This window comes from Bradyrhizobium sp. cir1 (assembly GCF_014198245.1).
In the GTDB taxonomy this organism is placed as follows: Bacteria; Pseudomonadota; Alphaproteobacteria; order Rhizobiales; family Xanthobacteraceae; genus Bradyrhizobium.
Window position 1 is genome coordinate 1 of record NZ_JACIHE010000002.1, and the last position, 54552, is coordinate 54552.

General features: G+C 62.7%; 58 protein-coding genes and 1 pseudogene (1 of these 59 only partly in view). 30 read left to right on the top strand and 29 right to left on the bottom strand.

Going from position 1 to position 54552, the window contains the following annotated elements; translation table 11 throughout:
* From GGD63_RS04505 to GGD63_RS04535, 7 genes and pseudogenes are all read right to left on the bottom strand, one after another.
* Window positions 1-339, bottom strand: a pseudogene (locus tag GGD63_RS04505) (IS110 family transposase); the annotation flags it as partial.
* A gap of 93 nt (window positions 340-432) precedes the next feature.
* Window positions 433-918: a nucleoside deaminase gene (locus GGD63_RS04510; protein ID WP_183239710.1), complete on the bottom strand. Its 486-nt coding sequence runs from the start codon at window positions 916-918 to the stop codon at window positions 433-435.
* 13 nt (window positions 919-931) lie between these two features.
* Window positions 932-2464 carry an ABC transporter ATP-binding protein gene (locus tag GGD63_RS04515; RefSeq protein WP_183239711.1) on the bottom strand — a complete coding sequence of 511 codons (1533 nt, stop codon included), beginning with the start codon at window positions 2462-2464 and terminating at the stop codon, window positions 932-934.
* Window positions 2461-3144 carry a cysteine hydrolase family protein gene (locus GGD63_RS04520; protein ID WP_183239712.1) on the bottom strand — a complete coding sequence of 228 codons (684 nt, stop codon included), beginning with the start codon at window positions 3142-3144 and terminating at the stop codon, window positions 2461-2463. Before GGD63_RS04520 ends, GGD63_RS04515 begins: the two co-directional genes overlap by 4 nt.
* Before the next feature lie 17 nt (window positions 3145-3161).
* Window positions 3162-4088, bottom strand: a complete 927-nt coding sequence (locus GGD63_RS04525) for an ABC transporter permease (RefSeq protein ID WP_183239713.1) — start codon at window positions 4086-4088, stop codon at window positions 3162-3164.
* A 1-nt stretch (window position 4089) separates the two neighbouring features.
* Entirely contained in the window at window positions 4090-5202 is a 1113-nt protein-coding gene (locus GGD63_RS04530; RefSeq protein WP_183239714.1) for an ABC transporter permease, read from the bottom strand.
* Entirely contained in the window at window positions 5199-6311 is a 1113-nt protein-coding gene (locus GGD63_RS04535) for a BMP family ABC transporter substrate-binding protein (protein ID WP_183239715.1), read from the bottom strand. The genes GGD63_RS04530 and GGD63_RS04535 overlap by 4 nt, the downstream gene beginning before the upstream one ends.
* 397 nt (window positions 6312-6708) lie before the next feature.
* On the opposite strand from GGD63_RS04535, the gene GGD63_RS04540 reads away from it, so the two are divergent.
* Complete coding sequence (locus tag GGD63_RS04540; protein ID WP_183240710.1) at window positions 6709-7968, top strand: allantoate amidohydrolase; 1260 nt, start codon at window positions 6709-6711, stop codon at window positions 7966-7968.
* A 104-nt stretch (window positions 7969-8072) separates the two neighbouring features.
* A complete protein-coding gene (locus GGD63_RS04545; RefSeq protein ID WP_183239716.1) occupies window positions 8073-9446 on the top strand; it encodes a hypothetical protein in 1374 nt (457 codons plus the stop codon).
* An 8-nt stretch (window positions 9447-9454) separates the two neighbouring features.
* Here GGD63_RS04545 and GGD63_RS04550 read toward each other — a convergent pair whose 3' ends face one another.
* From GGD63_RS04550 to GGD63_RS04560, 3 genes are all read right to left on the bottom strand, one after another.
* Window positions 9455-10774 carry a dicarboxylate/amino acid:cation symporter gene (locus GGD63_RS04550; protein WP_183239717.1) on the bottom strand — a complete coding sequence of 440 codons (1320 nt, stop codon included), beginning with the start codon at window positions 10772-10774 and terminating at the stop codon, window positions 9455-9457.
* Between the two features lie 85 nt (window positions 10775-10859).
* Window positions 10860-11873 (bottom strand): formamidase, encoded by a 1014-nt coding sequence (locus tag GGD63_RS04555; protein ID WP_183239718.1) that lies wholly within the window; start codon window positions 11871-11873, stop codon window positions 10860-10862.
* Between the two features lie 135 nt (window positions 11874-12008).
* On the bottom strand, window positions 12009-12230 hold the full coding sequence (locus tag GGD63_RS04560) for a hypothetical protein (protein WP_183239719.1): 222 nt from the start codon (window positions 12228-12230) through the stop codon (window positions 12009-12011).
* Between the two features lie 351 nt (window positions 12231-12581).
* Here GGD63_RS04560 and GGD63_RS04565 point away from each other — a divergent pair, with 351 nt between their 5' ends.
* Entirely contained in the window at window positions 12582-12764 is a 183-nt protein-coding gene (locus GGD63_RS04565; RefSeq protein WP_183239720.1) for a hypothetical protein, read from the top strand.
* 24 nt (window positions 12765-12788) lie between these two features.
* Here the strand turns inward: GGD63_RS04565 and GGD63_RS04570 are convergent, their stop codons facing one another.
* The 3 genes from GGD63_RS04570 to GGD63_RS04580 form a co-directional block, all read right to left on the bottom strand.
* A complete protein-coding gene (locus GGD63_RS04570; protein WP_183239721.1) occupies window positions 12789-14165 on the bottom strand; it encodes a VWA domain-containing protein in 1377 nt (458 codons plus the stop codon).
* 5 nt (window positions 14166-14170) lie between these two features.
* Entirely contained in the window at window positions 14171-15118 is a 948-nt protein-coding gene (locus GGD63_RS04575) for a MoxR family ATPase (RefSeq protein ID WP_183239722.1), read from the bottom strand.
* Between the two features lie 147 nt (window positions 15119-15265).
* The gene (locus tag GGD63_RS04580; RefSeq protein ID WP_018319162.1) at window positions 15266-15466 is read right to left on the bottom strand and encodes a hypothetical protein; all 201 of its coding nucleotides are present in this window, start codon (window positions 15464-15466) and stop codon (window positions 15266-15268) included.
* Between the two features lie 225 nt (window positions 15467-15691).
* Between GGD63_RS04580 and GGD63_RS04585 the strand changes: the two genes are divergently transcribed.
* On the top strand, window positions 15692-16666 hold the full coding sequence (locus GGD63_RS04585; RefSeq protein ID WP_183239723.1) for a quinone oxidoreductase: 975 nt from the start codon (window positions 15692-15694) through the stop codon (window positions 16664-16666).
* 39 nt (window positions 16667-16705) lie between these two features.
* On the opposite strand, the gene GGD63_RS04590 is transcribed toward GGD63_RS04585, so the two are convergent.
* The gene (locus GGD63_RS04590) at window positions 16706-16981 is read right to left on the bottom strand and encodes a hypothetical protein (RefSeq protein WP_183240712.1); all 276 of its coding nucleotides are present in this window, start codon (window positions 16979-16981) and stop codon (window positions 16706-16708) included.
* A gap of 95 nt (window positions 16982-17076) precedes the next feature.
* A complete protein-coding gene (locus tag GGD63_RS04595) occupies window positions 17077-17685 on the bottom strand; it encodes a S24 family peptidase (protein ID WP_018644790.1) in 609 nt (202 codons plus the stop codon).
* A gap of 166 nt (window positions 17686-17851) precedes the next feature.
* On the opposite strand from GGD63_RS04595, the gene GGD63_RS04600 reads away from it, so the two are divergent.
* Both GGD63_RS04600 and GGD63_RS04605 read left to right on the top strand, forming a co-directional pair.
* Window positions 17852-18385, top strand: a complete 534-nt coding sequence (locus GGD63_RS04600) for a GcrA family cell cycle regulator (protein ID WP_183239724.1) — start codon at window positions 17852-17854, stop codon at window positions 18383-18385.
* Window positions 18386-18431: 46 nt separating this feature from the next.
* On the top strand, window positions 18432-19007 hold the full coding sequence (locus tag GGD63_RS04605; protein ID WP_183239725.1) for a hypothetical protein: 576 nt from the start codon (window positions 18432-18434) through the stop codon (window positions 19005-19007).
* A 46-nt stretch (window positions 19008-19053) separates the two neighbouring features.
* On the opposite strand, the gene GGD63_RS04610 is transcribed toward GGD63_RS04605, so the two are convergent.
* Window positions 19054-19410: a hypothetical protein gene (locus GGD63_RS04610; RefSeq protein ID WP_183240713.1), complete on the bottom strand. Its 357-nt coding sequence runs from the start codon at window positions 19408-19410 to the stop codon at window positions 19054-19056.
* A gap of 194 nt (window positions 19411-19604) precedes the next feature.
* Here GGD63_RS04610 and GGD63_RS04615 point away from each other — a divergent pair, with 194 nt between their 5' ends.
* The 3 genes from GGD63_RS04615 to GGD63_RS04625 all read left to right on the top strand — a co-directional run bounded on the left by GGD63_RS04615 (window position 19605) and on the right by GGD63_RS04625 (window position 21115).
* Window positions 19605-20069, top strand: a complete 465-nt coding sequence (locus tag GGD63_RS04615; RefSeq protein ID WP_183239726.1) for a hypothetical protein — start codon at window positions 19605-19607, stop codon at window positions 20067-20069.
* A gap of 378 nt (window positions 20070-20447) precedes the next feature.
* Complete coding sequence (locus GGD63_RS04620) at window positions 20448-20633, top strand: hypothetical protein (protein WP_018644785.1); 186 nt, start codon at window positions 20448-20450, stop codon at window positions 20631-20633.
* A gap of 140 nt (window positions 20634-20773) precedes the next feature.
* Complete coding sequence (locus GGD63_RS04625; RefSeq protein WP_183239727.1) at window positions 20774-21115, top strand: phasin; 342 nt, start codon at window positions 20774-20776, stop codon at window positions 21113-21115.
* A 192-nt stretch (window positions 21116-21307) separates the two neighbouring features.
* Here GGD63_RS04625 and GGD63_RS04630 read toward each other — a convergent pair whose 3' ends face one another.
* The 4 genes from GGD63_RS04630 to GGD63_RS04645 all read right to left on the bottom strand — a co-directional run bounded on the left by GGD63_RS04630 (window position 21308) and on the right by GGD63_RS04645 (window position 24674).
* Window positions 21308-21628 carry a cytochrome c gene (locus GGD63_RS04630; RefSeq protein ID WP_183239728.1) on the bottom strand — a complete coding sequence of 107 codons (321 nt, stop codon included), beginning with the start codon at window positions 21626-21628 and terminating at the stop codon, window positions 21308-21310.
* A 34-nt stretch (window positions 21629-21662) separates the two neighbouring features.
* The gene (locus tag GGD63_RS04635; RefSeq protein WP_183239729.1) at window positions 21663-21818 is read right to left on the bottom strand and encodes a hypothetical protein; all 156 of its coding nucleotides are present in this window, start codon (window positions 21816-21818) and stop codon (window positions 21663-21665) included.
* A gap of 77 nt (window positions 21819-21895) precedes the next feature.
* Window positions 21896-22726 (bottom strand): alpha/beta fold hydrolase, encoded by an 831-nt coding sequence (locus tag GGD63_RS04640; RefSeq protein WP_183239730.1) that lies wholly within the window; start codon window positions 22724-22726, stop codon window positions 21896-21898.
* A 151-nt stretch (window positions 22727-22877) separates the two neighbouring features.
* Window positions 22878-24674 carry a ShlB/FhaC/HecB family hemolysin secretion/activation protein gene (locus GGD63_RS04645; RefSeq protein WP_183239731.1) on the bottom strand — a complete coding sequence of 599 codons (1797 nt, stop codon included), beginning with the start codon at window positions 24672-24674 and terminating at the stop codon, window positions 22878-22880.
* Between the two features lie 130 nt (window positions 24675-24804).
* On the opposite strand from GGD63_RS04645, the gene GGD63_RS04650 reads away from it, so the two are divergent.
* Both GGD63_RS04650 and GGD63_RS04655 read left to right on the top strand, forming a co-directional pair.
* Complete coding sequence (locus tag GGD63_RS04650; protein WP_183239732.1) at window positions 24805-26037, top strand: FecR family protein; 1233 nt, start codon at window positions 24805-24807, stop codon at window positions 26035-26037.
* A 63-nt stretch (window positions 26038-26100) separates the two neighbouring features.
* A complete protein-coding gene (locus tag GGD63_RS04655; protein ID WP_183239733.1) occupies window positions 26101-28842 on the top strand; it encodes an EAL domain-containing protein in 2742 nt (913 codons plus the stop codon).
* A 124-nt stretch (window positions 28843-28966) separates the two neighbouring features.
* On the opposite strand, the gene GGD63_RS04660 is transcribed toward GGD63_RS04655, so the two are convergent.
* Window positions 28967-29227 carry a hypothetical protein gene (locus GGD63_RS04660; RefSeq protein WP_183239734.1) on the bottom strand — a complete coding sequence of 87 codons (261 nt, stop codon included), beginning with the start codon at window positions 29225-29227 and terminating at the stop codon, window positions 28967-28969.
* Window positions 29228-29486: 259 nt separating this feature from the next.
* Between GGD63_RS04660 and rocF the strand changes: the two genes are divergently transcribed.
* The 4 genes from rocF (at window position 29487) to GGD63_RS04680 (ending at window position 32817) form a co-directional block, all read left to right on the top strand.
* Window positions 29487-30464, top strand: a complete 978-nt coding sequence (gene rocF / locus GGD63_RS04665; protein WP_183239735.1) for an arginase — start codon at window positions 29487-29489, stop codon at window positions 30462-30464.
* 164 nt (window positions 30465-30628) lie between these two features.
* Window positions 30629-31897: a sulfite dehydrogenase gene (gene soxC, locus GGD63_RS04670; RefSeq protein ID WP_183239736.1), complete on the top strand. Its 1269-nt coding sequence runs from the start codon at window positions 30629-30631 to the stop codon at window positions 31895-31897.
* Entirely contained in the window at window positions 31884-32426 is a 543-nt protein-coding gene (locus GGD63_RS04675) for a c-type cytochrome (protein ID WP_183239737.1), read from the top strand. The genes soxC and GGD63_RS04675 overlap by 14 nt, the downstream gene beginning before the upstream one ends.
* Before the next feature lie 106 nt (window positions 32427-32532).
* Entirely contained in the window at window positions 32533-32817 is a 285-nt protein-coding gene (locus tag GGD63_RS04680) for a hypothetical protein (RefSeq protein WP_183239738.1), read from the top strand.
* 6 nt (window positions 32818-32823) lie between these two features.
* On the opposite strand, the gene GGD63_RS04685 is transcribed toward GGD63_RS04680, so the two are convergent.
* Entirely contained in the window at window positions 32824-34038 is a 1215-nt protein-coding gene (locus GGD63_RS04685; protein ID WP_183239739.1) for a mandelate racemase/muconate lactonizing enzyme family protein, read from the bottom strand.
* A 175-nt stretch (window positions 34039-34213) separates the two neighbouring features.
* Window positions 34214-35500: an NRAMP family divalent metal transporter gene (locus GGD63_RS04690; protein WP_183239740.1), complete on the bottom strand. Its 1287-nt coding sequence runs from the start codon at window positions 35498-35500 to the stop codon at window positions 34214-34216.
* An 828-nt stretch (window positions 35501-36328) separates the two neighbouring features.
* Between GGD63_RS04690 and GGD63_RS04695 the strand changes: the two genes are divergently transcribed.
* Window positions 36329-36538, top strand: coding sequence for a DUF3606 domain-containing protein (locus GGD63_RS04695; protein WP_183239741.1), 210 nt, complete (start codon window positions 36329-36331; stop codon window positions 36536-36538).
* On the opposite strand, the gene GGD63_RS04700 is transcribed toward GGD63_RS04695, so the two are convergent.
* Entirely contained in the window at window positions 36531-36716 is a 186-nt protein-coding gene (locus GGD63_RS04700; RefSeq protein WP_183239742.1) for a hypothetical protein, read from the bottom strand. The genes GGD63_RS04695 and GGD63_RS04700 overlap by 8 nt on opposite strands.
* A 343-nt stretch (window positions 36717-37059) precedes the next feature.
* On the opposite strand from GGD63_RS04700, the gene GGD63_RS04705 reads away from it, so the two are divergent.
* Window positions 37060-37242: a hypothetical protein gene (locus GGD63_RS04705; RefSeq protein WP_183240798.1), complete on the top strand. Its 183-nt coding sequence runs from the start codon at window positions 37060-37062 to the stop codon at window positions 37240-37242.
* A gap of 311 nt (window positions 37243-37553) precedes the next feature.
* Window positions 37554-37802, top strand: a complete 249-nt coding sequence (locus tag GGD63_RS04710) for a hypothetical protein (RefSeq protein WP_183239743.1) — start codon at window positions 37554-37556, stop codon at window positions 37800-37802.
* Here the strand turns inward: GGD63_RS04710 and GGD63_RS04715 are convergent.
* The 3 genes from GGD63_RS04715 to GGD63_RS04725 form a co-directional block, all read right to left on the bottom strand.
* A complete protein-coding gene (locus GGD63_RS04715; protein ID WP_183240800.1) occupies window positions 37772-38020 on the bottom strand; it encodes a hypothetical protein in 249 nt (82 codons plus the stop codon). The two genes, GGD63_RS04710 and GGD63_RS04715, sit on opposite strands and share 31 nt — an antisense overlap.
* Window positions 38017-38217, bottom strand: a complete 201-nt coding sequence (locus GGD63_RS04720; protein ID WP_183239744.1) for a hypothetical protein — start codon at window positions 38215-38217, stop codon at window positions 38017-38019. The genes GGD63_RS04715 and GGD63_RS04720 overlap by 4 nt, the downstream gene beginning before the upstream one ends.
* Before the next feature lie 777 nt (window positions 38218-38994).
* Window positions 38995-40182 carry a glycosyltransferase family 87 protein gene (locus GGD63_RS04725; RefSeq protein WP_246785361.1) on the bottom strand — a complete coding sequence of 396 codons (1188 nt, stop codon included), beginning with the start codon at window positions 40180-40182 and terminating at the stop codon, window positions 38995-38997.
* A 1117-nt stretch (window positions 40183-41299) separates the two neighbouring features.
* Between GGD63_RS04725 and GGD63_RS04735 the strand changes: the two genes are divergently transcribed.
* Window positions 41300-41515, top strand: a complete 216-nt coding sequence (locus tag GGD63_RS04735) for a hypothetical protein (RefSeq protein WP_183239746.1) — start codon at window positions 41300-41302, stop codon at window positions 41513-41515.
* On the opposite strand, the gene GGD63_RS04740 is transcribed toward GGD63_RS04735, so the two are convergent.
* Window positions 41495-42361, bottom strand: coding sequence for an SDR family oxidoreductase (locus GGD63_RS04740; RefSeq protein ID WP_183239747.1), 867 nt, complete (start codon window positions 42359-42361; stop codon window positions 41495-41497). The genes GGD63_RS04735 and GGD63_RS04740 overlap by 21 nt on opposite strands.
* Window positions 42362-43458: 1097 nt before the next feature.
* Here GGD63_RS04740 and GGD63_RS04745 point away from each other — a divergent pair.
* From GGD63_RS04745 to GGD63_RS04765, 5 genes are all read left to right on the top strand, one after another.
* Window positions 43459-43758, top strand: coding sequence for a hypothetical protein (locus GGD63_RS04745; RefSeq protein ID WP_183239748.1), 300 nt, complete (start codon window positions 43459-43461; stop codon window positions 43756-43758).
* Window positions 43759-43803: 45 nt separating this feature from the next.
* Window positions 43804-44232, top strand: a complete 429-nt coding sequence (locus tag GGD63_RS04750; RefSeq protein ID WP_183239749.1) for a GNAT family N-acetyltransferase — start codon at window positions 43804-43806, stop codon at window positions 44230-44232.
* Between the two features lie 238 nt (window positions 44233-44470).
* A complete protein-coding gene (locus GGD63_RS04755) occupies window positions 44471-45733 on the top strand; it encodes a CaiB/BaiF CoA-transferase family protein (RefSeq protein WP_183239750.1) in 1263 nt (420 codons plus the stop codon).
* A gap of 167 nt (window positions 45734-45900) precedes the next feature.
* The gene (locus GGD63_RS04760; protein WP_183239751.1) at window positions 45901-47130 is read left to right on the top strand and encodes an acyl-CoA dehydrogenase family protein; all 1230 of its coding nucleotides are present in this window, start codon (window positions 45901-45903) and stop codon (window positions 47128-47130) included.
* Window positions 47131-47139: 9 nt separating this feature from the next.
* Entirely contained in the window at window positions 47140-47703 is a 564-nt protein-coding gene (locus GGD63_RS04765; RefSeq protein WP_183239752.1) for a flavin reductase family protein, read from the top strand.
* A 25-nt stretch (window positions 47704-47728) separates the two neighbouring features.
* Here the strand turns inward: GGD63_RS04765 and GGD63_RS04770 are convergent, their stop codons facing one another.
* Window positions 47729-48637: an NAD(P)-dependent oxidoreductase gene (locus GGD63_RS04770; RefSeq protein ID WP_183239753.1), complete on the bottom strand. Its 909-nt coding sequence runs from the start codon at window positions 48635-48637 to the stop codon at window positions 47729-47731.
* A gap of 179 nt (window positions 48638-48816) precedes the next feature.
* Between GGD63_RS04770 and GGD63_RS04775 the strand changes: the two genes are divergently transcribed.
* The 6 genes from GGD63_RS04775 to GGD63_RS04800 all read left to right on the top strand — a co-directional run.
* Window positions 48817-49800 (top strand): ABC transporter substrate-binding protein, encoded by a 984-nt coding sequence (locus tag GGD63_RS04775; RefSeq protein ID WP_183240716.1) that lies wholly within the window; start codon window positions 48817-48819, stop codon window positions 49798-49800.
* A gap of 78 nt (window positions 49801-49878) precedes the next feature.
* Window positions 49879-51573, top strand: a complete 1695-nt coding sequence (gene ilvD, locus GGD63_RS04780) for a dihydroxy-acid dehydratase (RefSeq protein WP_183239754.1) — start codon at window positions 49879-49881, stop codon at window positions 51571-51573.
* 124 nt (window positions 51574-51697) lie between these two features.
* Entirely contained in the window at window positions 51698-52543 is an 846-nt protein-coding gene (locus GGD63_RS04785; protein ID WP_183239755.1) for an ABC transporter ATP-binding protein, read from the top strand.
* Entirely contained in the window at window positions 52540-53325 is a 786-nt protein-coding gene (locus GGD63_RS04790) for an ABC transporter permease (protein ID WP_183239756.1), read from the top strand. Before GGD63_RS04785 ends, GGD63_RS04790 begins: the two co-directional genes overlap by 4 nt.
* Complete coding sequence (locus tag GGD63_RS04795) at window positions 53322-54089, top strand: ABC transporter permease (protein WP_183239757.1); 768 nt, start codon at window positions 53322-53324, stop codon at window positions 54087-54089. The genes GGD63_RS04790 and GGD63_RS04795 overlap by 4 nt, the downstream gene beginning before the upstream one ends.
* Before the next feature lie 38 nt (window positions 54090-54127).
* Window positions 54128-54552, top strand: partial view of a peptidase M29 gene (locus GGD63_RS04800; RefSeq protein WP_183239758.1) — the 5' portion only. It continues 622 nt past the right edge of the window; 425 of the gene's 1047 nt are visible here — the first part of the coding sequence; its start codon is at window positions 54128-54130; its stop codon lies off the right edge, out of view.

A 54552-nucleotide genomic window follows, 5' to 3' on the forward strand; every position in this document is an offset into this window, starting at 1 on the left:
CCGCGATCGCTGCTCCACCGCAATGCTCGCCGGGTCGAACACGAAGTTCATAATCCCGGCGGCCTCCAGCAGACGATGCAGCCAGAAGCCGTCGTAGCCGGCCTCGTAGCAGCTCACCACGCGCGGCACAGATCCGAGCTTATCCGCCGCCCGCCTGCGGACCTTCTCGATCAGCTCCAGCAGCCCGGCATGATCGCCGCCCTCCAGCTTGTGGCGAGACATCCGATCGCGATCCGGACTGTGCAGCGTCACCAGCCATGTCTTCTGGCTGAGTTCGACCGCAACGAAAATTGTGCCATTATGGCCGGCGGTGGGCGTGGCTGTCGTCGATGCTTGCATCTGACTCTCCGTGGGTTCGAGTGTGGAAACCCAAACCTATCGGAAAGGCCACGCTCACCGCCCATGGAATCTACGGTACTGTTTGCTGGGGACCTACTTCGTCCACACGCCGTCGTGCAGCGCTTCGGCTTCGTCTTCGAGCATCGGCCCGACGACCTCCGTCGGTCGCTGGCCGCTGGCGAAGACGTCACGGCAGGGCAGGTCCAGCGTGGGGTTCTCCGGATGGTTGCCGGTGATCCCGCGCAGACGCTCTTCACTGAGGCCATAGACGACGCGGCCGATGCCCGCCCAGTAGATCGCGCCGGCGCACATCGCGCAGGGCTCGGCTGACGAATAGAGCGTGGCCTTCGCGAGCACGTCGTGGCTCAGCGTCCGGCAGGCCTGCGTCGCCGCGAGGCGCTCGGCATGCGCGGTGCCGTCGTGATCGGGCATGTAGCCGTTCTCGCTCTCGATCAGCACCTGACCGTCCGCATCGACGACGATGCAGCCGAAGGGGTGGTTGCCATGGGTGAGCGAGCGCCGGGCGACCGCGAAGGACAAACGCAAGAAGTGTTCGTCGCGTTCGGTTGCCTCGCTCATCGCTCCTCCGCGATCAATGACCCGCCATGTGCCGGCCGACCACGGTAAGATCGGCTTCGCTGGTCCGTGCTTCATACACGAATTCGCCGTGGAACATCACCACCAGCCGGTCCGACAGTTCGAGCAGTTCGTCGAGGTCCTCGCTGACGAGCAGCACCGCCGCGCCGCGGTTGCGCGCGGCCATGATCTCGGCGTGGATCTGCGCCACCGCCGCGAAATCGAGGCCGAAGCAGGGATTGGCCGCGATCAGCACTTCGACGTCGCCGCCGAGTTCACGGGCGAGCACGGCGCGCTGCACGTTGCCGCCCGACAGCGCCGAGATCGGCGTATCCGGCGTGCGGGTCTTGATCTTGTACTGGCCGATCTTTTTCCTGGCGTCGTTGCGGAAGGCGCTGCGATTGAGCCACCAGCCGCCGCTGGCAAAGGGTGCGCGGTCGAATTCGCGGAAGGCGATGTTGTCGGCGACGCTCATGCCGCCGACGCAGGCGTTCTTCAGTGGCTCCTCGGGCAGCAGCGACATCCTATGCCGTCGCATCTCCTCGCGGCTGGCGTGATAGGGATCGCCGGCGACGCGGATCTCGCCGCTCTCGGCCTCGCGCTGGCCGGCCAGCACCTCGACGAGCTGGCGCTGGCCGTTGCCGGAGACGCCGGCGATGCCGACGATCTCGCCGGCACGGACCGTCAGGGAAACGTCGTGCACGGCAACGGCGCCGGCGTCGTCGAGCGCCCGAACCTTCTCAAGCTGCAGTCGCGCCTGACCGGCTTCGCCGGTGCGCGGCGGCTGCACCGTCAGCTCCTCGGCGCCGATCATGGTGCGCGCCATCGCATCCGGCGTCAGCTCGGAAACCTTGCCGGCTCCGGCGAGCTTGCCGCGGCGCAGGATTGTGACCTCGTCGGCGAAGGCCATGACCTCGCGGAACTTGTGCGTGATCATCAGGATGGTCAGCTCGCCCTTCACGACCATCTCGCGGAGCATGCCGAGCACCTCGTCGGCTTCCGCCGGCGTCAGCACCGAGGTCGGCTCATCCAGGATCAGGAAGCGCCGCTTCAGATAGAGCTGCTTGAGGATCTCGCATTTCTGCCGCTCGCCGGCGGAGATGTCGGAGACCTTTGCGCCGAGCGGCACCTTGAAAGGCATCCGAGCAAGGAACGCCTCTAGCTCGTTCATCTCCTTTGGCCAGTTCACCACGGCGGGCACGTCGTCGCGCGCCAGCACGAGATTTTCGGCAACCGTCATGGCCGGCACCAGCGTGAAATGCTGGTAGACCATGCCGAGGCCGAGCGCGTGCGCGTCCTTGGGATTGGCGATGGCCTGCTCGCGGCCGCCGACGATGATGTCGCCTTCGGTCGCGTGGTAGTAGCCCATGATGCATTTGACGAGGGTCGACTTGCCGGCGCCGTTCTCACCGAGCAGGGCGTGGAACGAGCCGGGCCGCACTTTCAGCTCGACATTGTCCAGCGCCAGGAAGTCGCCGAAGCGCATGGTCATGGCGATGGCATCGACGCCGAAGGCGCCCGACGGCGGTGGCGTTTCGCCGATGATCACGAAATCGCTCCGATGAAGGCATCGGAGGTCGATACTGCGCCGAACACGCCGCCCTGCATTTTGATCATCTTCAGCGCGTGGTCGTGGTTGCTCTTGTCGGTGGCGCCGCAGCAATCGTGCAGCAGCACGCATTCGAAGCCGCGGTCGTTGGCCTCGCGCATGGTGGTGTGGACGCAGACGTCGGTGGTGATGCCTGTGAGCACGATGTTCTCGATGCCGCGCACGCGCAGGATCAGCTCCAGATCAGTGGCGCAGAACGAGCCCTTGCCTGGCTTGTCGATGATTGGCTCGCCCGGCAGCGGGCTGAGCTCCTCGATGATGTCCCAGCCGGGCTCGCCGCGGACAAGGATGCGGCCGCACGGACCGGGATCGCCGATGCCGGCGCCGATCTGGCGCGAACGCCAGCGCTTGTTGGCAGGAAGGTCGGAGAGATCGGGGCGGTGGCCTTCGCGGGTATGGATGATGTGAAAGCTTTGCTTGCGCATCGCGGCGAGCAGTCTCTTGATCGGCTCGATCGGCGCCCGCGTCAGGGAGAGGTCATAGCCCATCTTGTCGACATAGCCGCCGACGCCACAGAAATCGGTCTGCATGTCGATGATGATCAGCGCCGTGTTCTCGGGGCGGAGATCACCGTTGTAGGGCCAGGCATAGGGCTCGGACTTGACGTAGCGCTCGGGCATGGACGACCTCGTGCGTGTTATCGTGTGATCGAGAGTTCGGCGGGCGCGCCGGTCAGCGTTCGCTTCGGCGAGCACGTGATGATCATGATTGCCAGCGTCAGGATGTAGGGCGCAGCGTTGAAGAGGTGGTAGCCGGAGGTGACGCCGACCGATTGCAGTGCCGGACCCAGCGCCGCCGCGCCGCCGAAGGCGAGCGAGGCCCATAGGCAAAGCAGGGGATCCCAGCGCGCGAAGATCACGAGCGCCACGGCGGTGATGCCCTGGCCCGAGGAGAGGCCCTCGTTCCAGCTGCCGGGATAGAACAGCGACAGAAACGAGCCGCCGATGCCGGCAAGGAAGCCGCCGACCATGGTGGCGCGCAGGCGGATCAAGAGCACGGAATGGCCCATTGCGCGCGCGGCGTCCGCGCTTTCGCCGGCGGTGCGGATGAGGAGGCCCCAGCGCGTGGTGCGGAAGGCCCAATAGAGGATCGGCGCGAGTGCCACGCCGATCAGGAACAGCACGTTGATGCGCAGCGCGGCGCGGACCTGCGGGATGTCGCTCCACCAGCCGAAGTCGATGGCGGGCAGCCGCGGTGCGGTGGGCTCGATCAAGGGCTTACCGAGATAGAAGGCAAGGCCGGTGCCGAACAGCATCAAGGCGATGCCGACAGCAACGTCGTTGACGCGCGGCAGCGAGCAGATGCCGGCATGCAGCGCACCCAGCAGCGCGCCGGTGATGCCGGCGGCGAGCACGCCCAGCCACGGTGATCCCGTGAGATAGGAGATGCCATAGGCGCTCATCGCGCCCATCACCAGCGTGCCCTCGAGGCCGAGATTGATGCGGCCCGAGCGCTCGGTGATGCATTCGCCCAGGCTCACGAACAGGAACGGGGTGGAGACGCGAATGGCGCCGCCGAGGACGGCCAGCGGGACGGTCCAGAGCCCGATCGATCCGTCTGCCATCTCAGGATTTTCCCTTCAGGAATCCGATGCGGCCGTAGAGCGCATCGCTGGCGAGCACGAAAACGAAGATGATGCCTTGCAGCACCAGCACGGACGCATCGGGTAGTCCCAGGCGGCGCTGCAGCAGGCCGCCGCTGGCGCTGATGCCGCCGAGCAGGATCGCGACGGGAATGATCGCGAGCGGATTTTGCCGTGCGAGGAAGGCAACGAGGATACCGGTGAAGCCGTAGCCCGCTGCGAGATTGGCGTTGGTGCGCCCCTGCACTGCGGCGACCTCGACCATGCCGGCAAGACCCGCGGCGCCGCCGGCGAGGAAGCAGACGGTCAGGATCAGCTTGCTGACGCCGAGGCCGACGATCTTCGCAGCACGGATGTTGCCGCCGGCCACGCGCGCGGCGAAGCCGAACACGGTGTGATAGATCAGAATGTAGGCCGCGATTGCGGCGATCAGGCCGAAGACGAGGCCCCAATGCACGTCGGTGCCGGGAATGGAGCCGATCATGTTGGCGGCGCCGATCTCGCGGGTCGACGGCTTGTTGAGGCTGGCGGGATCGCGCATCAGCCCCTCGACGAGATGGTTGAGGATCGCGAGGGCGATGTAGACCAGCAGCAGGCTCGAGATGGTCTCGTTGACGCCGCGATATTGCCGCAAGCCGCCTGACAGCATGATCCACAGCCCGCCGCCGATCACGCCGGCGCAGACCATGGCGACCTGGACGACGAACGGCGGCAGGCCCTGAAGCGCGAGTGCGGCGCTGGTGGCCGACAGCGCGCCAATCAGCAGTGCGCCTTCGCCGCCGATGATGACCATGCCGAGTTGCGCCGGCAATGCCGTGCAGAGTGCGGTGAGGATCAGGGGCGCTGCGCGCGTCAGCGTATTCTGCCAGGAGAACCAGGTTCCGAACGCGCCGTAATACATGTAGAAATAGAGATCGAGCGGGTTCTTGCCGAACATCGCGACGAAGATGCCGAACACCGCGAGCGCGCCGACGAGCGCCGCGCCCGGGATCAGGACATATTCGATCGTGCCGCCATGACGCTGGAGGAAGCCGGGATCGGCGGCCGGGGCGACTGTCCCGACCGCGTCCGTGGAATCCGCCGCTTCCGCTGTCACGAAGTGGCTCCGATCACGCCCTCGACGAGGTAGTCCATCTTTTCGAGTTCAGGATCCTTCTGGCCGCGGTCGGTGCCGGCCGGGATCACCGTCTTGCCCTTGTTGTCGAGCAGTCCGCCCTTGAAGATGGCGTAGCCTTCCGCCGACAGGAATTTTGCCTTGGCCTCGTCGGCCGCCTTGCGCGCTTCGGCCGAGACCGCTTCGCCATAGGGCGAGGTCTTGACGATCTCTTCCTTCAGGCCGCCGCGGTAGAAATTCGGGATGCCTTCGCCGGAGGCGATCATCTTGACGAACTTCGGATAGAGCGCTTCCCAGTTCCACTCGGCGCCGGTGAGATAGGCCTTGGGCGCCAGCGCCGACTGGTTGGTGTGATAGCCGCAGACGAAGGCGCCGCGCCGCGCTGCGTTCTCGACCATGGTCTTGGGGCCATCGACGTGACAAGTGAGCACGTCCACGCCCTGGTCGATCAGGCTGTTGGTGGCTTCGGCCTCCTTGACCGGCATCGACCAGTCGCCGGTGAAGATCACCTGCGTGGTGGCCTTTGGATTGACGGACTTGGCGCCAAGGGTGAAGGCGTTGATGTTGCGCAGCACTTGAGGGATCGGCTTGGCCGCGACAAAGCCGAGCTTGCTGCTCTTCGACGTCAGGCCGGCGACGATGCCCGAGATGTACTGGGCTTCGTCGATGTAGCCGAAATAGCTGCCGGCGTTCTTGGGGTCCTTGTCGCTCCAGAGGCCGCCGCAGTGCTCGAAGCGCAACTTCGGGTACTTATTGGCCATCTTGATCATGTGCGGATTGTAGTAGCCGAACGAGGTCGGGAAGAGCAGGGTGGCGCCATCGAGATTGATCATAGACTCGATCGTCTTCTCGACCGCATCGGTCTCCGGCACCTTCTCCTCCTCGACCACCTTGAGGCCGGGAATCTTCTTCAGTGCCGCGGCGCCCTGTGCATGCGCCTGGTTGTAGCCGTAGTCGTCGCGCGAGCCGACATAGATGAAGCCGATGGTGGTCTCGGCCGCGAAGGCCGGGCGAAGGCCCGCTGCCGCGCCGAGGGTGAGGGCCGCGCCGCCCTGCAACAAATGACGTCGTGAAATCCTGCCAAAATCCATTGCTCGCTCCCCTTGGCGGATGCCCCGCCTTGATCTCGCGGCTGCGCCGGCTTGGCGGAGCCAGGATCAGATGTCGCAAGCTTCGTGCCAGAGATTATGAAGTGTGCAATTCTATGTAAGCATTTGAAATATATAAAGCATATGCAGCAGTCGAAACTTGGTGAGGAAAGTGGCAGATTAATTTATGAGCAATATCTTATGATTGTATGCAGTGGAGTTAAGCAGTCTTAACCGACTTCCACATGTGCATGACCGGCGTCGGACGGTCGGCCGACAAGGCGCATTCATGCTAACCACGCGCTGACCGGGACGGTGCCGGCGGATTTTCGCTGGCACCGAACTTGTATCGATTGTCGTCAGGACCGCCGTGTCCTCAGAAGATGGAAAGCTCGCCGAGATGGGCGCTGGTATCACCGTTCACGATGCATCGCTCGGCAAGGAGATCGTTCGCCGTATCAACGAGCTCGGCGCGATCTCGGAAGAGCCCGACAAGCTCACCCGCATCTTCCTCAGCAAGGAGTTGCGCAAGGCCGCGGACCTCATCTTGAACTGGATGCGCGATGCCGGCATGAGCGCGCATCTCGACGCGATCGGCAATGTCTGCGGTCGGTATGAAGGCGAGCGGCCGGGGGCGCCCTGCCTGATGCTCGGCTCGCACTACGATACCGTGCGCGATGCCGGCAAATGGGATGGGCCGTTGGGCGTGATTACCGCGATCTCCTGCGTTGCCGATCTCAACCGCCGCGGCAAGCGCCTGCCCTTCGCGATCGAGGTCATCGGCTTCGCCGATGAGGAGGGGGTGCGGTTTGCCTCGACCCTGCTCGGCAGCCGCGCGGTGGCCGGCACGTTTGACGAGAGCGTCCTGAACACGCGCGACCGTGACGGCGTGTCGATGCGCGATGCGCTCGTTCAGTTTGGGCTTGATCCCGATCACATCGGCGCCGCCGCGCGGGCCCGGCGCGAGCTGCTCGCCTATCTCGAATTGCACATTGAGCAGGGACCGGTGCTGGAAGCGCAGGACCTGCCCGTGGGCGTCGTCACCGCGATCGCGGGCGCAACACGGCTTGCCGCGCGGCTGACCGGCATGGCCGGCCATGCCGGAACGGTGCCGATGGCGCTTCGGCGCGACGCACTCACTGGCGCGGCCGAATGCATCGCTGCAATCGAGCAGTTCTGCCGGACCGACGAAGGCGGCCTGGTCGGCACCGTCGGCTACATCCAGGCGAGGCCCGGCGCGACCAATGTCATTCCGGGCGAAGTGTCGTTCACCATCGATATGCGCGCGCCGACCGACATGCACCGCAAGCGCGCGGTTGCCGACGTCGTCCGCCAGATCGAGGCGATTGCAAAGCGGAGGCAATTGGCACTCCAGCTCGATGTCACCCATGAGAACCGCACCGCGCCCTGCGCATCCTGGCTGAAGGAGCAGATCGCGCAGGCGATCGCTGCGGAAGATCTCTCCGTGTTCGAGCTGCCGAGCGGAGCGGGTCATGACGGCATGGCCATGATCGACATCGCCGACGTCGGCATGATCTTCGTCCGCTGCCGCGGCGGCATCAGCCATCACCCGGACGAGCACGTCGAGCTTGCCGATGCCGACGCAGGCGCGCGGGTGCTGCTACGGGTGATCGAGAATTTCAGGCCGCGCGCGGCCTAGGTGAGCATCACGAACCCGCAAGTCACCGGGTAGAGATACGAATCAGTCATGCTTAAAATGGTGGCCGCCATCACCGGTCACGAGACATCAGCCGATTGAAGCATATGAACAGCGACATCTCCTTTCCGTCACATCGTGAGAACCGGTTTTACCAGGGGGTGGCCGCGACCTTCGTCGCCAACGCCCTCCAGGCGGTCAATTTTCTCGGCGATCGATTCCTGAGACAATCGCATCATTCGCTGTCGGCCATTGGGGACCTCTACCGGCACTCGATGGACAGCGCCTTTTCGGTGACCGAGGCCTTCCTCGTCACCGGCGCGCCGCACGCTTCCGCCTATTACCCGCGCGACTTTGCCTGGTTCTATCCCGACGTCCTTGATCCAGAGACCATCATGGATGCGCAGGACGCTGTGCGACGGGCCCGTCTGCTCGAAAAGAGCGTTCGCCTCCTGCTGGAGGCGGTTCGCGCCGACGTCGTCACGACGACCATCGTTCCGGCGGGACGCGGGCGGTATCTCGGCGTGAACTATTTCTCGCGTCCTTCCGATACGCTGCTGGGCATTCTCGCAGGTCTCCAGCAGATGCTCTCTGCCGAGGAGAGGGTGTCGTCCTATCTGGCGATGTCGCAATGCGCGCATGCCGGCCGTCTGCTGCTAGCCGAATATGGCGGGGACCTGAGGCGGGCGATCCTGAAGCTTGCAAGCGAGCTGGAGCCGTTCGACGCTGACGGCACCAGATATTTGCTGTGCGACGCCAGCGGCCCGCGCTCCGCGGCAACGGACACGCGGGCCGAGCGCCGGCGTTTTGTCACCAATGCCTGCGTCTACACGACGTTTGTGTGGGGCGTGCAGTTCGGGATCGTCAGCGAGAGCGAGTTGAAGCGGCTGCTCGGGCGCGACCTCGCGCAGTACAAGAAAGACCTGCTCCGCCTGTTCGGCAAGGACGGCTATATCAGGCATTCCCTGGATGGGCCGGCGGGCTCGCCGGCGTCCTCGGTCGCGCTGGATTTCGTCAGCGTGCATCGTGGCTTCTGGGATATGAGCGAGGCGAGCGAGCGCGCGCTGTTCGCGGCCACGACAGATCTGGTCATCGCCGAACCGCGCTTCCGCATCCCCAGCACGTTCCACTTCCTGGTGTCGGCGGATAATCCGCGCAACAAGATGATCCACAAGATCGCGGCGCCGGCCTACCAGGGGCGCTCGTCCTGGCCTACGTTCAACGTCGAGTTTGCGGATCGCATGCTGGACTTTGATGAGGCCTCAGGGAGCGATACCTACCGGGCTTGCGCGCAAGGGATATTGAAGGACATTCGCACCGCGACCGAGGTCCACGGCGGCTATCAGGAACTGATCTCGGAGCAGGGGCTGAAGTATCGCACCTGGGCCTACAAGGGCGCGGTGGCCCACTCCTGGTTTCCACGCTTCCTGTCGGTCTGGAGGAGGGCGTACGGGACGCCGCTCCTCCAGTGGAATGACTGATCCGCGGGCTACCCGGCAGTCACGTCGACTAACTCGCCGCCTTCGAGCACCTTGGCCGCCTTGGCCCGGTCGAGATCGCCTTCCCATGCCGCGACCACGACCGTGGCTACGCAGTTGCCGACGAGATTGCCGAGCGCACGGGCCATGCCGATGAACCAGTCGACCGACAGCACCAGCACGAGGCCGATTGCGGGGATGCTTGGCACCGCGTTCAAGGTCGCCGCCAGGATCACGATGGCCGAGCCCGGCACGCCGTGTGCGCCCTTCGACGTGATCAGGGAAACGCCGAGCACCAGCAGGAGATCGCCCAAGGATAGGGGAGTGTTGGTCGCCTGGGCGATGAAGACGACGGCGAGCGTCAGGTAGATGGAGAAGGCGTCGAGGTTGAAGGAATAGCCGGTCGGGATGACGAGCCCGACGACCGAATCCTTCACGCCCATACGCTCCAGCTTCTTCATGATCTGCGGCAGCACCGCGTCCGAGGATGCAGTCGCGAGCACGATGGTGAGCTCCTCGCGCAGGTAGGCGAGGAATTTGAGGATGTTGATGCCGGCGAGCGCCATCACGCCGCCGAGTACGCCCAGCACGAAGATGCCGACCGAGACGTAGAACAGCATCACCAGCGAGACGAGCTGCTTCAAGGAGCCCACGCCGTATTTGCCGACGGTGTAGGCGACCGCGCCGAGCACGCCAAGCGGCGCGACACGCACGATCAGTCCCATGACACGGAACAGCACGGTGGAGGCCGCATCGATGATGGAGGTGACGAGCGCGCCCTTCTCGCCGCCGACGAGCGCAAGGCCGATGCCGAACAGCACCGCGAAGAACAACACCTGGAGCACGTCGTTGCGCGACAGCGCATCGAAGGAGGTGGTCGGGATCACGTTCATAAGGAAGGCACCGATGCCGCCGCCGGACAGCTTGTGGGCGTTGTCGGCATAGGTGTTGAGCGCCTTGGCATCGAGCGTCGATGGATCGATGTTCATGCCGTGGCCGGGACCGAACAGGTAGGCGAGCAGCAGGCCGACGACGAGGGCCACCGTCGTCATGACCTCGAAATAGACCAGCGCCTTGACGCCAACACGGCCGACCTTCTTGAGGTCGCCAGCGCCGGCAATGCCATGCACGACGACGCAGAACACGATCGGTGCCACGATCATCGAGATCAGCTTCAGGAAGGCGTCGCTGAGAATCTTGAGGCTGATGGCGAAGTCCGGAACGGCTATCCCCAGGATGACGCCAAGCACCAGCGCAGCCAGGACCTGGACGAACAGCGAGGTGTAGAGCGGCTTCGGCTCGGCGACGGGTGCCGTGGCGATGGTCGACATAATGCACTCCCCTTTGACGCGTCTTGGACGTCACAAAGGAGCAACAACCGTGCCAGAATGTCGCGGTTACGCCCGAGAAACCGGGTTATTCCGCCGCCTTCGCCATCCTGCCGAACATCCGTGTCGGGGCCGGGAAGCCACACGAGGTGCCGTCGGTGACCTTCACCTGATCTTCCCATGGCAGGCGGAAAGTGCCGGCGACCATGTCCTGCATGAAGCTGTAGGGGCAGTCCATCGCGCCGCCCTTCACCGCGACATAGCCGCGGTGCCAGAGCTGGTAGATGTTGTTCTCGACGCCCCAATTGACGCGGGCCTCACGTACGAGGTCCGGCCGGACCTCGGCGGTGATGATCTCGTCGGCGCGGCCGGTGGTGCCGTGCGCGAGAACACTGCCGTCGAAATTGACGATCATGCCTTCGCCCATGGAATCGAACGAGCCGTCCGAGCCGCACATGCAGACATTCGCCGTAACCATCAGGTTCTGGAACGAATTGGCCTGGTTGGTGAAGCGCCAGGCTTCGCGGATCGGCGCGGTGTAGCCGGCGGTGCGGATCATGATCTCGGCGCCCTTGTAGGCGCATTCCCGCGCCATCTCCGGGAACATGCCGTCATGGCAGATGATCAGCGCGATCTTCGCGCCCTTCGGACCCTCGATCACGGGAATGCCGATATCGCCGGGCTCCCATGGCTCGACCGGAATCCAGGGATGAAGTTTTCGGTAGTAGAGCTTGATCTCGCCGTGGTCGTCGATGATCAGGCCGGAATTGTAGGGATTGCCGTGCGGGTTGAACTCCATGATGGAGAAGCAGCCCCAGATCTTGTTGTCGACACAGGCCTGCTTGAAGGCTGAGACCTCCGGTCCGTCGAGCCGGCACATGATCTCCGGATTGGTGTCCATCGAGAGGCCGTGCAGCGAGTATTCTGGGAAGATCACCAAATCCATGGTGGAGAGATTGCGGCGGGCCTTGCCGACCATCCAGACGATGCGCTCGGTCTGCCTGGCCAGATCGGCCGGGGTCACGACGTTGGGCAGTTGAAGCTGCACAAGTCCGACAACCACGCCGTTGGGAGATTTGTTCAGCCCGCCAAGCCCGTTCATGACCAGCTCCCTTGCCTGTCCGGCGCTGCGTCGTTGCGCGCCCGATCTTGTCGCAAGAAGCAAATCCGATTTCGGCGAGAAGCTAAAGATTATTTTTCAGGCGATGGCGCAGTTACGCGGCAGCAGGCGATCTCGTCACGCGACGAGATCCAGCAGCCGGCATGATCCGCGGACCAGCACCTTGCGTCCCGTGGGTGTCATGGCAGGCACGCCATCATTCATGACAACGAGGCCGAGCTTGATGAGGCTTTCCACGACATAGGCCTTCGCGAGGCGACCGTTCGATACCGGGTTGCGAAGCGCCTTCAGCGCTTCCCACTGGTCGGATGAAAGATCGAAGTCGAAATCGTTGCTCATATTGCCTCAGGCGATCGTCCGGTTCGCGTGCCCCTGTTAGCGGCGCTGCATGAAGACCGTGCGACGACAATGAGTCGGGAATTCGGTCAGCTGTTTAGAACCTCTCTTCACAAATTGCCGCACTTCGTTGCGTCACAAGAGTTAAGATCGTTTGCGCACGAATATGGTCCCGATCTCCGATCACTAATTGATGATCCGCACTTGATGTTGCGCTGCGAACTATCGCGGTGCACGGGAAGCATCGCTGTCCCATTCTGCGTCGCGATATGCACAGAAATCATGAGGCGAGGGGTTCAGGACTCTGTTACCTTGATTTCCGAGGAATGGCTTCACACGGCAGGAGTGGAGTGCATGAACAGGCTGGTGGAAATTCGCAGTCAGGAATCCCTGTGTCGCGAGCGCGCTGCGCTGGATTCAGAGCGTCGGATGTTCTGGCTTGCGCAGGCCCAGGAGTGGGAGCAGCGTGCGCTCGACGAAATTGCGTATCACTTTCGCGAGTGCAACCTCGTTCCGGCCGAGTTGACCGCCGCCTGACACCAGAGAGGGCGTCGTCGCCGCCTACTGATAAGTCGCCACGATATCGGACACCGCGCGCTCGAGCTGTTGTGCGGTGGCGCATTGGCGCACGACGCTGCAAAAGGTCGCGTAGCGCGGCATCTCGGAATCGCCAAAGCCCCAGGCGAGCCGCCCCTCGGGATTGAGCCAGACCAGCCGCTTCGAGCGCTCGGAGATGCGGCGCAGGATATCGGCGCGCGGGTCGAGATTGTTGCTGCGTGCGTCGCCCAGCACGATCACCGTGGTCTGTGGTGTCAGCGTGCTCATGAAGTCCTTCTCGAAATCGACCAGCGAAGAGCCGTAGTCGGACGAGCCGAAGCCGACCTTGGACATGATCTCGGCCATCGCTTCTTCCGGCGATTTCGTCTCCAGGATCTGGCTGACCTCGATCAGATGCGAGGAGAAGGCGAAGGAGCGGACGTCGTCAACGACTTCGTGCAGGGAGTGGATCAGCAGCAGGAAGAAATCGGACACTTGCGCGACCGAACCCGAGACGTCGCAGAGCGCCACGATCTTCGGCCGGTCGCGATGCTTGCGCTTCCAGGCCGTAAGGAAGGGGACGCCGCCCCAGGCGGCGTTGCGGCGGAGCGTGCGGCGGACGTCGAGATGGCCGCGGCGCTGGCGCTTGCGCGGCTTGGAATAGCGCTCGCGCAAGCGCCGCGCGATCTGGCGGATCAGGGCGCGCATCTCGGCGACCTGACGGCGCTCGATGCGTGCGAGCGGCGCGTTGCGCAGGATCTCGTTGCGGAGGTTTTCAGCTTCCTCGCGGGCATAGAGCGCAAGTCCCTGCGAGACGGTGTCGCGCACCGCTTCGCGCAGGGCATCGAGCGCGGCGCGCAGACGCTCGGCCAGTGCCGGGTTGCTTGCGGTCAGCCCGTCGAGCTCGTCGCGCAGGCGCTGGAGGCCCATGGCGTCGAGGATGCGGCTGGAGAAGATGCCGCGCTGGGTGGAGTAGCGGATGTCGGACAGGGACGCGGCGCCGGCGGCACTGGCTATCGCGGCCGCGATGGCATTGCGATCCTGCGACAGCAGCATCTGCGCGAGCGGGCCCAGTTCCTGTTGGGGTGAACCGCCGCCGGCATCGCCGGCCGCACCGGAAGAGGACGCTTGATCCGTATCCTGCGAGGCATCCTGGTCGACGCCCTCGGGCTGGTCCCGTCGCGGCTCGGGCTGGCTGAAGAACAGATCGAAGCAATCACCGAGCGCGAGCTTCTCGTCCTGTGATTTGGCGAGCGTCAGCAGCAGCGCGTCGCGCAGGATGGTCCGGTCGGAAAAGCCGACCTGCGACACCGCGCGCATCGCATCGATGCTCTCGGCGGGCGAGACATGAACGCCGACGCCGCGCGCCGCCCGAAAGAAACGATGGAGGTTCTCTCGCATCGGCGTCAACCGAAGACGTTGGACCGGGCCGCCTTGGCAATGAAGGTCGTCACCTGCGGCGCTGCGGCCTCGATGTCGGCTTCGTATTTCAGAAGCACGTTAAGGGTGTCCTTGACGGTATCGGTGTCGAGCTCTGTAGCCTGCAGCAGCACCAGGACGCGGGCCCAGTCGATGGTCTCGCTGACCGAGGGCAGCTTCTTCAGATCCAGCGAGCGGATTTCGTGGATGAAGCCGACCATCTGCCGGCGCAACGTCTGCGAGATGCCGGGCACGCGGCTTTCGACGATGCGCTCCTCCAGCCGCTGCTCGGGGAAGCCGATATGCAGATGCAGGCAGCGTCGCTTCAGGGCATCGCCCAGGTCGCGCTCGCTGTTGGAGGTGAGGATCACCGTCGGCGGCGTGATCGCCGAGACGGTGCCAAGCTCGGGGATCGTGACCTGGAAGTCGGACAGGATTTCCAGCAGCAGCGATTCGAATTCAGCGTCCGACTTGTCGATCTCGTCGATCAGCAGCACGCAGCCGCCCGGCTGCTCCAGCGCCTGGAGCAGTGGCCGCGGCTCGACGAACTCCTTGGAGAAGAACACGTCGCCGAAATCATGCAACTGGTCGAGCGCGGCGTGCAGCGTTTGCGCGCCGCCGAGCACTTCGCCGAGCTTGTCCTTGAGGATCTGGGTGTAGAGAAGCTGCTTGGCGTATTTCCATTCATAAAGCGCCTTGGCCTCGTCGAGACCCTCATAGCATTGCAGGCGGATCATCTTCATGCCGCGCCAGGCGGCGATTGCCTTGGCGAGCTCGGTCTTGCCGACGCCCGCCGGGCCCTCGACCAGGATCGGCTTTTCGATCTGTTGCGACAAATAGACGGCGGTCGCGATCTGCCGGCTCGCGATATAACCCTGCGCGGCGAGGCCGCTCTCCACTGCCTCGATCGAGGTCAAGGCCTTCTGTTCAGCCACGAAAGGGCGCTCCCAAAGATCCTGCTTTGAGGCTTGTTCTGCCTGCGTTCCCGGCAAAGAACAAGCCTCGTTTGGGAGACATCAGATCCGCGTGAGCGGCGTTTTTTCCGTTCAGCGCAAATAGTTGAGCGGTTCTTTAGGTCGCGTTCAGTGCCGCAACAGCTCCGGCTTGCGGATCGTCTGCCGGACCTCGGCGCCGCAATCGGCGCATTCATAGACGAAGTCGATCTTGGCAAGGCTCCAATGCGGCTCGACCTCGCGCACATACATTGGCAGGAACCCCATGCAGGTGGGGCAATTCACAGGCGCGATCTCGATATCCTGATGATGCTGTACATAAGCTGGCATCTCGGCTCTCCTTCGCAGGCGACCACCAATCCCCGCGCAAAAGCTACTGCCGGTTGCTCCAGAGCCGTCATCAACTCTTTCGAACAGAGGCGGAACGGCGGGCGTTTGTCGTTCGCTGTGACATTCTTGTTACGCCTCTGTACTGTAACGGGCGGACCAAATGCCTATTTCTCCGGCCGATCCGCATTTCTCGGACCGTCACTGCAACGATAAGGGAGCAACCCCATGACGCATGCCATTCGTTTTCACAAGACCGGCGGACCGGAAGTCCTGGTCTGGGAAGAGGTCAGTGTCGGCAAGGCCGGACCTGGCGAGGCGCGCATTCGCCACACGGCCGTCGGCCTCAACTTCGTCGACATCTACAACCGTTCAGGTCTTTATCCCGCGCAATTGCCGAGCGGGCTCGGCAGCGAGGCGGCCGGCGTCGTTGAGGAGGTCGGTTCAGGTGTCACCGATCTGAAGCCGGGCGATCGTGTCGCTTATGGCGCTTCGCCGCTTGGTGCCTATTCCGAGGCGCGGCTGATCCCCGCCGACCGTCTCTTGAAGCTGCCCGATGGCGTCGATGACAAGACCGCGGCGGCGATGATGCTGAAGGGACTGACGACGCAGTACCTGATCCGGCAGACCTACCGGGTAAAGGCCGGTGACACCATCCTGCTCCATGCCGCGGCCGGCGGCGTCGGCCTCATTCTCAGCCAGTGGGCCAAGCATCTCGGCGCGACCGTGATCGGCACGGTCAGCAACGACGAGAAGGCGAAGCTCGCCAAGGCGCATGGCTGCGACCATGTGATCATCTACACACGCGAGGATTTCGTGAAGCGGGTCGACGAGATCACCGGCGGCAAGAAGGTGCCGGTGGTATACGATTCCGTCGGCAAGGATACCTTCCTGAAATCGCTGGATTGCCTCGCGCCGCTCGGCGTTGCCGCGCTGTTCGGCCAGTCATCCGGGGCGGTCGAGCCACTCAATCTCGGCCTGCTCGCCCAGAAGGGCTCGCTCTACGTCACCCGGCCGACGCTGTTCACCTATGCTGCCAAGCGCGAGAACCTGGTGGCGATGGCGGGCGAGTTGTTCGACGTCGTCAAGTCCGGTGCGGTGAAGATCGAGGTTCACCAGACCTATCCGCTGAAGGACGCGGCCAAGGCGCATGCCGATCTTGCCGCGCGCAAGACGACGGGATCGACCGTCCTCCTGGTGTAATATTCGTCCGGACGCTGATGCAGGCCGCCGCGGCCTGCGTCACGTCCGTTCGTGCTTGCGCAGGTCGCGGACGTGATCGAGGCGCATCGCCTGGAGATCGACGTCCTCGGGCTCGATCTGTGGGAGGGCTGCCTCGGCCAGGATGGCTTCGGTGACATCCTCGACCGAGTTCTCCACGATCTCGTGGATGAACGAGACGTTCCGATACTCACCCGAGGCGAGGCGGGAGATGACCTCGCGTCTGGTGATTTCAGGATCGACGACCGCCTCGCGGCCGCGTCGCCCGTAGTCAATCATCACGACGAAATACTGCATGAAATGACCCTGCCGCCCCCATAGTCGGGTGCGGCAGAGTTTTCCGAAAAACAGAATCAAGTCAAGGTCGATTTCCAAAAATCGGCCTCGGGCGCCTACTTGCCCTTCTTGCGGGGACGAGCCGACTTGGCGCGCAGCCGTTCGAGCTGCCCCTTGGGCATGGAGAGACAGATTTCCCCGACCCAGTCGAGCTTGACGCCGACAATCGGCTTGGCGTTGAAGCTGGTGAGATTGACGACGGAGGGGGATTTGCCCCGCTCGATGGTCTTCAAATAGCGTTCGCCGGTCTTGAGCCGGACCACCGCCTCTTCGCCGTAGAAGCTGGACAGCGGGTGGCGCTGGTCCTTGTAGACCACGATCACGTCGCCGCTCTCGTACTTGGGCAGCATCGAATCGCCGACGATCTCGAAGGCGACGGTCTCTTCCATGATGGGAAAGGGCAGCGCGATGTCGCCGAGACCTTCCGGGGGAACCTGCTCATAGTCCGGCTCGATCACGGCGCCGGCGCCGACGCGGCCCATGATCGGCGCGAGATTGAGCTCGAGATATTCCATGATCGGAATGATTTCCGACGCCTTCACCAGGCGCTCGCCGCCGAGGATCTCCGACACCGCGCCGGGCCGCACGCCCATGGCAGCTGCCAGGCCGCCCTTGCTCTTGCCCGTCTTCTCCAGGCCCCGCTCGATCATAGCAACGTCCAACATGGTGATTCCCTCGATTGCCCATCGTGTCGCCTCTTGTAATCCGAAATTCGGAATTGATGCAATTATGAATATCAGAATTCCTGCTTGACACTTGCTTCGGAATACCGGAATGTGTGTCCCGCCTCCGGATCGTGCGGTCGGAGGAGGCGCATCACAGGACAGCATCATGGAACCGGGCCTTTGGCCGTCGGAACACTCCGACGTGCTTCGCGACTATTTTCTCAAGGGAATGTCTTATGCTGAGATCGGAAGGCAGATTAACGCAAGGTTTGGAACGGCTTACACGCGCAACGCGGTGGTCGGTCGCGCCAAGCGGCTCGGGCTTGTCGTACCGGAATGGATGACGAGCCCGTCGATCGCGCCGGCTTTGCCGGGCGAGGCCGGTCTGCTTTCGCCGCGCCGATCGGCATTGCCGAACCTGAATCTGCCGCCGAAGTCCGCAATGAAGCCAGCTGCGCGGGTCAAGCTGCGTTGCGTCGGCGTCCAGCCGCGCCTGATCGGGCTGGTCGAACTCGAGGCGGCCGACTGCCGCTATCCCTACGGCGGCGACAGGGACGGGGAGGAAATCACTTTCTGCGGCCATCCGCGCCAGGCGGGTTCCAGCTATTGCGCACCGCATGCGCGCCTGACGCGCCGTTGCGGAGCTGCGTCCGCCCGCATCGCAGCTGCTGTCGTGCTGAGGCTGGTCTCCCCCGCCTGAAGCCGCGCCGTCCGTTCAATCATCAGTCTTGCAAGGAGCATCCCGAGTGGCACGTGCCCGACGTAACAAATCCTACAAATTGGCGCAGATCTACGACCGGCGGTCGCGGGAGGTGCCGTTCAATGCCGAGGTGGCGGAGGTGGAAGTCGACAATCCGCTCGCGCTCGATTCCGGCGAGAAGATCCTGGCCATGCGGTCGGTCCGCAGCGATCCGCTCGGCCGGCTGTACGCGCACCACCAGATCGACGAAGCGCAATATCGCGGTGGGCGCGCCTTCCAGAACGATTGGGAGCGGGCGGAGCGAGGCCCTCAGGCGGTAGATACGACCCGCGAATATGTCGATGGGACAGGCACGCGCGAGCCTGTCACCGAGAGCCAGCGACAGGCGGTGCTGCGGCTGAACCGGGTCGAGCGCGAACTCGGCACCGACGGCGCGGCACTGGTGCACGACGTGCTGGTGCTGGGTCTGACCATGGATCAGATCGGGCAGCGTCGTGCCGTCCGTACGCAGCGCTGGAACGATTATTTTGCGCGGCGGTTTCGCGAATGCCTGGATCGGCTGGCGCTGGTCTACGGCTTTGCGACGGAGACGGGGACACGGCGTGCGGACCGGTCCAGATGATTGCGGCACGCCGGCGGTCTCGGCCGCCGGCGTGCCGGCCTGCTGCTTACGGATGAGGTACAATCGGGTAGGGCGTGGTGTAGGGTTCGACGCGGAGCGAGGCGTTGGCCAGAAGTCCGATCCTGGCGGTCGGCGCCTGCTGCAATTCACCGTTCGGGCCGCGATGCACGTTGTATTGCCAGACGGTGAGGTCGCCCTTCTGTGCCAGCGCATGTGCAACGGCGCTCGCATCGTTGCCGCCGAGCGCCTGCAGCTCCTCCGCCGACAATCCGACGACGATTTCGTCCTTGATGGTAACGATCTTGAACAGGTTCATCCTGGTCTCCTGCGCCCATGCGCCTTGTATCGAGAAGGTGAGAAGCGCGACCGCGGCGCCCTTGATGAGATCGCAGCGAGAAAGCATGCCGTCGTCCTTGTGCTGAGGCGCGCCCGAATCGATCAGTTCATCAGCCATGGCGCCCGTGATCGCGTGGCCGTTTCGCAAACGCTTGGTCGTTCGATCTTGAACAACGGTTCACGGGCAGAGATATCGCCGGGAGCGATGAACCTTGATGCGAAGAGGCGAGTCCAAGCCGAAGGCTCAAGGGGATATGTTGGATGAAATTCGCCGGAACTGTTTACCTTCTCGTCTGTGTCGGCGCCGCGGGCACTGCTGCGGCCGCAGATCCCTTCTACATCGGCACCTGGACATTCACGGCCGCCGTGGTCGCGCCGTGGGCCGATTCGCAGCGCAAGCCTGACGGCACCGAGCGGGAGCGGCTGATGGGCAAGGCAGTCGTCCTGAAGGCGAAAGAGATATCGGGGCCGCGCCCCTTTGCCTGTGCCAAGCCGCAGTACAAGGTGGCCGATTATGGCCCCGACATGATCTTCCAGGGCGCAATCGACGAGATGCAGCGTGTCGACAAGAAGGCCGATCCGAAGGCGCTTGCCGCCTCGCTCGGCTTTGCCGGCACGTCAATCAAGACCTTGGAAACAGGCTGTGAGATCGACGTTCATTTCGTCGACGATACAACCGCCGAGGTGGGACTCAACAATTACGTGTATACGCTGAAGAAGCGCTAGGCGCCTCCGCCAACGCCCATTCACATCTGAAACAAGGCGAAATGCAGTGCGGATTGACAGCAATCGGTGTTGCGTGCGTGATTTAATGCAGCTTCTTGACGCAGGTGGGTGACGACGGCTCATATTCCTGTTATCCGGAATTGCGGTGGAGCGATGCAGGCGAAGCATCGCCAATCCGGTGGTTGGGCTTGCCGGACGGGTTGTTCCTTGGCATAATTGCAACCTCCTCGGTTGAGCCCGGATGTGTCGTCGAGCGTGCTAACCTGCCGGGGTCTCCGGCCGAGAGTTGTGCTCGCCATGGCGTCCGGTTGTGGTGTTCGGTTCTCGCGTGGACCCAGATGTCAGTTCAGGAAGGCCGATGCTTGTCATAGGTGCGAGATGAAAAACCTCAACTTCGCGGCTGAACTGCACCTCAAGCTCGGCGCGCCTGCGACCGGCACCGTGGAAAGCCTGCGCCTGCTCCGCGCTTTTCTGAAGCTCGCGCCTCGACAGCGTTTCGAGGTGATCAAACTCGTTGAAGACCTCGCGACCGAAGAAGCCCTTCCCGAACACCCCCTGTCCTGAGCCGGACCGCGCGTCTCACGCCTTGTTCCCTCCCTTTCCTGCCCAAGCCAGCCTCCCCGGGGGTGTTTACCCCGGCGTTCGCTGCTGGAAGGCGGTCCGGCAAGTGTGGTAACAGTCAGGAAAAAGGGAGGAGTGCGACCATGATCGAACCGAAGCTCGAAGTTCCGGCCGAACTGCGCGACCTGGCCGAGAAGACAATTGACCAGGCGGAAAAAGCATTCGGAATGTTTTTCGAAGCCGCCACGAAATCGATGACGACCGTTCCGGGAGCCGGGACGGAGGTGTCTAAGCAGGCGCTCGCTTTCACCGAGCAGAACATGAAGTCGGCATTCGAGCATGCACGCAAGCTCGTGCATGCCACCGACCTTCAGGAAGCGATGCGGATCCAGTCCGATTTCCTGCGCAGCCAGTTCACCAGCGCGGGAGATCACATGCGCCAGATGACCGGCAGTCTCATGCAGTCGGGCAAGGGCAAATCCTGATTCCTGATCTGTGTACCAGCTGCCTACAAATTGATCTTGCGCGGCACGAAGATCCGCATTTCGATACTGGCGCAGGTCCATGATGGCCCACCGAATGATGTCTCATTCGCCGTCCATCATCCTTTCTGCTGATCCCTGTCGGTTCTCCGGCAGGGATTTGCATTTGTGGCAGATGTCGCGATCGGTCAGCCTCTAGGGACGCAGTGATCCGATGTATGCCGCGATGTCGCCAGCCTCGCTCCGGCTCAAGGGAAAGTTCGGCATCTTCGGATGCGGGTCGAGCAGGAAGAAGGCGAGCTTCTCCGAACTGAACTCCGGCCGTCGCGCAACGGATGCAAAAGAAGGGACGTCGGCGCTGGCTGTCGCCTGGCCATTGGCCACGACGTGGCAGCTTGCGCACCAGCGCTTGGCGAGGTCGGCACCGTGACCGGCATCGGCGGCCAGAGCAGAGGACGAGCCCAAGCTCGAGGTCACGACGAGCAGCAGGCAAATTCGTCTCAAATGCTGGTGCATAGGGCAACCTTCGTGCGTTCGCCCGGGGCCGTGCTCATCCACAGCACGATCCCGGAAATTGCGAGAGATCGATGCGGGCGATGATCGATCGCAGCAGCCTGCGGGTCGCACGATAGAGATGCCGCGCGAATAACGGCGTTCTCGTCGCGGGCAGGCCGAGGCCTTCAAGACTTTCGGTATAGTGCGACACGTGTCTCTCCGACGCTACATAGCCTTTCTAGCCTGCCGGCCCGGATCTGCCTTGATCTGCCGCAAAGGCTCTTCCGGCTAATAGTCGCCGGGGTTCATGATCATCGGGCTTTTCGTGTCGGCCGGGGCGAGTGCGCTGCTGGCGCTGTCGCGCAGGAAGCGGTCGAGCGTCGCCTGGATCTTCTCCTTGATCGCGTCGGGGCCGCGGTCGCTCATCTCGGTGTGCTGTGCGCCGGTGTGGACGATGTCGATGCCGCGCGCCTTGGCCTCCTCCGGCGTGGGCAGCACACCCGGGTCGGTCAGGAAATGCGGATCCTTCGAGCGGAACGACAGGATCTTCATGTTGTCGCTAAGGACGAAAGGCACCCTCAGATTATCGAGCGTGATCACTTTCGACACCAGCTCCGGGTGCTGGCGGGCGACATACATCGAGACGTCGCCGCCGTTGGAATGGCCGACGAGGGTGATGTGGTCGTAGTCGACGTTCTCCTGCTGTCGCTTCAGTTCGCCCAGGGCGAAGAGGATATTCGCCTCGCAGCGGATATAGACTTCACGCCGGCCGACATATTGCTGACCGACATGGGTCATCAGCGGCGGGTCGCTCGGCAGGTCCTGCTGGATGCTGGCAACGAGATAGCCGCGCGCTGCAAGCACGTTGGCGAGGAAGGAATACTCGGTGGCCTTGACGGTATTGCCGTTGCTGATGATGGCAAGCGGCAGCTTCCAGAGACCGAGATTGGCCTTGGTCTCGTAATCGCGTCGCACCGCGATCTCGACCGAGATCGGCCGCTGGCGCGAGGCGTCGAACAGGGTCAAAGTCTCATGGCGGATCGCGAACTGGCTGACGACGAAATATTCGCTGACCCCGAGGAGGCAAAAAAACGCCAGGACTGCAAACACCCTCTTCATGATTCCGTCCCAATCACTTTCGACTGAAAATGGTCATTGGCAGCCCCCCGATCGAGCGATCGTGAGCAGGTTAAGGGATTAAATTTAGGCAAGTCTGTGCGCAAGACCGCAAAACGGCCGCATGCCGGGTCCGCTACGCGAAGGAAACGAGCTACAGGCAGCCGCCCCGGCCGCGCTCGGGGGAGAGCCGAAACGCGCTCGACAGTGTGAACAGGAAGCGCGGGCTGCGGCGTTCATTGTCCGGCGCCCGGTAGCTCAACGGGACCGCCACGCCGAGATCAGCCTGCAGGTCATCCCACAGGAAGACGCGCACACCAGCTCCGGCTGACGTCAGCGACAGGCCATCGCTCAGCCGGTAACCGTCGTTCCAGACTGCGCCGGCGTCGCCGAAGGCGTAGAGCTGATAGCCGCTCCAGTAGCGGAAATTGAGCTTCTGGTCGAAGCGCAGCTCGAGCGAGCCGGCAAGACCGTTGTCGCCGCTGATCTCGGCCGCGCCATAGCCCCGGCCGAAAGCCGCGCCGCCGAGGTAGAATTGCTGCGAGGTGAACAGCGGCCGCGATGCCGTCTGGCTCGCCGCGGACAGCTTCAGCGACCAGGCGTCGTTGAGCGTCTGGTAGCGCGTGAACCAGAGGTTCAGCACCGAGAAGTTCGACGAGGCGCCGTCGCGCGACAACAGATCGTCGTCGAAATGTGAAGCGCCGAAGACGTCGAGACCCTGGCGGTAGGTCAGCGCCGTGAAGTTGGTGCCGCCGAAGCGATCCTGGAGCCGGTAGTCGGCGGTCAGGCTCGCGGTCCTGATGTGGTCGTTGTACCAGGGGCCGTACAGGTCATGCTCCGACACGTTGCTGAAGGTCCCGGCCAGGGTGAGCGTCAGCGCCGACGATTGCGACATGAAGGGCACGGCGCTTGCCCGCACCTCGAAAGCTTCGGTCGTGGTGATGTCGCTGTCGAGGCGGCGGGCGTCGCCCGGCCGGACCGCGCTGTACAGGACGGACGTGCCGAGCCGCACGCCGTCGACGCCGACGGGCGCGTCATAGGACAGCCGGGCAAAGCCGAGCTCGCGCGGGTCGTTGGCGATGGTCGACAGGTTGACCGCCAGCGCATCGCCGGGTGTGAGGTAGGAGTTGAATGCGCCCGTCGCGTAGGTCTGCCACGGGCCGACGGAGGACGAGCCGAGATTGTCCAGGCCGAACGACGTGAAAACGTGCCAGGTCTTCAAATAGACAACGAGGCGGAAGCGGCCGGTCGCGCCACCGATCTCCTCCAGCGCTGTATCGGTGATCCGAACGCCCGGTCTGCCGTTGACGAGGAAAAGCTGGCGTTCGAGCGTTGCCAGCCGCGACGGTTGCTCGGCCAGAACCGGTTCGAGCATCGGCCTCACGCCAAACTGCTCGGCGCCGTCGCCCTTCAGCTCGGCCTGCACGATGGCGCCCTCGATCACCTGAATCCGGACGCGCCCATCGGCAATGTCTTGCGGCGGCACGATGGCCCGGCTCAGATGGAAACCATCGGCGCGGTAGAGGTCGCTGATCGCACCGGCGATCGCGGCGAGATCCGCCTGTGAGACCTTCTTGCCGAGATAGGGTTGATAGACTGCGGCGATACGATCGCGAGGGATGGCATGAGCACTGGTGACGCTGATGTCGCGCAGGACGAATTGGGGCCTGGTATCGCCGCCGGTGTTGGTTTGGTCGACGGTCGGTAGCTTGACCGGGGGACGGTTCAGAGTTTCCCGCTCGGTTTGGTTTTCAAAGTATTTCTCGGGCTGGCGAGGATCAAAACCCGGCTGGTTCGCCTGTTGTGCGAAGCCCTGCGGAACTCCCGCAAAAATTGGTACCAGCAGCGCCAATGCGGTAACGAGATGCCGCTTCTCAACGCGCGCAACAAACCTGTCTCCGTAGTTTAACGGAGCGATTGCCACGGGGCGGTAAGGGAGCGTTAGCCGCATGATTTTTCTTAGGTTTTTATGGTCAATGATTGGTTAATACGGCAGTTCCACTGACCTCTTCCTGCTAATCCTCTCTTGAGTGATTTCGGATACGCCTCAGGTCCGGCTGTAACGGGGACTGAGGATCGTCATGCTCGGCGGAATTGGAATGCGGTGCGCCGTCATGGCGGCGCTGACCCTGGGAACGGCTTCCGGCGCGTTCGCCGCGGACGATGGCGTCTGGTCGGTCAGCAAGGCCACCGGTGAGGTCTGGGTCGCGACCGATGGCGCGCAACAGGTCTCGCTGAACCAGGAGGAGACCCTCAAGCCCGGCAATACCATTCGCACCGGACGCAATGGCCGGGTGCTGCTCGTCCGCGGTGAGGAGACGATCCTGATCTCGCCCAATTCCGTTGTCGGCTTGCCGGCGGAGAAGAAGGACGGGCTTTCAACCACCATCATCCAGCAGGCGGGTTCGATCCTGCTCGAAGTCGAGAAGCGCAACGTCAAGCATTTCGAGGTCGAGACGCCGTATCTCGCCGCCGTGGTCAAGGGAACGCAGTTCAGCGTCACGGTCGGTGCGGGCAGCACCAAGGTCGGCGTGATCCGCGGCCAGGTCGAGGTCTCCGACTTCAAGACCGGACAAATCGCCCAGGTCATGCCGGGACAATCGGCCACCGCCTTCGAGCACGGCAAGCCCGGCCTCAGCCTGACCGGCACCGGCACCTTCAATCCGATCGAGAATGGCAAGCCACGCGCCTCGACGATCGAGCGCGTTCCCGTCCCGAAATCGGGACTGTCCGCACCGCGCAATGCTGCGAATGGCCACGCCATCCATGCGCTTGGTCCGATCGACAAGGGCAACAAGGTGGCCGGATCGTCGAAGCAAGCCCAGCAGGCGGGCGGAGCTCATGCGCCCAAGGCCGGCGTCGTGCGCATCTCGAGCTCGCTCGGCGAGGTCAAGCTGAATGTCCATAAAGTGACGAATGGTCTTGCCCACGGAGCCGTTGCAACGGGGCGCGTGCGCAACGCGAACGCCAGCACCGGTATCAGCACAGCTACGGTGTGGAGCCAAAGCTCGACGAACACCACCACCACAGCCTCCAACAGCTCAAGCGTGACAGCGGTCACCGCGAGCAGCAGCGCATCAACGGCCAGCGCCGCATCGACGTCGTCGAGCGTGACGACGGCTGTTGCGACCACCGCCGGGTCGAGCAGCAATGTGTCCACCGGAACTTCCGGGACCGGAAGCAGTGGGACGGGGGCGACCGGCAACGGAAGCGGCGGTACCGGCAACAATGCTAACAGCGGTAACAGCGGCAACAACGGAAATGGCCACAACGGCCACCATTACGGTTGGTACCGGGGCAGAGGCCATTATTAGGACCGTGCCGTCGGCATAGGGGGGAGCACTCGGCGGCAAGCACCGCCGGTGCAGGGGAGCAAAGTGAAACGTTATCGGCCGCATATCCTTGTCGTGATCGCGCTGGCGGTCGTGCTGTCCACGGGGTGGCATGGTGCGCTTCGCAATGCGCTCACCGATGTACGGTTCGCCTGGCAATCGCGTGCGGCCAGCGGCAATGTCGTCGTGGTCGCAATCGACGCGCCCTCGATCGACCAAATCGGGGTGTGGCCCTGGCCGCGCCGGCTCCACGCCGAACTGTTGCACAGGCTCGAGGCGGCCGGTGCGCAGGACGTCGCCTTCGACGTCGATTTCAGCACGCCGTCGGATCCGGTCTCCGACGAGGCCTTCGTCAAGGCGCTTCGGGACGTCGGCGGCTCGACGATCCTGCCGTCCTTCAGGCAATCGACGGCAAATGGTGGGGCGGTTCACCTCAATCGCCCCTTAAAGCCGTTCGGCAACCAGTCGTGGCCGGCCCTCGTCAATGTTACGGTCGAATCCGACGGGCTGGTCCGTCGTTATCCGTTCGGTGAGAAATTCGGCGATGCCTTGATGCCGTCCATGGCCGTCGTGTTGGCCGGGCAGGACGCCAGCCGGCGGCCACCTTTCCTGATCGACTTCAGTATTCAGGCGGCCTCCATTCCGCGCGTCTCCTATGTCGACGTGATCCGCGGCGATACTGCAACTCTCGACAAGCTGAGAGACAAGAAGATCATCGTCGGCGCCACGGCGCTCGAGCTCGGCGACCGGTTCAGCGTACCAAATGGCGGCATCGTCTCAGGGCCGGTCCTCCAGGCGCTGGCGACGGAATCGATCCTCCAGAACCGGATGCTGCGCTGGACGTCCGACGTCGGCATGATCCTGGGTCTGGGTGGGATCGGCCTGCTGATGATGTATTCGTGGCGCCGCTTGGCGCCGGGATTGCGCGTCACAATCCTCATCGCAGCCGGGGCGGCTGTCGAACTGATCGCGGCCTTCGTGCAGGCAAGATGGCCCCTCGTCATCGACACATCGCTGTTCCACATCGCGATCATCGCTTACCTGACTGCGATTGCGCTCGACGAGATCGATTTCCGCAGCCTGTTGGGGCGCATCGCGGAAAGCCGCTTTCATCGTATCGCGATGTCGCTCGGCGATGGTCTCGTCTGCACTGATGCCGACCACCGGATCACGGTCTGGAATCCCGGCGCGAGCGCGATCTTCGGCTACATGCCGGCCGAAATCATCGGCCGCCCGTTCGAAACGCTTTGTGCTGTCGCGGCGGACGGCGGCGCGAGGCCGTCCATGAGCGATGCCGCTCGCCAGGCGCTGCTGGTCCCCGGCGGGGCGGTTGTCGTCGAGTTCGAAGGTCGACGCAAGAATGGTGAGACCTTCCCGGTCGAGGCGAGCTTCTCCGGCTGGCAGGGAACAGACGGTTTCCAATACGGCGCGATCCTGCGCGACATCTCGGTGCGCAAGCGCGAGGCCGAACGCGTCAGGTATCTGGCCGAACATGATGCGCTGACGGGTCTTGCCAATCGCAACATGCTGCACGCAGGCCTCACCGGTCTGATCACCGCGGCGGAGCGGCGGTCTTCCGACGTCGCGCTGCTCGTGCTCGGGCTCGACGGCTTCCAGCAGATCAACGACATGCTCGGACATTCGGCCGGCGACCTCGTGCTGCGGGCCGTTGCCGAGCGACTTCGTACCAAAGTCAATGGCAAAGCGATCATTGCCCGGCTCAGCGGTGACGAATTCGCCATCGCGCTCGACGGTGCGGAAGCCGGCGAGCCGATTGCGGAATTCGCCGGTCGGATCGCACGCGCGTTCGAAGCGCCGCTTGCAACGGGCACACGACAGCATCGCGTTCGGATCAGCATCGGCGTTGCTATCTATCCCGACGGTGGACACACCGCGGACGACCTCCTGGGCAACGGCCACCTGGCGCTGAGCCGTGCGAAGGCGACGCGGCGCGGCAGCCATGTGATCTTCGAGAGCGCAATCAGGCAGGAGCTGGAGAACCGGCTGACGCTGGAGAGCGAATTGGCGCTTGCCACGGATCGCGGCGAGTTCGAACTGTTCTACCAGCCCCAGGTCCGCCTGGTCGACGGCAGCCTGGTCGGGGCCGAAGCGCTCATCCGTTGGCGCCATCCCGTGCGCGGCTACGTCTCGCCCGGCGAGTTTATGCCGGTGGTCAATACCTCGGCCCTGTCCGATCGGATCGCGAACTGGGTGATGGAAACCGCCTGTCGGCAGGCGCGTGCGTGGGAACTGTCCGGCAACAGCGTACGTGTTGCGATCAATCTCTCGCCCTCTCAGCTCGACTCCGGCGATCTCGCACATTCGGTTGCGGCATTGCTCGAGGCGACGGGATTGACACCCTCGCTGCTCGAGCTCGAGGTCACCGAAGATATCCTGCTGCATGACGAAGGCCGCGTGCTCGACATGTTCAAGCGGATCCAGAAGCTCGGTGTCCGCGTGCTGTTCGACGATTTCGGCACCGGTTACGCGAGCCTGAGCTACCTGAAGAAGTTTCCGCTCGACGGGCTCAAGATCGACCGCTCGTTCGTGCTCGATCTGCTGACCGATTCCGACGACGCCGCGATCGTCGGCTCGACCATCGGCCTCAGCAAGCAGCTCGGGCTCACGGTCGTGGCCGAAGGCATCGAGAACCGCGCCACGGCCGATTTCCTCGTCAACATGGGGTGCGAGGAAGGACAGGGGTATTTCTTCGGCCGCCCGATGCCGGCGGAAGCATTTGATCGGCAGTTCCTGGCGACCGAGCAGGTTGCGATCAGCGCCGCCTAAAGCGCGATGAGATTTGGATGAAGCGTCATCGCGCTTTAGGTTGTTGTTTACGCATGATCTTTCCGGAAAACCGCTTCGCACTTTTCCGGATCATGCTCTAGTCGGCGCATATCCGGTAAGCTCGCTAACGCCGGCGCGCCACCGCCACGCCGAACAGGAAGGCCACAAAGAGGCTGGCCAAAGGCGCTTCACGCGTGATGGCGGCGACGGTCGCGAGCGGCCGGCCGGGCCTACGTGCCTCCTCGATCGCCAGGGTGAGGCGGTCGACGGCTGCGTGCAGGCCGCCCGCGACCTCGCCGATCGTACGGGATACGTCGGTCGCGGCATCGATGGCGCGCTCGGCCACGCCGGGCTGGGGATTGGGCTGCGGTATCTCCGTGCTCAAGATTGCGGCCTCCAAACCGGACGAAGCTGCGGAGGCCGGCACCTTTGGCTATCCGCGCGAGCGCTCGTTTGAACAGCGGGTCTGACGACCTTTGGCTATCCGCGACAGGCGCCGTAATTGACGGCGGGTACCGGCCTTGAATGGGCAATTCGGCGCGCGGGATTTTGTTCCGGCCGGGAGGCCGGGGCGATCCCCGTGAAACGACGGATGCGAATCTCTGTTAGGCTGACGGCAGCCTCGCTGATCACAGGAGACCGCCGTGACCGATCGGACCATGACGGATCGAGCCCGGCGCATCGCCTTGCTAGGTGCTCCCATTGACATGGGAGCTTCGCAGCGTGGCACCCTGATGGGCCCCGCTGCGCTGCGCACCGCGGGCCTTGCGACACTGCTCGAGAGCCTGGATCTTGAAGTCGTCGATTACGGCGATCTCTCCGTGGCCGAGGTCGGGGATCTCACCGACAGACCGCCTGAAAAAGCCAACCACTACCGCGAAATCCAGCGCTGGACGCGCGTACTGAGCCGCAGAGGCTATGACATCGCGAAAACCGGTGCGCTGCCGATCTTCCTCGGCGGCGATCACACGCTGTCGATGGGCTCGGTCAATGCGATGGCGCGCCACTGGCAGGAGCGCGAACGTGAGCTGTTCGTGCTCTGGCTGGACGCGCATGCCGACTACAATACGCCGGAGACGACGATCACCGCGAACATGCACGGCATGTCGGCGGCGTTTCTGTGTGGCGAGCCAGGCCTCGACGGCCTGCTCGGCGATGACCCACGCGCGTCGATCGAGCCTGACAGACTCGACCTGTTCGGCGCGCGTTCGATCGACAAGCTCGAAAAGGAACTAATGCGTTCGCGCCGGATCAGGGTTGTCGACATGCGCCAGATCGATGAATTCGGTGTCGCCGTGCTGACCCGGCGCGTCATCGAGCGCGTCAAGGCATGCAACGGCGTGCTGCATGTCAGTTTCGATGTCGACTTCCTCGACCCCTGCGTAGCGCCGGGCGTCGGGACCACGGTGCCGGGCGGGGCGACCTATCGTGAGGCACATCTGATCATGGAGCTGTTGCACGATTCCGGCGTGGTGGGATCGGTCGACATCGTCGAGCTCAATCCTTTCCTCGACGAACGTGGCCGGACCGCGCGCACTGCGGTCGAGCTGATCGGCAGCCTGTTCGGGCAGCAGATCACCGATCGGCCTACGCCGAGCAACGCGATCGCTCCGGGCGAGTGAATCGGGCGGGCAGTGTTTGTGCGCTGCGAGGAAAGGAACTGCTCCCGCAGGCATCCGATTTAGATCAGCCCTGATCGAAATCGCCTGCTTTTGAAACGGCTGCGAATTGCAAATGCAGCCGTCGGACTGTTTGATGCGGGCTCAGCGCCAGCCGAGGGGCCGCAATGAGCCGCACGACAGATCCCGACAATGATTCCGTGACAACACGCCGTCGATTCCTGACCGCCGGCACCGCAGTAGCGGGAGGCGCGGTTCTCGGCGCGGGCGCTTCCGTTGCCGCGGAGGCGGACAACCTTCCACCCAACGTTCCTGAATGGATGAAGGTGCCGGGCGAGCCGACCGGAGGCCAGCCCTATGGCACGCCGTCGCCGTTCGAGAAGGGCGTCGTCAGGAACATCTCGAAGTCCCTCAAGCAGTACATCTCCGCGTCGAGCCGGACGCCCTTGCAGGAGCTCGACGGCATCATCACGCCGAACGGGGTGTTCTACGAGCGACATCATGGCGGTGTTCCGACCATCGATCCCGCGCAGCACCGGCTGATGCTGCATGGGCTGGTCGAACGTCCCTTGATCTTCACGATGGAAGATCTACGGCGCTTCCCGTCGGAGTCGCGCATTCACTTTCTCGAATGCTCCGGCAATCCCGGTTACACCAAGCCCTATGGCAAGACGGCATCCGACCTCGTTGGTCTTGTGAGTTGTGCCGAATGGACCGGCGTGAGCCTGAAGCTGGTGCTTCAGGAGGCCGGGCTGAAGCCCGAAGCCAAATGGGTGGTCGCGGAAGGAGCCGACGCGGCTGCGCTGACGCGAAGCATTCCGATCGAGAAATGCCTCGAGGATGCGATGCTGGTCTACAGCCAGAACGGTGAGCGGCTGCGTCCGCAACAAGGCTATCCACTGCGGCTTCTCCTGCCGGGATTCGAAGGCAACATGAGCGTGAAATGGCTGCGTCGCCTGCATGTGACCGCGGAGCCGGTTTATTCACGCGAGGAAACGTCGAAATACACCGACCTCCTGCCCGACGGCACGGCGCGAGAATTCTCCTTCTACATGGAGGCGAAGTCGATCATCACGCGCCCCTCCGGCGGTCAGCGCCTGAGCGCACCGGGCTTTCATGAGATCACGGGCATCGCCTGGAGCGGGCATGGGAGGATCGCGCGCGTCGAAGTGTCCGTTGACGATGGAAAAAGCTGGCAGGAGGCTCGGTTGCAGGAGCCGGTGCTGACGCGTGCCCTGACGCGCTTCCGCCTGCCGTGGCGATGGGACGGCAAGCCCGCCGTGATCCAGAGCCGAGCCATCGACGAGACAGGTTATGTGCAGCCAACGCTGGCCGAGTTGCTCGCGGTTCGCGGAGAAAACTATTTCTACCACAACAACGCGATCTGGCCCTGGCGCGTCGCGGCTGACGGCGAGGTGACCAATGCGCTTGCGTGAGACTTGCGGGGTCGGCTTCGCCATCGTGCTGTGTGCCTTTTCGAGCGGAGTGCAGGCGCAGAGCCTGTACGGCATCGGGCGACCGGCGACAGCCACCGAGATTGCGGGCTGGAATATCGATATCGGACGCGACGGCAGCAATCTTCCTGAGGGAAGCGGTTCGGTCAGCCACGGACGGAAGGTGTTCGCCCAGCTATGTGCCTCGTGCCACGGCGAGAAGGGCGAGGGTGGTTTGGGCGACCGGCTCGCCGGCGGACAAGGCACGATCGGAACGCCCAAACCGATCCGTACCGTCGGCAGTTATTGGCCCTATGCGCCGACATTGTTCGACTACATCCGTCGCGCCATGCCGCAGAACGCGCCGCAATCGCTAAGCGATGAGGACGTCTATGCGGTGTCGGCTTTCATCCTGAACCTGAACGGGCTGGTGGGAGAAAATGCGACGCTCGACGCGAAATCCCTGGCCGCCGTGAAGATGCCGAATCGCGACAGCTTCGTCGGCGATGCTCGTCCAGATGTGAAACGATGAACGGAGTAAGTTCCGAAGGTTTGGCGCGGAACTTGCTTAAGTCAAGCGGGGAACTCCGAGGGGCGCAATTGAATTAACCTGCGATAGGAAAATAGCGGATCCCTCGATGACGACTGATCGTTTCGCGAACTCCATCTCCACGGCGCTCCGTCATCCCGGCGTAATCGCGCTGATCGTGGCTGGTTTGACGATTGCAGCCATGCTGATCGTCGACCACGGACCGTGGAGCCGCGCCAAGACCCAGCCGGCCCATGTCGCGATGTATGCGACGACGGGGGAAGCTGCACGCGCCGCGGGCGCTGCAGTGCTTCCGACCGAACCAAAGTCGCCGATCGAGCCGGCGCGGCCGGGGCCGAAGACGTCCCCGACCATCAATCCCGTGACGCCGTAATCCGCGTCAGCTCTTGCGACCGTAGTTGAGGAGCCCGCCGCTCGTTCTCGGCGGGTGCGCGCGCAATGCTTCCTCATTCGGCTCGGTGCCCCAGCCGGGCCGGTCCGGGACGACGAGATGGCCGTTCTGGATCTCTGGCTCGTGCGTGAACAACTCGCGGTCCCACGACAGGCGATCGATGTCGATCTCCATGATGCGCAGGTTCGGAACGGCGGCGCAGAAATGCGCGTTCATCATCGAGCAGAGATGGCCGTAGAAATTGTGCGGGGCGACATTGACTTCGAACGCTTCGGCCGCCGCAGCGATCTTCATCGATTGCCAGACGCCGTTCCAGGGCGTGTCGATGATCGCGACATCCATCGCCTGCTCGTGGAAATAGGGCAGGAATTCATGCAAGCCCAGCAGCGTCTCGCAGGACGAGATCGGATGCGGGCTTTGCCTGCGGATATAGCCGAGCGCTTCCGGATTGAAACTGTCGATCTCGATCCAGAACATGTCGAGGTCCGCGATGGCGCGCAGGATCTTCAGGTAGCCCTCGGTCTTGGCGTTGAAGTTGCAGTCGAGCAGGATGTCGACGTCAGGCCCCGCGCCGTCGCGGATCGCCTCGATATGCATGCGCAGGTCTCGTAGAATTTTCCTGTCGACGTTGATTTCCGGCGCAAAGGGTGAGCCGAAGCCGGGACGCCAGCCGGTCGGCTTGCCGTCGTCGTAGGAGAAGATGTTGGTCTTGAGCGCGGTGAACTTCTTCTCGCGCACCTCGCGGCCCATCGCCTTGACGCCATCGAGGCTTTCGATCGGCGGCTTGTACCAGGAGGGATGATTGATCCGCCACGTGGCGCAATGCGACCAGTAGACTCGAACGCGATCTCGGATCCTGCCGCCGAGCAGCTCGTAGCAGGGCACGCCGAGACACTTCGCCTTGGCGTCGAGCAGCGCGTTCTCGATCGCTCCGAGAGCCTGCGCCACCACGCCGCCTGCAGCGGGGCGGGTCGCGGCGAACAGCTCGGCATAGATGCGCTCGTGCTGGAAGACATTCTGCCCGATGACGCGGGCGGAAAGCCGATGGATCGCGGCGCCGACGCCGGGAGAGCCAAAGCCCTCGTCGAACTCGCTCCAGCCGACGATGCCGTCTTCAGTCGTCAGCTTGACGAAGTGGTAGTTTCTCCAGCCGGCATCGCAGGCGAGGATTTCGAGGCTTGTTGCTTTTGACGATTTGGTCATGTCGCTCCCTGTTGCCCGGTCGGGCTTTATTCTTATTGTGGCGAGGTCGAAAGAGCCGCACCCTGGTTGCAACTGTTAGGCCAACAACGGGCCGGCGTGAAGCCCGCTGCAGCGCGCCGGGGGCGCCTTACCTCGGCCGGGAAGCCTGTAGACGGTGGCACTTCCGGAAGGCTGGTCAGCCGATCGCTGACGAGGCGAGCAGCGCGAGGACGGCCAGCGCCATCACCGCGGTGCCGAGCCAGCCAAGCGCGATCAGCCACGACCGGGCCCTGAAACGGCCCATGATCGTGCGGTTCGAGACGATGAGCATCATCATCGCCATGATCGGCACGGCGACGATGCCGTTGAGCACGGCGCTCCAGACCAGCATGTGCATGGAATCGATGCCGGTGAATCCTAGCCCGAAGCCTATCGCGGTTGCGGTCGCGATGATGGTGTAGAAGCCGATCGCCTCGTCGGGCTTCGCCTCGAGCGTGGCGTGCCAGCGGAAAATCTCCGCAACGCCGTAAGCAGCCGAGCCCGCCAGCACCGGGATCGCGAGCAGGCCCGTGCCGATGATGCCGAGCGCGAACAGGGCAAAGGTGAAATCGCCGGCGAGCGGCCGCAGCGCCTCGGCGGCGTCGGTCGCGGAATTGACGTTGGTGACGCCGTTGGCGTGCAGCACCGACGCGGTGGTGAGGATGATGAAGAAGGCGATGCCGTTGGAGAGCAGCATCCCGGCGATAGTATCGGCCCTGATGCGCGCGAGCTCCGGACTGCCGCCGTGCTTCAGTTCGCGAAGCGGCTTGTCGCGCTTGCCCTGGTTCATCTCCTCGACCTCCTGCGAGGCCTGCCAGAAGAACAGATAGGGGCTGATGGTGGTGCCGAGCACGGCCACCACCATCATGAAATAACCGGCACTGACATTCGGCTCCGGCCACACCGCGGCGAGCAGCGCCGTGCTCCACGGGATATTCACGGTGAAGGCGGTCGCGACATAGGCGAACAACGCCAAGGTGAGAAACTTCAGCACGGGTGAATAGCGGCGATAGGGCACGAACACCTGAAGCAGGGTCGAGCCGGCCGCGAAGATCAGGGCGTGCTCGTGGTTGAGGCCGCCGATGACGAGGGAGAGCGCCTCGGCCATCGCGGCGATGTCGGCGGCGATGTTGAAGGTGTTTGCGGCGACGAGCATGAAAACGAGCGCCAGCACCGCCCAGCGCGGCGCGACCCGCATCACGTTGGCGGCCAGCCCCTTTCCGGTCACCCGGCCGATCTGCGCGCTGACGAGCTGAATGGCGATCATGAGCGGCGTAGTCAGAAACACCGTCCACAACAGCCCGTAGCCGAATTGCGCGCCGGCTTGCGAATAGGTGGCGATGCCGGAAGGATCGTCGTCGGCCGCCCCGGTGATGAGACCCGGCCCCAGTCTTTTCAGCAGCGTCGACATGGATTTCGTCGGGGCGAGGGCGCTGTCGCTCATGAAGAGTCTCGGTCTTTCCGGGCAATGCCGATTGCGAACGGGAAAGTCCGGAAGAAATGCCGCGACGGAACAATGGTTCCAGGACCAGGGAGAAGCGGAGGTCGACGGGGCGATTCCGATTTAGCGAAATCTGATTTGACCCGTCGGGCAAAACACCTGTATAGGTGCATCATCGCAAGAGCAGTCGGGCGGCGCCGGCCGCCGCTCTTTGCCAAGCTCTCCCCTTGGAAGTTCGCGCCCTACGCGATCGCTCGCGCCCGCTCAGGACGATGGCAACAGATGCAGATAGCGCTCGTCGAACTGCGCCAGCTCCTGGAGCTTGCTGCTGACAAGAAAGGTTTGAATTGAACCGCCGCGCGCTTCGCAACATTGGTGGACGACGCGTTTCCAAGTTCAGGGAACCCAACAAATGTTAAGTTGGCCGGCGCGGAGCCGGCGCATTGCGCTGTTAACCTACCCGGGTTGCATTCCGAAATAGGAACCAAACCACGACTCCCCCGTTGCGCTGCCACTTCGCGGCCCGTTCCCTACGCGGCGCTGCGAGATGTCATGCCTCAGTCCGGCTTTCCGGGAGCCAAGACGGGGATCTCGACCGTACGCCGTGCGGGCGTGGACGTCGGACGTGAAAGGGGACGCACTTGGCAGCCGACCTGATTTTTAGAGTCGCCATCATCTCGCTGTTTCTGTTCTCTGCAGTGCTCGCCTCCATGCTCTGGCTGAGTGTGTGAGGCGCGGCCTGCTGCGGGGGCGACGGCTTAGCGGACCAGCCCCCCTCAGGAACGGCAGCTCCGTTGCCGCGTTTTCCCAGCGGCGAGGAGGATCAGCCGCATGGACAACCTGACGAAGCGCGCGCAGCCGGACCGCAGCAAGATCAACATGCACGAGGCCTTCGAGGTCAAGTACTGGACCCACGCGCTGGGCGTATCGAAGGAGGAGCTGCAAAGAGCCGTCGACAAGGTCGGCAATTCCGCCGCCGCCGTCCGCAAGGAGCTGGCGGTGACCAACGGGCGCGAGCCCGAGACGCGGTCCTCTACTTGACGCTGACGAACATGCCCCAGGCGGCAGCCAGCGCCGCGCCGGTGAAGACGACCACCGGGTTGTCGCAGAACGGGCCGCCATAACGGCACACGTCGGCGCCGAACTGGCCGAGCTCGTGATGGCCCGCGGAGTAGAACAGTCCCGACAGCCCCAGCAATGCAGCGGCGACGTAATACATCGACGGTCTCTCCGAAGCGTTTCGATCCTCGCCGACCGGGCGACGTGTCTCAGCTTGACGCGAACAGATTTCAGTCAGCCGAATCCGAATTGCTGGATTTGATTAAAGTCTGCACCGTCGGGCAAAATAGGAGCAGCATGGCAGAATCGGTCGAATGCCCCTCGTAATGTCGCCCTTTGCGGCCCCGAAAGGCGCTGCCAGCTTTTCGCAGTGTCCGACAGTCCAACGATTTGGTCGGCCGTATTCCTATGGGCGCCGGTTACTGATTTGTCTTGAAGTCGTTGATCTATCGCAATGATCCCTTTCGCGCCGGGATCGACGGTCGGGGCCCAAGGAGCTTGCGATGAACACGGATTACATGGCGGAAGCCGCGCGGCATCGGCACGTAGCCGAAGAGTACCGAACGATGGCGTCATGTACACCGGATGAGGAGCTGCGCGGGGTCTATCTTAGGCTCGCAGACGATTACGATCTGCTCGCCGCAAACGAAGACAGGGTCGCCGACAATCGCAAGCTCGCAAACTAAATTAGAGGCCGCGTAGTTGGCGACCTTCAATCGTGCTGATTTCGGCTCGTGATTTAAGGCCGACCGCAGCACACTCTACCATGTCCGCGAGAGCCCGTGAGCGGACGACGAAACAGTCCTGAAACAATCCTGAAACCCGATTGTCCTGAACGCCTTGCTCGCTGGCCTCGACCAACGAGGCGAAAAGGAGATCATCATGATCCAGGTCGGTTCGAAGGAAGAAGTCGCGTTTCTGCTGATGCTGTTCGGCACCCACACCCAGCCGGTCAAGCGGCCGAAGCCGAAGTCGCGGCAAGGCTGAGGGCGAACCCATGCCGGGCTTGGCCGAATGCCAGAGCCTCTTGCGTCTTCTGATCGCAAGGGGCGATCCGAAGGCGATCCCGCAAGCCAAGGGCGCCATCGACCAATATCTGAATACGGCGCCGGTCAGCGCCCGCGGGCGCGGCCTGCGCGTGCTGCAGCGCGATGCGCTCGACCTGCATATTGCTGCGGTCGGCGTGCAGCGCTCCTTTGCCGAAACGGTGGATGCCTACATCGAGCGGAAGCTTGCGGATGAGTGAGGTGGCCGGTTGCCCGGGCCCGCGTCTTCGGGCGAGACTGCGGGGGACCTTTTCAGCAGGCCGACCCTGCGGCCGAGTTGCCAGACGTCGACGTCGCCGCGGCGCGTGAAACGCTGCGCGAACTTAAGCGCGGACGCATCGGACTGCGCCTCGAAAGCCTCGGCGGACTGAAACACCCCGTTCTCCCCGACGAGATAGGCGCGGTACTGCTGCATCATATCGGCGCCTTCAGGCCGGGCGAACGAAGCCAGGCATCGATCTGCATCGCCGTCTCGTCCTGCCGCGCCCTGCGCAGCAGCATCTCGCGCTGGCGTCCGGGCGGCAGCACGCGCGCCTCGTCGCGCAGGCGTATCGCCTCCTCGGCAAGCCGCTGATCGAGAGTCTTGGTCTGCTTGTAACGCCGCCGCGTCAGCATGGCGCTGCTCCCTTGCTGGAGTGGGCGGGAGCGCAATTGGCGTTCTCATCACCGATCGTTGCCACGGGCCTTGCGATGATAAATTAACGCTACGCCGATATTGGCGTGGGCGTCACAACATTTGATATGCACATGGGCGTTTATTTTCGCGCATATCTTCTGCCTTTTGAGCGACTTACCCATTTGGCGCCAAGGACGCTTCTAAAGTTCACTTTTGAACTAAATCAATCTCAGGTAGTTTGCAAGAAGGCTTTCGTCCGTGGGCGCCGGTGGCTGAGAGACCAAGTGTGCTCCCGCCTGACATGCATGGGAGCCTGATTTTGAAAGTCTATCGGCCGTTACCAGCGGATCATGAGCCGCTCGAACACATGCGCCAGCTTGCGCGTGAATGGCTTGGCCTTTTAGCCATCTCTCTTTTGCAGGATAGAGACGCAATCAAGTCCGTCCTCACCCCACCCCTCGGCGCAGCCCTGGATCTTCTGAAGCACCACAGATGTCAGTCTGCCTTAGTAGCTATCCCGGAAGTCAGCGACCTTAAGTCGTAGTAAGAAAAATCTACAATAAATTCGATATGCTGGCAGCATCCGAGGACAGCGCCCCCCGTCACATCGATAGGTCGGTGGGCATTCTATGAGTAGCGGGGTGCCCATCGGAGTGAAGGGCGGTGGCGAGCGGACGAGACCAGATTGTGGTGCTGTTCCATTGTGCCGCTGCGAGGATTCGCATAACCGCGGCCTGACGCTGTCATTACAACGCGCAAAGAGCACAACAGCGAAATCATTCCGCGGCCTGCGCCGCCTGCGACAGAGCGGATGCAGGCTGTGTTGCGCGCCATAGCAGCCTCAGGAGCAAGGCCAGCAACGCCATCATCGCCACGCCTCCAACGGCCGGGGCAAACTTGTCGTTCATGTCGGACAAATCGGATCCGGAGCCGAACTGGGCCGCAAGACGCGCCGACTGGAGCATGCCGTAGGCGCCGGCAAGCAGGATCAACCCATAGACGGCGCTGCGCTCGCGCGAACTCGCCACCTGCGCAAGATCGGGCAACAGTAGAGCGAGACCGATCCCGACCATCGGCAGGTCGTAGTCGTAGGCGTAAGGGCTGATCATTACTGAGACCATCGCGGTAACACCGAGCGCGAACGCGGGCGACATCTTACGGGCCTTGCCGAGCCAGACAGCGAGCACGCCTCCGAACAGTGCCAAGCTTGCGAAGGCTGCTTGCGCCCAGAAGGCGATGTTGGGTGGAATGCCAGCCCGGCCGAGAGTTGAGTAAGCCGAAATCATGCGGAACATGGGATAAAAGCCGTACCCCAGAAAGATGGCCGATTCCCTGATGGCGCCGAGCCATGCAATCCAGATTTGCCAGCCAAACACCAGCGTGCAGATGAGCGAGCTCGCCAGCACGAAGCTTGTGGCGGTTGAGAGCGCCACAAAGCGCCGTGTCGCCAGCATGTAGACGCCGGCGGCGATGGCCAGATGCGGCTTGATCACCATTGCCCCCAGCGCGAGGCCACCGATGATCTGACGCCGTTCGACATTGAGGCAGGCGATACCGATCAGGGTCCCCGTGAGGAAACCGTTCTGTCCGCAGCCGACATTGATCGCGAGCGCAGGAAACAGCACGACCAGAACCTGCGCGAAACTGTTGCCGGCGATAGTCCGAAGCGTCAGGAGGTAGGCAGTGAGGGTCACGCTGATGAAGAGCAGATAGGCGATGCCGGCGGGCAGCAGGGCGAATGGCGCCACCAGGAGGTCGAACTGCGGCGGATAGGTCCAGGGCATGAAACTGGTCGAACCGGTAAATGCCTGCTGGAGCTTGATCAGGGTTTCGAATCGGTAGACCAGATCCAACTCACCGCGCCAAACCTGCCGCGCGACGATGTAGAAGGCGTCGAAATCGGACAATTCGCGGGCTTGCCAGGCGCCCCAGCGGCCGAACCTGAACGTCTTGAACAGCACCATTATCGCCAGCGCCGCGAGCACGAAGCGGACATAGATCATCCGCTTCGATGGTGAGGATTGAACCGCTTCCAGCGTCTCGGCAAACATCGACGACGACCTCAAACCCTGATAGATCGCGGCCTGTCACGCGGTTCCGCCGATCCCGGCCAGATTGCTACCAGAGGTTTAAGGAACGGTAACGACTACCTTGGAATTCAAGCCAAAAGGCCGCCAAACGTCAAAGCCCCGGCATCGTCCGTGGCTTTTTCGTGTGTGAGGCTGCTAGCAAGTTCCGGTCGGCTGGCGGAGTTCACTGGCCAGCGAGCAGGCACGGCCAAACAGAGGCCTCGCGGCGCGCCCGCCGGACCATCGTGGCTTGACTATTGCGACGCGCCCCTACGACCGATTTTTAATGCTGCGGTCAGAGGGAGCGAACAATGCAGAAGCTGACGGCCGCCACAGTAGCACTCGTCGCTGCACTTGTACTCGCGGGATGTGGAAGAGATCCCGGGCCGATGCGAACCGGGTCCACAAGGCCCGGCCGGACCGCAAGGAGCCCAGGGCATACAAAGCGTGCCCGGTCCTCAAGGGCCTGCTGGCGCACAAGGGTCCCAAGGTCCGCAAGGACCTAATGGCGAGAAGGGGGACAAAGGCGATCCTGTCTCGGTCAATATCCGAGCCGTGCAGGCGGACGGTGCCGTCAACTGTGACACCAGCGAAACTTTAGTCTCCGTATTCTGCCCAAGTGGCTGCGCCGGTGATGGAACGAAGTGCGGGACCTCGCCGACTGTCGGTCTTTGCCTGAAAAAGTGAGTTGCTGGTTCCGCTGGATCGCGTTTGCTGGTACAACCTGACCGCGATCGGCAACGCTGGTCGTAATCCTAGTCAACTCTCGCCGGCTCAAAAGGTCGGCGGGTTTTTCTTTTATGTACAGAAACGGCGCCTAGGACGACGAGCGGGGGGATGCAAAATCAATCAGCATCGCTTTGTTCAATGTGAACACATCTGGCTCTCGCCGCCGTCGCGGCGCTCGTCTTCGCATGTCCTGCGGCCGCCGAGGTCTGCGTCGCCTCGCAGTATGGCGTCGGCGACGGTTATCACGGCCGCCGCACAACCTCGGGCCGGATATTCAACAGCTATGCCAGTGATCGCGAGGCCCTCGCGCGCGGATCTCTGCCACCGCTTCCGCATCACCAATTTGCGCAACGACGCTGCGATCGAGGCGCTGTCGACGGAGCTCGGCCGGTTCATCGCCGGCCGCTGTGCCGATCTCGGCCGCGCCGGCGCGGATGCACTCGGCATCGGCGCGTCGACTAGCGGCAATCTGGGGGGCTCATTGGCGTTTCAAATTTAGCAATGGGAACGACGGTCTAAACGACCGAGGACTCCATCCGAAATCAGATCGCGCAGGTGTCTGATCGAAGATCATGTCCTTTGCCATCCGCTTGCCCATCTCCGGCTTGATTCCGGGGAAGCGGCTGCGCATTATCTGAAAAGCCATAACCCATAGGAGTGGCGGAATAGGAATGATGCGTCGCGTACGATTGATGCCATCGAAAATGCGACCGATCATCTCGCGATAAGTAATGGTGTCCCCTCCGGGCAAATCATAGATCTTGTTCTCGGCCGCACCTGTTGCGGCTGCGCACACGGCGGCAATAGCGCAATCCTCTGCATGAACCGGCTGTCGCAAGCCCCGCCCGCGCCCACACAGTGGGAAAAAGCCAAGCTTGGAAATCAGCCTAGCAATGCGCGTGACATTTACGTCTTTGCCTTCGTCGTAGATCAGTGTTGGGCGCAACACTGTCCAGCCGATACCAAGACGCCCGCAGCCTTCAATAACATCTCGTTCGGCTTTTTCATATGTAGTAAGATCCGCCGCCTCTTCCGGATCGGCAGAATCTACTTTGGTCGAAATGCTGGTGGTGGTGAAAAGAATGACGCGCTTCAGCGACGGTCGCGCCAAGATGGACAGCGCATCAGCAAGAAGCCTCGCACTCGCAGTGCAGTACACGACATCAACGTCAGGCCAAGTGATGCTCTGAGGAGATAGCAGATCTCCTTTGATCCAATCGACGCCTGCTTCTCGTTGGTCCTCCCGAGATAGCCCGATTGGCCTTTTACCCGCGGCAGAAAGGCGCCTTGCGATCCGAGATCCAACTATCCCCGACGCCCCGATGATCAGGCTATTTCCTCGCATTTTGAGCAATCCGCTTTTGAGCCCGCACCATCTATTCGACGTTAGTGCGTCCGAGCCGAAAGCTCGGGCAGGTTCGGCGATTGGACCATAGATGCTGCCTCCACATTCGCGGTCGGATACTGTTCCCGTACCGCGACGGATTTAATCTCAATCAGGATCTGGCCGCGGAGTAGGTGAGAGACGCAAATATTTATGTCGAATTACGGTCCAGAATTCAGGCTAGAACTGCCGAGTCATCGCAGGAAGCGTTCAATTCTTAACCTTGATCCAGTGCGGCTGCCGGCCGGCGCGATAAGGCCTGTCCCGCCGCTATGGCTCGCTGTGCTCGCATTCCGGTCGTAGTGAGGACTGGAGCCGGCCGATCTTAGCGCGACAGTCTCTCGCGCATAGCATCTGCCCGTTCGGCTGGCTGCCGGCTTGGGGGCGGTTCATTGAGGTCCCGTGCCCATGGCGCAGCTTGTCGGACTGTTGAACTGCGCTCGACTTGATCGGAGCTTGCGCAAGCGAAGACAAGCAAGCCGAGAAGGCTGGCCATTATCGCCCGCGTTATCGCCTGAGTGCCCATCCTCGTCTCTCTGAGATCCCCGAGAATCGACTCCTCAATCTTAAGCTCGTTGGTCAAAAAGTAAAATGAGACCTGCCGAATCATGCCGTTCTGATCTGACATGGGCTTGGGGCCCGGCTGGGCAGGCAGTATCGGCCCGCTCCGCCTGCTCGGGCGGCGAGCCAGCCGATGACAACGAGGGCTTGGTTCCCTTAGTTCCTACTTGAGCAGATTCTCGCCGGGGTGAGCAGCTTCACATAGGTGCCGCTCTCGTGCAGCTCCAGCCAAGTACGACGAGGATGGCGAGCCGTACATGGAGGATTGAGACTTTGTTCTTCGCGCGGCGGCGAGGTGCGGCCGAAGTTTCAGGCATAGGCGGAGCGGCGCCAAAAATAGTGGGGCCGTCGCCGTTTTGAATTGTGCGGACAGGCTCAAAATGCAAGCCCGCGTGGGAACGAGCGATAGAGCGCTCTCCTGAAATCGTTGCCGATCTCGTGGCCTCCTTCTACTTCGCCAAGCGCGGGTTCGAGAATATAGCAAGGATCATCAAGCGGTGAAGATGCCAGAGGACGAGATCAGGGCCATTGTTGCCGAAACGCTGGCTGAGCAGCACAGGCTCCAGCAGGACAGCATCGACGCGATCGTACTGAAGGTGGTGGCGTCGGTGATGGCCTCGTTTGGAATCGAAGATGATGACCGGAAGGAAGTCAGAGCGGACTTCCAGCACTTGCGACGCTGGCGAAAGAGCGTGGAGCAGGCGCAGAGCTATACATTCAAGGCGGTGATCACGGTCATCGCCACCGGCCTGGTGGGTGCTGCCTGGCTCGGCGTCAAAGTCATGTTGGGCAAATGAACCGTGGCGGCGACCGAGGAATTGTTACCTTCAACGAGCCATCCCATGTACAGAATTGGTGTCGTCGATGCGGATGACGAGGAGATCGCCGAGACCCTCGGCGATCTGCACCGGCTCACATTCTTCGACGGTGCCACCATGCCTCAGTTTGAGTTGGGCACTTGGTGGCTCGCCTATCACGGTGATGATCCGGTCGCCTTCGCGGGCGTTGTATCGTCGACGTATGCACGAAACAGCGGCTACTTCTGCCGGGTCGGGGTCGTGCAGCGGCATTGGGGACGCGGTCTTCAACTCAGGCTAATGCGGGCGATCGAGACGAGGGGACGGCGCGTCGGGTGGGATAGTATCGTGTCGGATACAACGGACATTCCGGTCTCTGCCAATAATTTCATCGAGGCCGGCTATCGGCTCTACGTGCCGGAGGTGCCCTGGGCCTGGTCGCATACGTTGTACTGGCGAAAGCGGTTGCGCTGAGGGGCGGGGTCTCCCGTGATGCGGAACGTGGCCTTCGCCAGGTAGAACGACTTGCACGAAGCCCGGCGCAGCCTTGTATGCCCAATGTGTCGAGAGGCCCGGCAGCTTGACGGCTGCCGGGCCTTTTTGCGTTTTCAGGAATGTCGTTGAAGCACTTGCGCAGTCGGCTGCGCCGGGCTTTAAGTTTTCCCTTGCAGGAAATTCGGCGATCACAAGCCGATGTAAGGGAGCGTCATCGATGTCCACCAAGCCTCAATTGCCGGAACGTCCGTCGCGAGCAACGGAAGGGCCTGCGGCGCTCGATGGTCTGCTGGTCGTCGATTTTACGCGCGTGGTTGCTGGCCCGGCCTGCACGCAGACGCTGGCTGATTTCGGCGCGCGCGTCATCAAGATCGAGAACCCGGACGGCGGTGACGATACGCGCGCGTATGAACACGCCGAGATCGGCGGTGAGAGCGCTGCTTATCTCAGCCTCAATCGCAACAAGCGCGGCATCGCGCTGGACCTCGCCGTGCCCGAGGCCCGCGGGATCGCACTGGATCTGATTCGTAGGGCCGACGTGGTTGTCGAGAATTTTTCGAGCGGGGTCATGAAGAAATTCGGCCTCGACTACGACGCGGTCGCGCTGCTCAACCCTCGGCTGGTCTATTGCTCGATCTCGGCCTATGGGCGTTCCGGGCCGTTCGCCTCGCGTCCCGGCTTCGATCCCATCACCCAGGCGGAAAGCGGCTTCATGTCGCTCAACGGATTTGCCGACGGTCCTCCCGTTCGCACCGGCCCGCCGATCGTGGATATTGCGACGGGAATGACGGCCTGTAACGCCATCCTTCTCGCCCTGCTGGCACGGGATCGGCTTGGTCGCGGCCAGCACGTCGAGGTCGCCTTGTTCGATATTGCAATGGCGATGACGAGCTTCTACGGCATGGCCTATCTGATCAATGGCCAAAATCCCGGCCGGTTTGGAAATTCACCGAGCGGGTCACCTACCGTCGGCGTCTATGAAGCTTCGGACGGACCACTCTATATGGCCTGCGCCAACGACCGGCTCTATCGCCGCCTGGTCGTCGAGGTGTTGAGCCGGCCAGATCTCATCACCGATCCGCAATTCGCGACGCGCAAGGCGCGTTCCGAGAACAAGGAACTGTTGCGGGCAGCCATCGCGGAAGTCTTTGCAAGCGATACCCTCGAGAACTGGATGGCGAAGATGAAGCTGGCCAATATCCCGGTCGGCTATCTCCGCACCGTCGAAGAGGGCTTTAGCGCACCCGAGGCCCGCGACCGCCATCGCTTGAGCCGGATTCCGCATCCTACAGCGGACTGGGTCCCCAACATCGAAACGCCGATTACCATGAGTTTAACCGGCGCGATTGATCCCGTGGCTGCACCTCTGTTGGGCGAGCATACCGTGGACGTCTTGCGTGACATGCTCGGGTATGACCAGAGCCGGATCGCGGAATTCGCCCAAAGGGGAGTCTTCGGATCAGGTAAGCCCTCGGTTTGAACTCCGAGCGGTTGACCTCGTGGGCTGGCATCTCGCGCGGCTTCCGGATCGCTGCTTCAGGATGCCGGTTCGCGATATCGCCTCCTTCCCGACAGCCAGGTTCAGGGCGATCAGCTTGATTTGGCGATCTTCCCGCCGCATAAATGTGGGAAAGTGAGGGATGCAGAATGGCGCCTGGTCAAGAGCCGAGCGTGGGCCAGCCTGAGGGGCCGGGATCCGGCGAGCGCGCTTACGCAGCAATGATCGCGAACGCTCGGGCGCTCCTGCCACGGCTGCGAGAGCGAGCTGCCCGAACCGAAGAGCTACGACACCTTCCGGCCGAGACCGAACGGGATCTGCACGACGCCGGCCTGTTCCGGATGCTCCAGCCCAAGCGCTTTGGTGGTGCAGAGCTCGATTATGTGGCCCTGATTGACTGCGCCGATTTGCTGGGACAGGCGGACGCGTCGGTGGCCTGGAATCTCGCCAATCTGGCGAGCCATCACTGGATGCTCGGCATGTTCGAGCAAAGGGCGCAGGATCTGGTCTGGGGCCGTGATCCGGATACGCTGATCGCCTCCTCGTTCATCTTTCCAGCCGGCCGCGCCACGAGGGTCAAGGGCGGATACCAGCTGCACGGAAGTTGGCCATTTTCTTCCGGCGTCGCGTCGTGCGAATGGAACATGCTTGCAAGCGTGGTCTCCTCTGAGGACGAGGCAGATGGCATCGAGTACCGGATATTTCTGCTTCCGAAGGGCGACTATAGAGTCCTCGACACCTGGAATGTCGCCGGGCTGCGCGGCACCGGTTCTTGCGACGTGGAAGTCAGGGATGCCTTTGTGGCCGACGATATGACTGTCGCGGTTGGCGAGCTTACCGGCGGCCGGCCGCCAGGAAGCAAGGTCAATCCCAATCCGCTGTATGCGTTACCTGTGTTCTCGCTGTTTCCTTACGTCTTGTCCGGCGTCGCGCTGGGCAATGCACAGGCGTGCCTGAACGACTATATCGAGGTCGCGCGTCACCGCATTTCGACCTACAACCGTGCCAAGCTGAGCGACTTTCAGAGCACGCAGATCAAGATCGCGGAGGCCTCCGCCAAGATCGATGCTGCGCGCCTGATCATGCGTTCGGCTTGTATCGATGCCATGGAGAATGCAAGGCGTGGCCATATTCCCGATATGTCAGCCAAGACCCGATATCGGCGTGACGGGGCCTTTTCAGTGAACTTGTGTACGGATGCGGTCTCGATGCTGTTTGCGGCGAGCGGAGCGCGCGGCTTGTTCACGACCGGGGTTTTGCAACGGCAATTCCGCGATGCACACGCGATCAACTCGCATCTCGCGTTCAACTTTGATGCGGCTGGAACCAACTATGGACGTGTGGCGCTGGGGCTGCCGTCCGAAAATCTCACGCTGTGAGGCCGGCCGATGAATGATCTGCCGAAGCAGCCGGCCGTTCCCGATCCAGCCAACGAACTTGCGAGCGACAGCTCGCCGATCGATCCCCGCGAATTTCGAAATGCACTCGGCACATACGGAACGGGCGTAACGATCATCACCGCCACGGCGGCGGACGGAAAGCCTTATGGCATCACCTGCAATTCATTTGCATCGGTCTCCTTGAATCCTCCTCTGGTCCTCTGGAGCCTGGGGGTCTACTCCTCAAGCCTGCCTGTGTTCCAGAACGCCAGCCACTTCACCGTCCACATCCTCGGCACATCGCAGCAGGCACTTGCGAACAAGTTCGCGAAATCGTCCGAGGACAAGTTCGCCGGTGTCGATTGGACGCCGGGTCTCGGCAACGCCCCGGTGCTTACCGAGAGCGTGGCCAGTTTTCAATGTCGCTCCGTCAACCGCTACTACGGCGGCGATCACGTGATCTTTCTCGGAGCAGTCGAGGCCTATGTCTACAATGCCGGGGAACCTCTGCTGTTTGCGCGGGGGACATATGGCCGGTTCCTGGCTGACGATGAGCGCAAGAAGTCGCCGTAAGGAGCTTCTGATCGTATTCGGCAGCTCAATCCTCTGCGGCTGAAAGCTTGTAGATCTCCAGCGCGTCCGCATCTGCGCCGCGCGCGGCCTTGGCCAGCCTGAAAAGTTGTCCGGCAAGCGATGCCATCGGCACCGGCGTTGACGTCGTCTGCGCGACATCGGCGACCGTATCGAGATCCTTGAGCATCGTAGAAATATGACCCAGCGGCGGGGAGTGGATGCCCTGGACCATCCGTGGCACGAAAAGCTGAAGCGGAATGGAATCCGCAAAGCCGCCGGCGAGTGCTTCTGGCAACCTGTTGGCATCGATTCCTGCGTTCACGGCAAGGCGGGTTGCTTCGGCGAGGACGGCCATCGCGCATCCGACGATCACTTGATTGCACAGCTTTGTCGTCTGACCTGCGCCGGTAGGCCCCATGTGGGTGAACCGGCGTGCCATGGCGAGGACGTAGGTGCGCACCCTCTCGACGTCGGCAATGTCTCCGCCGGCCATGATCGCAAGCGTGCCTTCCTCGGCGCCCTTGGTGCCGCCGGACACTGGTGCATCGATCCAGCCTGCGCCGTTGGTATTCTTCAATCGGCTCGCGAGGTCGCGTGCAGCGTCGGGATGGATCGACGAGAAGTCGACGACGAGCTTACCCGCGCCGGCCGCAGCCGAAAGACCTTCGGCTCCGAATATCACCTCTTCAACCGCTGCGGCATCCGTCACGCACATGAAGACGATATCCGCGTCCGTCATAACGTCGCGGGGGGTAGTTGCGCGCCGTGCACCAGCTTCGACGAGTGGAGCGACCTTGCCCTCCGACCGATTCCAGACGGTGACCTGATAGCCAGCCTTGAGCAGGCGGCGGGTCATGGGTGTTCCCATCAGTCCGAGGCCAACATAGCCAAGCCGCTCGGCGCCCTGCGGGTTTGTCTTGCTCGTATCAGCCATAGGTTGCTTCCTCCTGTCGCAGCGCAACGGCGCACGACCGCGGCCGTACCATACATTGCGCGCTCCCCGACGAAACCGGGCTGGCTTGCATGGCTTGCCTGATTGTTTGAACCATGAAACATTTGGCCTGGTCGGGTTGGGGTGGCGCCGGTCGGCGCCGGAGCAACGGAGTGGGCGCGATGCGAACGGTCTCGAGGTTGATGGTGGCGATGGGGGCGGTGGCGGCCGTGATTGCGGTTGCGGGGCCCTCCCGGGCGCAGCAGACGATCCGCGTCGGTTGGACGATCCCGGCCGAGGAGTCCAAGTACTGGATGATGCGTCGCCCGGCTGAATTCCCCAATATCGGCAAGACCTATAACATCGAATGGACCCAGTTTCAGGGCACCGCGCCGATGACGCAGGCATTGGCGGCGGGCGCGCTGGATTGCGCGACGCAGGCGCCCCTGTCGCTCTCCAACGGCGTGGTTGGCGGCAACCTCAAGGCCTACATCGTGGCCCAACATGTCTTCGAGAAGCCCGGCGGCTTTTCGGTTTATTGGGCTGTGATGGACGACTCGCCGATCAAGACCATCTCCGACCTCAAGGGCAAGACTGTCGGCATTTCCGTGATCGGCGGTGGCACGCAGGGACCGTTCAACCTGCTCCTGAAGCAGAATGGCGTCGACCCGACCAAGGATATCAAGCTGGTCGAAGTCGGCTTCGCTGTCTCGGAAGACGCGTTGCGCCAGGGCCGCGTCGACGCAGTCAACATGAACCAGCCGTTTGCCGCGCGCGCGGAAGCGAAGGGCGGGACAAGGAAACTGTTCTCACTGTCGCAGGCCATGCCGAACATCGTGCACATTCTCGAGGCCTGCCGTGCCGATTTCGTCGACAAGAACCCGGAACTGGTCAAAGCCTATGTCCGTGACATCACGTCGGGCATGAAGAAGGCTCTGGCGAACCGCGAAGAGACTTTGAAGGTCGTGTCCGAGGTGCTGAAGGCGCCCGTTCCGGTGCTTGAGACGTATCTGCTCAAGGAGAACGACTTTGGGCGTGATCCTGGGGCAGCACCGAATTTCCCTGCGATTCAGAAGATGCTGGATATTTATGCAGAGACAGGAATGCTGCCGAAGCTGGATGTTGCGCAGTTCAAGCATCCGACGATCGTCGCTCCGCTGCAATAGGCGGTGGAACGAGATATCCGAACAGTGAGATCGCAATGTCCCGGTCAGCCCGGGATGTAGCATGAAGAAGATGCACGCATGAAGAAGTTGCGATCACGGGTGACGACGGACGGGCTCGACCGGGCTCCACATCGCGCTTTCATGCGCGCAATGGGCCTCGACGACACCGCGATTGCCAAGCCGATGGTCGGCATCGTCAGCATGAAGGGCGAGCAGACGCCCTGCAACATGACCCATGATTTCCAGGTGGCCGCGGCCAAGACGGGAATCGAGGAGGCCGGAGGGACACCGCGCGAATTCTCGACCGTGTCGGTCTCCGACGGCATCAGCATGAATCATGAGGGAATGAAGTTTTCCCTGTTCTCGCGCGAGCTGATTGCCGACTCGATCGAAGCGGTCGTCCATGGCCTCGCCTACGATGCGCTGATCGGATACGGCGGATGCGACAAGACGCTGCCCGGCGTGATGATGGGCATGGTTCGTTGCAATGTGCCGTCCATTTTCATCTATGGCGGCAGCTCGCTACCGGGGCGCGTCGACGGGCGGACTCTCACGGTGCTCGACTCCTATGAGGCTGTCGGTAGTTTCTTGACGGGCGAGATCGACGGAGAGACGCTCGAGCGCATCGAGCGTGCCTGCCTGCCCACTATCGGTGCGTGCGCCGGCCAGTTCACGGCGAACACCATGGGGATGGTGTCGGAGGCAATGGGTCTTACCATCCCCAACGTGTCGATGGTGCCTGGTGTCTACGCCGAGCGCGCGCAGATCTCGCGCCGCGCCGGACGCCTGATCATGGAGATGCTGGAACGCGGCGGGCCGCTCCCGCGCGACATCGTGACGCGGAAATCGCTTGAGAACGGCGCGGCCATCGTGGCCGCGACAGGTGGCTCGACCAATGCCGCGCTGCATCTGCCTGCCATCGCGAACGAGGCCGGCATCGCATTTACGATCGATGACGTCGGTGAGGTCTTCGCAAGGACGCCGCTGATCGGAAACTTGCGGCCAGGGGGCAAATACACGGCGAAAGAGGTTTACGACATCGGCGGCGCGGCTGTCGTGATCCGTGAGCTGATTCAGGGCGGACATGTCGACGGCAGCTGCCTGACCATTACAGGGCGCACGCTTGCCGAAGAATCTGGCACGGCCAACGCGCCCGACGGGGAAATCGTCTATGCGGTACGCGCGCCGATCATGCCGGATGGCGGTGTGGCGGTGCTGAAGGGCAATCTCTGTCCGGACGGTGCGGTCATCAAGGTCGCAGGTCTGAAGAACTTGGTCTTCGAGGGTATCGCACGCGTTTTCGAAGACGAGGAAGGCTGTGTCGCGGCTGTGCGTGACCGCAGCTACAAGGCCGGCGAGGTCCTTGTTATCCGGAATGAAGGGCCGGTCGGCGGCCCCGGCATGCGCGAGATGCTCGGCGTCACCGCGCTGATCTACGGGCAGGGCATGGGTGAAAAAGTGGCCCTGATCACCGACGGACGGTTCTCCGGCGCCACGCGCGGCATGTGCATCGGGTATGTCTCCCCCGAAGCATTTGTTGGCGGCCCACTTGCGCTCGTGCGGGATGGCGACAAGATCCGGATTGATGCGGCTGGCCGTCGCATGGATGTGTTGATCGACGAGCAGGAACTCGCCGCGCGCCGACGCGACTGGAAGCCGCGACCGCCACGGCATCGAGCCGGCGCACTGGCGAAATATGCGCGATTGGTTGGCCAAGCGCCGGGTGGAGCGGTCACGCACGAGGGCCCGGCGGAATGGCCCTGGTTCGAGTGACGAGCCGCGGCGTTGTCGAAGGCAATCGTCCGTCTGGCAGGCTTCTTGCTAAGCCCATGCTGCTGATGGAGGACATTCAGCAGGTCGATTGCTGACGTTCGCGGATGCGTGAAGTGAGAGCGGGATGAAGGTAGTGCCTTCGAGATCGAGTGAATGGGTGAGACCGGTGACGTCACAAAAGCCGGCTTCTGCGATCATCGAGATCGATCGCGTCTCGCAGGTCTTTCAGACCTCGGCGCGCAAGGATCATTTGGCGCTATCCGACATCTCACTGACGATCGAGGAGGGAGCCTTTGTCTCCATTCTCGGTCCGTCAGGCTGTGGCAAGTCGACATTGCTTTACATTGTCGGCGGCTTTGTCAGTCCGACCAGTGGCGTAGCGAAGATCAAGGGGCAAGCGATCACAGGACCCGGCCCGGATCGCGGACCGGTCTTCCAGGAGTTTGCACTGTTTCCCTGGAAGACCGTGTTGGGCAATGTGATGTACGGGCCACGCCAGCAGGGTGTGCGGGCCGCGGAGGCAGACGCGCAGAGCCGGGCGCTGATCGAGATGGTCGGCCTCAAGGGCTACGAGAATTTCTATCCCAAGGAGCTGTCGGGCGGCATGAAGCAGCGCGTGGCGCTCGCCCGGACGCTTGCCTACCATCCTGAGGTCCTGTTGATGGATGAGCCGTTTGGTGCGCTCGATGCCCACACCAGGACACGCTTGCAGAACGATCTCCTGAACATCTGGGAGCGCGATCGCAAGACGGTGCTGTTCGTCACCCACTCGGTCGACGAAGCCGTCTTCCTGTCCGACAAGGTGGTGATGATGTCGAAGTCTCCTGGGCGCATTCGCCAGGTCATCGATATCGATCTGCCGCGGCCGCGTCGGCGTAACGAATTGCTGCTCGATCCGCGTTACCAGAAATACGTGGTGGACATCGAACGCATGTTCGACGAGAGCGACGAAGCCGGGGCTCCCTCATGATGTTGCCGGCTGCCGTGCTCAAGCGTGCCGCCCCGGTGCTTGCCTGCATCGGGCTATTGGCAATATGGCAGGCCGCTGCGCTGGTGCTGAAGAACGACAGCTTTCCAACGGCGATCGAGGCGATCCGCGCGATCCCGGACATCCTTGGCGACAAGGAATCTCTGGTCAACATCCTGGCCTCGCTTCGTCGCATGGCGATGGGGTTTGGCGTAGCCGTGCTCTTTTCGATTCCACTTGGCCTGTTGATGGGGCGCAGCCGGGCCGTCGCAGCCTTCTTCAATCCGCTTCTGATGGTGATCTATCCGGTCCCGAAGGCAGCTTTGATGCCCATCATCATGCTGTGGCTGGGCGTCGGCGACATCACAAAGACACTGGTGATCTTCCTTGGTGTCAGTCTGCCCGTGATCTATCACAGCTTCGAAGGCGCCAAGGCCGTCGAAGAGAAGATGCTGTGGTCAGGTGCTGCGATGGGACTTTCTCCCCTGCAACGCTTGGTCCGGATCGTGCTGCCTGCCGCGCTGCCGGAGATCCTGACCGGATGCCGCACGGGATTGGTGCTGGCGCTGATCACGATGATCACCAGCGAGATGATCGCGCGCCAGTCGGGCGCAGGCAACATCCTGTTCAATGCGCTCGACATGGGGCAGTACGATACCGTTTTCGCGATGATCATCGTTGTGGGAGCAATGGGCATCTGTCTCGATGCGATCTTCGAGCGGATCCGCGCCAGACTGGTGCGCTGGTCCGAGCCTCAGTTCGACATGCCGCTGAGCTTCTCATGACATCGCGCCCTGCCTCAGTAAGCCTCCTCCTTGGGCTCGCGCCGATCGTGCTGGTGATTGCCGTTTGGCAGGGCCTCGTCTCGTTCGGCTTTGCACCCGCGGCCTTGCTGCCGCCGCCGGGCTACGTCTTTGGCCGCCTCCTGCAACAGCTCGTGACATGGGCATTTCAGCAGGAGATCGCGGCGACCCTGATCCGGCTGTTTGCCGGTTTTGCGATCGCGGTCGTGCTCGGCGTCAGTATCGGCATCGCCGCTGCCGCCAGTCCGGCAATCAACGCCGTGGTTCGGCCGATCGTGCGGGTATTGGCGCCGTTGCCCAAGGTTGCCCTCTATCCGGCGCTGTTGCTGCTGCTCGGTTTCGGTCACGGATCGAAAATCACGTTGGTCGCGGCAGACGCACTCTTTCCCATTTTGCTGTCTACCTATTACGGAGCATCGACTGTCGAGCAGAAGCTGATCTGGTCGGCCATGGCGGCGGGAACGCCGCGCTATGAAGTCCTCTTCAAGGTGGTATTGCCAGCGGCGATGCCGTCGATCCTGACCGGTTGTCGGATCGGCCTTGTGATTTCCTGCATCGTGGTGTTTCTGGCTGAGATGATCACGTCGACGGATGGGCTGGGCCACGCCCTGGTCACCGCCGCTCGAACTTTCCAGGCCGTCGACATGTTCGTGCCGTTGATCACGATCTCGCTGTTAGGATTGATTTTGAATGCGCTGTTGGGCGCCGTGCGATCATACCTTTTGCGGGGCTTCCCCGAAGCGTGATCGGACTGAACAAGAAACCACGATACCGGGAGTGAATCATGCTGGCCGATCGCATCGAGGCAAAATGGATCGACGCATTCTGCGAGATTTTTGAGCGATGCGCCGTCAAGGCCGGTGATACCGCGGCGATCCTCTCGGAAACCCAATCGCGCGCGTTGAATGTTCATCTGGCGGAACTCGCGCTGCTGCGCATGGGCGCACGACCGTTCCACGTGGTGATGCCGACGCCCCGTAATCGGAACATCGTTCCGGTTCGCTCGACCGGGGCGAGCGAGGCGATCCAAAAGCTTGGTCCGGTCATCACCGCACTTCAACAAGCCGGCTTTGTCGTGGATTGCACCATCGAGGGCCTGATGCACGCGGTGGAGACGCCTGAAATCCTCAAAGCCGGCGCGAGAATCCTGGTGATCTCCAACGAGCATCCCGAGGCGCTGGAACGCATGGTGCCGGATCCGGCGCTGGA

What these genes read in the sequence shown, in the direction of transcription:
- GGD63_RS04510 (WP_183239710.1), bottom strand. Translation starts at nt 918, where the DNA reads ATGAGCGAGGCAACCGAACGCGACGAACACTTCTTGCGTTTGTCCTTC.
- GGD63_RS04520 (WP_183239712.1), bottom strand. Translation starts at nt 3,144, where the DNA reads ATGCCCGAGCGCTACGTCAAGTCCGAGCCCTATGCCTGGCCCTACAAC.
- GGD63_RS04525 (WP_183239713.1), bottom strand. Translation starts at nt 4,088, where the DNA reads ATGGCAGACGGATCGATCGGGCTCTGGACCGTCCCGCTGGCCGTCCTC.
- GGD63_RS04535 (WP_183239715.1), bottom strand. Translation starts at nt 6,311, where the DNA reads ATGGATTTTGGCAGGATTTCACGACGTCATTTGTTGCAGGGCGGCGCG.
- GGD63_RS04540 (WP_183240710.1), top strand. Translation starts at nt 6,709, where the DNA reads ATGGGCGCTGGTATCACCGTTCACGATGCATCGCTCGGCAAGGAGATC.
- GGD63_RS04545 (WP_183239716.1), top strand. Translation starts at nt 8,073, where the DNA reads ATGAACAGCGACATCTCCTTTCCGTCACATCGTGAGAACCGGTTTTAC.
- GGD63_RS04550 (WP_183239717.1), bottom strand. Translation starts at nt 10,774, where the DNA reads ATGTCGACCATCGCCACGGCACCCGTCGCCGAGCCGAAGCCGCTCTAC.
- GGD63_RS04555 (WP_183239718.1), bottom strand. Translation starts at nt 11,873, where the DNA reads ATGAACGGGCTTGGCGGGCTGAACAAATCTCCCAACGGCGTGGTTGTC.
- GGD63_RS04560 (WP_183239719.1), bottom strand. Translation starts at nt 12,230, where the DNA reads ATGAGCAACGATTTCGACTTCGATCTTTCATCCGACCAGTGGGAAGCG.
- GGD63_RS04565 (WP_183239720.1), top strand. Translation starts at nt 12,582, where the DNA reads ATGAACAGGCTGGTGGAAATTCGCAGTCAGGAATCCCTGTGTCGCGAG.
- GGD63_RS04570 (WP_183239721.1), bottom strand. Translation starts at nt 14,165, where the DNA reads ATGCGAGAGAACCTCCATCGTTTCTTTCGGGCGGCGCGCGGCGTCGGC.
- GGD63_RS04580 (WP_018319162.1), bottom strand. Translation starts at nt 15,466, where the DNA reads ATGCCAGCTTATGTACAGCATCATCAGGATATCGAGATCGCGCCTGTG.
- GGD63_RS04585 (WP_183239723.1), top strand. Translation starts at nt 15,692, where the DNA reads ATGACGCATGCCATTCGTTTTCACAAGACCGGCGGACCGGAAGTCCTG.
- GGD63_RS04590 (WP_183240712.1), bottom strand. Translation starts at nt 16,981, where the DNA reads ATGCAGTATTTCGTCGTGATGATTGACTACGGGCGACGCGGCCGCGAG.
- GGD63_RS04595 (WP_018644790.1), bottom strand. Translation starts at nt 17,685, where the DNA reads ATGTTGGACGTTGCTATGATCGAGCGGGGCCTGGAGAAGACGGGCAAG.
- GGD63_RS04600 (WP_183239724.1), top strand. Translation starts at nt 17,852, where the DNA reads ATGGAACCGGGCCTTTGGCCGTCGGAACACTCCGACGTGCTTCGCGAC.
- GGD63_RS04610 (WP_183240713.1), bottom strand. Translation starts at nt 19,410, where the DNA reads ATGCTTTCTCGCTGCGATCTCATCAAGGGCGCCGCGGTCGCGCTTCTC.
- GGD63_RS04615 (WP_183239726.1), top strand. Translation starts at nt 19,605, where the DNA reads ATGAAATTCGCCGGAACTGTTTACCTTCTCGTCTGTGTCGGCGCCGCG.
- GGD63_RS04620 (WP_018644785.1), top strand. Translation starts at nt 20,448, where the DNA reads ATGAAAAACCTCAACTTCGCGGCTGAACTGCACCTCAAGCTCGGCGCG.
- GGD63_RS04625 (WP_183239727.1), top strand. Translation starts at nt 20,774, where the DNA reads ATGATCGAACCGAAGCTCGAAGTTCCGGCCGAACTGCGCGACCTGGCC.
- GGD63_RS04630 (WP_183239728.1), bottom strand. Translation starts at nt 21,628, where the DNA reads ATGCACCAGCATTTGAGACGAATTTGCCTGCTGCTCGTCGTGACCTCG.
- GGD63_RS04640 (WP_183239730.1), bottom strand. Translation starts at nt 22,726, where the DNA reads ATGAAGAGGGTGTTTGCAGTCCTGGCGTTTTTTTGCCTCCTCGGGGTC.
- GGD63_RS04645 (WP_183239731.1), bottom strand. Translation starts at nt 24,674, where the DNA reads ATGCGGCTAACGCTCCCTTACCGCCCCGTGGCAATCGCTCCGTTAAAC.
- GGD63_RS04650 (WP_183239732.1), top strand. Translation starts at nt 24,805, where the DNA reads ATGCTCGGCGGAATTGGAATGCGGTGCGCCGTCATGGCGGCGCTGACC.
- soxC (WP_183239736.1), top strand. Translation starts at nt 30,629, where the DNA reads ATGAGCCGCACGACAGATCCCGACAATGATTCCGTGACAACACGCCGT.
- GGD63_RS04675 (WP_183239737.1), top strand. Translation starts at nt 31,884, where the DNA reads ATGCGCTTGCGTGAGACTTGCGGGGTCGGCTTCGCCATCGTGCTGTGT.
- GGD63_RS04680 (WP_183239738.1), top strand. Translation starts at nt 32,533, where the DNA reads ATGACGACTGATCGTTTCGCGAACTCCATCTCCACGGCGCTCCGTCAT.
- GGD63_RS04685 (WP_183239739.1), bottom strand. Translation starts at nt 34,038, where the DNA reads ATGACCAAATCGTCAAAAGCAACAAGCCTCGAAATCCTCGCCTGCGAT.
- GGD63_RS04690 (WP_183239740.1), bottom strand. Translation starts at nt 35,500, where the DNA reads ATGAGCGACAGCGCCCTCGCCCCGACGAAATCCATGTCGACGCTGCTG.
- GGD63_RS04695 (WP_183239741.1), top strand. Translation starts at nt 36,329, where the DNA reads ATGGACAACCTGACGAAGCGCGCGCAGCCGGACCGCAGCAAGATCAAC.
- GGD63_RS04700 (WP_183239742.1), bottom strand. Translation starts at nt 36,716, where the DNA reads ATGTATTACGTCGCCGCTGCATTGCTGGGGCTGTCGGGACTGTTCTAC.
- GGD63_RS04705 (WP_183240798.1), top strand. Translation starts at nt 37,060, where the DNA reads ATGAACACGGATTACATGGCGGAAGCCGCGCGGCATCGGCACGTAGCC.
- GGD63_RS04710 (WP_183239743.1), top strand. Translation starts at nt 37,554, where the DNA reads ATGCCGGGCTTGGCCGAATGCCAGAGCCTCTTGCGTCTTCTGATCGCA.
- GGD63_RS04715 (WP_183240800.1), bottom strand. Translation starts at nt 38,020, where the DNA reads ATGATGCAGCAGTACCGCGCCTATCTCGTCGGGGAGAACGGGGTGTTT.
- GGD63_RS04720 (WP_183239744.1), bottom strand. Translation starts at nt 38,217, where the DNA reads ATGCTGACGCGGCGGCGTTACAAGCAGACCAAGACTCTCGATCAGCGG.
- GGD63_RS04725 (WP_246785361.1), bottom strand. Translation starts at nt 40,182, where the DNA reads ATGGTGCTGTTCAAGACGTTCAGGTTCGGCCGCTGGGGCGCCTGGCAA.
- GGD63_RS04735 (WP_183239746.1), top strand. Translation starts at nt 41,300, where the DNA reads ATGCCAGTGATCGCGAGGCCCTCGCGCGCGGATCTCTGCCACCGCTTC.
- GGD63_RS04740 (WP_183239747.1), bottom strand. Translation starts at nt 42,361, where the DNA reads ATGCGAGGAAATAGCCTGATCATCGGGGCGTCGGGGATAGTTGGATCT.
- GGD63_RS04750 (WP_183239749.1), top strand. Translation starts at nt 43,804, where the DNA reads ATGTACAGAATTGGTGTCGTCGATGCGGATGACGAGGAGATCGCCGAG.
- GGD63_RS04755 (WP_183239750.1), top strand. Translation starts at nt 44,471, where the DNA reads ATGTCCACCAAGCCTCAATTGCCGGAACGTCCGTCGCGAGCAACGGAA.
- GGD63_RS04760 (WP_183239751.1), top strand. Translation starts at nt 45,901, where the DNA reads ATGGCGCCTGGTCAAGAGCCGAGCGTGGGCCAGCCTGAGGGGCCGGGA.
- GGD63_RS04765 (WP_183239752.1), top strand. Translation starts at nt 47,140, where the DNA reads ATGAATGATCTGCCGAAGCAGCCGGCCGTTCCCGATCCAGCCAACGAA.
- GGD63_RS04770 (WP_183239753.1), bottom strand. Translation starts at nt 48,637, where the DNA reads ATGGCTGATACGAGCAAGACAAACCCGCAGGGCGCCGAGCGGCTTGGC.
- GGD63_RS04775 (WP_183240716.1), top strand. Translation starts at nt 48,817, where the DNA reads ATGCGAACGGTCTCGAGGTTGATGGTGGCGATGGGGGCGGTGGCGGCC.
- ilvD (WP_183239754.1), top strand. Translation starts at nt 49,879, where the DNA reads ATGAAGAAGTTGCGATCACGGGTGACGACGGACGGGCTCGACCGGGCT.
- GGD63_RS04785 (WP_183239755.1), top strand. Translation starts at nt 51,698, where the DNA reads ATGAAGGTAGTGCCTTCGAGATCGAGTGAATGGGTGAGACCGGTGACG.
- GGD63_RS04790 (WP_183239756.1), top strand. Translation starts at nt 52,540, where the DNA reads ATGATGTTGCCGGCTGCCGTGCTCAAGCGTGCCGCCCCGGTGCTTGCC.
- GGD63_RS04795 (WP_183239757.1), top strand. Translation starts at nt 53,322, where the DNA reads ATGACATCGCGCCCTGCCTCAGTAAGCCTCCTCCTTGGGCTCGCGCCG.